This is a genomic window from Streptomyces sp. NPDC056479 (assembly GCF_042795335.1).
Taxonomy (GTDB): Bacteria; Actinomycetota; Actinomycetes; order Streptomycetales; family Streptomycetaceae; genus Streptomyces.
In genome coordinates, this window is sequence record NZ_JBHTRZ010000004.1 from 84,164 (window position 1) to 138,820 (window position 54,657).

Genomic DNA, 54,657 nt, shown 5'->3' on the forward strand with positions numbered 1-54,657 from the left:
GCGCTCTGTGACGCAACGCGCACATGCGTGCTACGGAGTCCGCGAACTGACGGGCCGTAGACCTTCGAGCAGGGTGTCGACCATCTGCTCCGCCAGCCCTTCGGGCAGGTCGGCGTCCGGGCGCATGACGGCGCGCACCAGCATCGGGCCGAAGATCATGTCGTTCATCACGTCCACGTCGATGTCCGCGCGCAGCTCGCCGTTCTCCTGTCCTCGGCGCAGGATCTCGTGCTGTCGGCGGCGCCGCGGCTCGACGACGATCGCGTGGTAGGCCTCCCAGATCTTCGGGCTGCGCTTCATCTGGGCGATGACGTTGTGCAGGAGCACCGACGACCGGGTCATCAGGCCGCGCCGGCGCAACTGCTCCAGCAGCGTCACGACATCGTCGCGCACCGAGGTGCCGGGCAGGTCGGGGTCCGGGGGCTCGGCGGCGCGCACGACGTCGACGAAGAGCTCCTCCTTGCCGTTCCAGCGGCGGTAGATGGTGGCCTTGCCTACGCCTGCGGTGCGGGCGATCCGCTCGATGGACAGCTCCGCGAGCGGCACGCCCTCCTCCAGCAGCCCGATGACGCCCTCGATGATGGACCGCTCCACGGCCTCGCTGCGGGGCCGGCCTCGGACGGGCCCGTCCTGCCGGGGGTGGCTGTCGGCGAGGCTCACTTGGTCGGTCCTTTCCGTGGGTGGTGCTGATTGTCCCCCGGTCGGGAGGCCGCCGGGTACGACGGCCGGTTTGCCGCGTGTCCTGACCGGCCGCTTCCGGCCTCCTACTCCGATGCCACCAACTCCCGCTCCTCCTCGCCCTCCTGAGGTGCCGTCGGCCGCCCCGGCAGGAACAGCGCCACGACCACCGCGCCGACCACCGCGACGCCCGCTCCCCACAGCGCCGTGATGTGCATGGCGTGCAGGAACGCGTCGTGCGCCGGGCCGATCAGGGCCTCGCCGCGCGGCCCCAGCTTGTCGGCGACACCGAGCGTGGCCTCGATGGACTCGCCCGCCGTGTGCCGTACGCCCTCCGGCAGTGCCGTCAGCCGGTTCTCGATGTCGCCGCGGTACGCCGTCGACAGGACCGAGCCCAGCACGGCGATGCCCAGGGCGCCGCCGACCTGGCGGAAGGTGTTGCTGAGGGCGGAGGCGGAACCGGCCTTCTCACGGGGCAGTGCCTGCATGATGACGACGCTGATCGGCGTCATGATGTGGGCCATGGCGGCGCCCATGAGGAAGAAGACGACCTCGAGGATCCAGATCGGCGTGTCCGCCTCGAAGGTGGCGAACGCGGCCAGCGTGAGCGCGATGAGCAGCATGGCGCCGGTGGTCGTGGCCCGGTTGCCGAACCGGTCGACGAGGAGCCGGGCGCGTGGCGCGAAGATCATCTGGGCGACGGCGAGCGGCAGCATCAGCAGGCCGGTCTGCAGGGGCGAGTAGCCGCGCACGCTCTGGGTGTAGAAGACCGAGAAGAAGGTCACGCCCATCAGCGCGAAGAAGACCAGCGCGATGACGCCGATCGCGGCGGAGAAGACCTTGTTGCGGAAGTACGTGATGTCGATGGACGGATGGTCGCTGCGCTTCTCGAACACGACGAAGGCGGCGAGTACGGCGAGACCTGCGCCGATGGTGGCGAGCACCGTCACATCCGTGAAGTCGGCGAGCTGGCCGCCCTTGATGATGCCGTAGACGAGCAGGACCAGGCCGACTACGGAGAGCACCACGCCGACGGGGTCGATTCGGCCGGGCTTCGGATCGCGCGAGTCCGGGACCAGCCACAGCATCAGCGCGAGCGCGAGCAGCACGATCGGCACGTTGATGAGGAAGACGGACCCCCACCAGAAGTGGTCGAGCAGCACACCGCCGGTGATCGGCCCGATGGCGATGGCGAGCCCGACACCGCCCGCCCAGATGCCGATGGCCTTGGGCTGCTCGTCGCGCTCGAAGACGTTCATCAGGACGGCGAGGGTGGCCGGCATGACGAAGGCCGCGCCCAGGCCCATCACCGCCCGGAAGGTGATCAGTTCGCCCGGGGAGCCGGAAAACGCGGCGAGGGCGGAGCCGATGCCGAACACGACGAGTCCGCCGAGCAGGACCTTCTTGCGGCCGAGCCGGTCGCCGAGGATGCCGGCGCTGAACAGCAGGCCCGCGAAGACGAGGGTGTAGGCGTTGATCGCCCACTCCAGCTCGCTCTGGGTGGCGCCCAGGCCGGTCGGGGCCGGGGTCGAGATGGTCTTGATGGCGACGTTCAGGATGGAGTTGTCCAGCACGACGATCAGCAGGCTGAGCATCAGCACGCCGAGGATCGCCCAGCGGCGCCTGTGCACGGCCTCCGGTATCCGGGACCCGGTGTCAGGGACGGGAGAAGTCATGTCCTCGAGCCTAGGAGATTTTCGATACGGCACCGTCTCGTATCGTAATTTCTTACCGAGAACTTACTCAGGGTGGATCTCACACGAGGGGGCCTGGCCCCGGCTGGCACGAAGTGCCACCATGGAGGGGATCCGGGGACGCCGTAAGGGCGCCTCGAGATGACATGAAGGAGCCGTTGCCATGACGCAGCTTTCGGCTGCCCAGACGCCTCAGGCGAAGCCCTCCGACGGCAGCAAGGCGCTGTACGGAGGAAAGAGCACCCGCCGTATCACCGTGCGCGACCTCGCCGCCGCCAAGGAGCGCGGCGAGAAGTGGCCCATGCTCACCGCTTACGACGCGATGACCGCGTCCGTGTTCGACGAGGCCGGCATCCCGGTCATGCTCGTCGGCGACTCCGCGGGCAACTGTCACCTCGGTTACGAGACCACGGTGCCGGTGACGCTCGACGAGATGACCATGCTTTCGGCGGCCGTCGTACGCGGCACGTCCCGCGCCCTGATCGTCGGCGACCTGCCGTTCGGCTCGTACCAGGAGGGCCCGGTGCAGGCGCTGCGCTCGGCGACCCGGCTGGTGAAGGAGGCCGGCGTCGGGGCGGTGAAGCTGGAGGGCGGCGAGCGCTCGCACCGCCAGATCGAGCTGCTGGTCGAGTCCGGCATCCCGGTCATGGCCCACATCGGCCTGACCCCGCAGTCCGTCAACGCCATGGGCTACCGCGTGCAGGGCCGCGGCGAGGAGGCGGCGGCGCAGCTGCTGCGGGACGCGAAGGCGGTCCAGGACGCCGGGGCGTTCGCGGTCGTCCTGGAGCTGGTCCCGGCTGAGCTGGCGGCCGAGGTGACGCGCGTGCTGCACATCCCGACGGTCGGCATCGGTGCCGGCGCGGAGACCGACGCGCAGATCCTGGTCTGGACGGACATGCTGGGCCTGACGGGCGGCCGGGTCCCGAAGTTCGTCAAGCGGTACGCCGACCTCCGCCAGGTCATGGGCAACGCGGCGAAGGCGTTCGCGGAGGACGTGGTCGGCGGAACGTTCCCGCTGGAGGAGCACTCCGTCCACTGAGCCGAGCGCTCGCTCCGTCCGAGCCATTGCGGCACGAAGGCAGCCCGCCGATCTTCCCCCGTCGGCGGGCTGCCGCCTTTGGTCCGGCAGTCGTTCCGACAGATTGTTCCGGCAGATTTCGGCGGCTGTCGGTGCCCTGTCGGTGGTTTGTCGGTACGCCCTGGCACCGTCTTCCCCATGACGCGAATCGACAAGAAGCCGGGCGGCGCGAGCAGCGCCGTCTCCGTGCGGGGGTTGGTCAAGCACTACGGCGAGACCAAGGCTCTGGACGGTGTGGACCTGGATGTGCGTGAGGGCACCGTCATGGGGGTGCTGGGACCGAACGGGGCGGGCAAGACCACCCTGGTGCGGATCCTGTCGACACTGCTGGCGCCGGACTCGGGGCTGGCGACCGTCGTCGGGTACGACGTCGTACGCCAGCCCCGGCAGCTGCGCCGGGTGATCGGACTGACCGGGCAGTACGCCTCCGTGGACGAGAAGCTCCCGGGCTGGGAGAACCTGTATCTCATCGGGCGGTTGCTCGACCTGCCCCGCAAGGAGGCACGCAAGCGTGCCGACGAGCTGCTGGAGCGGTTCTCGCTGACCGAGGCGGCCAAGCGGCCCGCCTCGACCTACTCCGGCGGTATGCGGCGGCGGCTCGACCTGGCCGCCTCCATGATCGGACGCCCGGCCGTGCTGTTCCTCGACGAGCCGACCACGGGACTAGACCCGCGCACCCGCAACGAGGTGTGGGACGAGGTCAAGACGATGGTCGGGGACGGGGTGACCGTGCTGCTGACCACCCAGTACATGGAGGAGGCCGAGCAGCTCGCCTCCGAGCTGACCGTCGTCGACCGGGGCAAGGTCATCGCGGGCGGCGGCATCGAGGAGCTCAAGGCCAAGGTCGGCGGGCGGACGCTCCGGATCCGGCCGGTCGACGCGCTCCAGCTGCGCCCGCTCGCCGGGTACCTCGACGAGCTCGGCATCACCGGGCTCGCGACCACCACCGTGGACGCCGCCACCGGCACGATCCTGGTGCCGATCCTCAGCGACGAGCAGCTGACCGCCGTGGTCGGCGCCGTCACCGCGCGCGGGGTCACGCTCGCCTCCATCACCACCGAACTCCCCAGCCTGGACGAGGTGTTCCTCTCCCTCACCGGCCACCGCGCCAGTGCCCCGCAGGACACCGTGCCCACCGACGACCGCGAGGAGGTCGCCGTATGAGCTCCCGCCCGTCGCCCACCACCGCCCCGAACGAGGCGCTTCGCGCCACCCCTTCAATCACCATCACCACCCCCGCTCCCACGGACGACGCCCGGATCTCGCTGCGCGGGCATCTGCGGCACACCGGCGCGCTCGTGCGCCGCAACCTCCTGTGGATCCGCCAGGACCCGGAGTCGATGGCCGACGCGCTGCTGATGCCGGTCATCTTCACCCTGCTGTTCGTGTTCGTCTTCGGCGGCTCGATCGGGCAGGCGCTGGGCGGCGGGCAGGACCAGTACGTCCAGTACGTGATCCCCGGCATGATCGCGATGATGAGCATGACGCTGTCGCAGGGCGTCGGCACCGGGTTCAGCCAGGACTTCAACTCCGGTGTCATGGACCGCTTCCGGTCGCTGCCGATCGGGCGCGGCTCGGTGCTCTTCGCGAAGATCTCCGTGGAGCTGCTGCGGATGCTGTTCGCGACCACCGTGCTGATGATCGTCTCCGTCCTGGTGGGCTTCGACATCACCAACTGGCCCGGTCTGTTCGCGACGGTGGCCCTGTCCACGGCGTTCGCCTCGTCGATCATGTGGGTGTTCCTCACCCTGGGCGTGATCATGAAGAACGCGCAGTCCGTGCAGGCGATGGGCTTCCTGGTGCTGTTCCCGCTGCAGTTCGGCTCGTCGATCTTCGCACCGACGACGTCGATGCCGGGCTGGCTCCAGGCCTTCACCGACTACAACCCGCTGTCGACGCTCGCGGACGCCGCGCGCGGACTGATGGTGGGCGGGCCGGTGGCGCACGACCTGTGGGTGACCCTCGGCTGGTCGGTGCTCATCACGGCGATCATGGCGCCGGTCGCGATCCACAAGTTCCGCACCAAGAGCTGACGTAAGACCGCACGTCAGACCAGGGCGGCGGCCTCCCGGGGGGAGAGTCCGCCGCCATGTGCGTACGCCTCCTCGAAGGTCTCGTCGCCGAGTGCCGCACGCAGCGCCCGGGCGGCCTTGGCGTGGGTCTCGCGCTCGATCGTCGTCGGGGCATGGCTGCCCGGCAGCAGCACGTCGCCGGCGGCGAGACAGCGAGCCCCGTCGCGAGCGCGGCTCCCGCCGTCGGCGCCGGCCAGCGCGAGCGCGGCGATGTGCAGGTACATCGCGCGCATGTGCGGGGCCATGGCCTGGGAGAGCGGGTCCTCGGCCCGTTCCAGCGCCAGGCGGACCTTGTCCAGGCAAGCCTCGTAGCGGCCGTCGGTAGCCTCCACGAAGGCCTCTCCGCCCAGGATGAAGGCGTCGAAGATGATGAAGTGGGCGATCTTGAACTGCTCACGCAGCAACCGGATCTGTTCCCGCGCCTCGTCGGTCCGGCCGGTCAGGCAGAGCCACCCGCTGATGGCGAGCCGCGCGAAGGGCATCGCCTCGTTGCCCGCGCCGTCCGACCCCGCGATGACCTCGCGCAGCATCCGTTCGCCGCGCTCGGACTCGCCGGCCTCGATCAGCGCACTGCCGAGCCGTGCCTTGAGCACCTCGCCCTGCGCGCGGGCACCGAGCTGCTCGGCGATCTCGATCGCCTCCTCGTAGTCGGCGCCCGCGAGGTCGTAGCGGCCCTTGCGTTCATGGGACTCGGCCCGCGCGGAGAACGCCTCGGCGGTGCCCCACTGATCGCCGATGCGCCGGTAGATCTCCAGCGACTCCTGGGCGTCCCGGGTGGCGTCGCCCGCCCATTCGCTGCGGTTGGAGTACAGGTTGGCGCGCCACTGCAGGCTGGCGGCGAGCTCCCAGTCGTAGCCGGGTGTCTCGCGCGAGGTGCGGACGGTGGCGTCGACGACCGTCCGCAGCCGCTCCACGTCCCCGGAGAGCATGACGCCGAAGAACCACAGCATGCCGGGGACGCGGCAGGTCTGCGGCTGGCCGGGCTGGTAGGTGGCCGCGATGGACCGGAGCTTGCGTTGCGCCTCGGGGGTCTGCCAGGCGTCCAACTCGGTGTCCATGCAGGCCAGATGGACCAGGTGGGTACCGCGCCTGGCCTCTTCGAGGACCTCTCCCGTCCACGGCGGCGGGCTGGCCGTGCAGCGCTCCCAGACGGGGGCGGCGGGGCGGGGCGGCTCGGGGAACGGGTCCGGGCCGAGGGCCATGACCTCGCGGGACCAGTTGCGGGCCTCTATGCGCAGGTCGCGCATCTGCCAGTACCAGGCCAGCGACAGGATCAGACACATCGCCTCCTGCTCCTCGCGGCCGGCGACGGCGAACCGCAGGGCGGTGCGCAGGTTCTCGGACTCGCGCTCCAGCCGCTCGACGGCGGCGAGCTGGCCGGGGCCGCGCAGCAACGGGTCGGTGGTGCGGGCGAGTTCGCGGTAGTACGTCAGATGCGCGCGACCGGCCTCCGCCCGCCGCCCGCTCTCGTCGAGCCGTTCGCCCGCGTACTCGGCGACCGTCTCCAGCAGCCGGTAGCGCATCTCGCCGTCGCCCGAAGGGGCCGCCACCACGAGGGACTTGTCGACGAGCGAGCCCAGCGCCTCCAGCGCGACGGGCCCGCACACCGCCTCCGCCGCGGCGAGGTCGCATCCGCCGGCGAAGACGGACAGCAGCCGCAGCACTTCCCGTTCGCCCTCGTCCAGCAGCTCCCAGGACCAGTCGACGACCGCGCGAAGGGTCTGCTGGCGGGGCAGGACGGTGCGGCTGCCGGAGGTGAGCAACCGGAAGCGGTCGTCGAGCCGGTCGGCGATCTGGCGTGGAGTCAGCATGCGCAGCCGGGCGGCCGCGAGCTCGATGGCGAGGGGCAGGCCGTCGAGCCGCCGGCAGATCTCCGCGCACGCCGCGGCGGTCTCCTCGTCGGCCTCGATCCGGAAGCCCGGCCGCGCCGCCGCTCCCCGGTCGGCGAGCAGCCGCAGCGCGAACGGCTCGGGCAGCGGCTCGACGGGGCGCAGCAACTCGCCCGGTACGCCCAGGGGTTCACGGCTGGTGGCGAGCACCGTCAGCCCGGGACAGCGCTCCAGCAGCTCCTCCACGAGGCGGGCGGCGGCCTCGACGACGTGCTCGCAGTTGTCGAGGATCAGCAGCATGCGGCGCTTGCCGCAGTGCTCGGCGAGCCGCTCGACGGGGTCGTCGTACCGCTCGTTGCCCGCCGCCCGCATGGCTTCCGCGCCGGCGCCGTACAGCACGGTCTCGCGGGCGCCGACGGCGGTGAGCACGGCCTCCGGTACGGCACCGGGGTCGTCGACCGGCGCGAGCTCGGCCAGCCACACCCCGTCCGGCGCACCGTCCCCCACGGTCTCGGCGGCCTCCTGGGACAGCCGCGTCTTGCCGGCGCCGCCGGGGCCGAGCAGGGTGACGAGCCGGGCGGTGGTCAGGTCGCCCCGGATGGCATCGATGTCGCCTTCGCGACCGACGAAGGAGGTCAGGCGGGCGCGGAGATTGCCCGGGGCCACGGCGGCTGCAGGGGCGTCAGGAGTGCTGCGGGTGTCGGCGGGGGCGGTCATGGCGCGGACGATGTCGGCGGCCGGCGCATCGGGAACGCCGGGCACGTCGGCGGCGTCCACGGTGCGGGTGCGCGGTGCGCCTGTGCCGCCCGCGCCCCCGGGCCGGTCCTCCGTCGGCCGGAGCAGCTCCGCGTGCAGGGAACGCAGTTCCGGTCCCGGGTCCGAGCCGAGCCGGTCCGCCAGGAGGCGTCGTACGCCCTCGTAGGCGGCCAGCGCCTCCGCCGTGCGGCCCGCGTCGCGCAGGGCGCGCAGACGCAGGGCCTGGAGGGGTTCGTCCAGCGGGTGGCTGTCGCACAGGGCGGTCAGCTCGGGCAGGGACTGCTCGGCGTGGCCGAGGGCGAGGGCGGCGGCGTGGCGGGTGCGCAGGGCGTCGAGCCGGCGGGTCTGCTGCCGGGCCGCCTCGGCGGTGTGGTCGGGCAGGTCGGCGAGGGCGGGACCGTGCCACAGGGCGAGGGCGTCGTCGAGGACGCCGGCCGCCTTGGCGGGGTCGCCGTCGGCCAACGCGCGCGTGCCCTCGCCGACGAGTCTCTCGAACCGGTGCAGGTCGATGTCGTCGGGCGGGGCGGCGAGCCGGTATCCGCCCTCCGCCGAGAGAATCGCGTCCGGCCCGAGGGCCCGCCGCAGCCGCCCCACGAGCGCCTGCAGCGCGCCTGTCGCGTCGGCGGGCGGCTCCCCGCGCCACACCTCGTCGACCAGCAGCCCCACGGGCACGGTCCGGCCGGCCCGCAGCGCCAGCACGGTCAGCAGAGCGCGAAGCCGCGCCCCGCCGACCGGAACGGGGCGGCCGTCGGGGCGAAGTACCTGGGTGGTGCCGAGAATGCGATAGCGCACGGGATCCATTGTCTCTGGTGGAGTGGTGGACGGTCACAGGGTTGGGCGGCGGGGCGGGCGGCGGGAATGTGAGTGCCCCCACCCTCCACGGAACCAGCGCCCCACCGCGAGACGTTTTCCCCGTACGCCCGGTACGGTCGGGCAGTCCCCACGCGGTCCCGCGCGTGCACGAGAGCTCAGGGAGCCCCATGACCACCGCCCTCACCCGTCGCAGCGAGCGGCGGATCAGCCCCGTCTTCGTCGGGATCCTGGCCGTCACCGCGGTGACGGGCTGGGCCACCTGGACCGGGTTCGCCGAGCAGCCGGGGCTGGCCGTGTTCCTGTTCGTGACGGCCGCCTGGATCGTGTCCCTGTGTCTGCACGAGTACGCACACGCGCGTACCGCCCTGCACAGCGGCGACATCTCGGTCGGCGCGAAGGGCTATCTCACGCTCAACCCGCTGAAGTACACGCACGCGCTGCTCAGCATCGTGCTCCCGGTCATCTTCGTGATCATGGGTGGTATCGGTCTGCCGGGCGGCGCCGTCTTCATCGAGCGCGGGCGGATCCGGGGCCGCTGGCGGCACAGTCTGATCTCGGCCGCCGGACCGCTGACCAACGTGCTCTTCGCCGTGGTGTGCACCGCCCCGTTCTGGCTGGACGCGCTGGACGGCGTCCCCCGGGACTTCCGCTTCGCGCTCGCCTTCCTCGCCCTGCTCCAGGTCACGGCCGCGATCCTGAACTTCCTGCCGGTCCCGGGCCTGGACGGCTACGGCGTGATCGAGCCCTGGCTGTCGCACAACATCAAGCGCCAGGTGGAGCCGTTCGCCCCGTTCGGGCTGCTGTTCGTGTTCGCGCTGCTGTGGGTGCCGTCGGTCAACACCGCGTTCTTCGACGTGATCGACGCGATGCTGCGCGGGCTGGGCATCGGCGACTTCGACACGTACTGCGGTTACGACATGTTCCGCTTCTGGCGGGACCAGAACGAGCTCTGCACGATCGGCTCGTGACGTCGATCAGCCGGTGACGTCGATCAGCCGCTGACGGAGTCCCGTCGCTCGTCCCTGGCCCGCTTGAGGTAGTACCAGGTCATGTTCGACGACAGCCCCGCCAGCAGCACCCACACGATCCCGAGCCAGCTGCCCTGCGCGAAGGAGACCACGGCCGCGGCCACGGCCAGCACACAGACGATCAGGGCATAGACACCAAGGCGGGGCATTTCACTCGGCTCCTTCGGGGGACACTGCTACCCGACCAGTGTCCCCCATCCCCTCAGACGTCCGTGACGCGGAGCCCCGCGTGTGCCTTGTAGCGGCGGTTCACCGAGATCAGGTTCGCGACCAGCGCCTCCACCTGGTGGGCGTTGCGCAGCCGCCCCGAGAAGATGCCGCGCATGCCGGGGATGCGGCCCGCCAGCGCCTGGACGATCTCCACATCGGCACGCTCCTCGCCGAGCACCATGACGTCCGTGTCGATCTCCTCGATCTCCGGGTCCTCCAGCAGCACCGCCGAGAGATGGTGGAAGGCCGCCGTCACCCGGGACTGCGGCAGCAGGGCGGCGGCCTGCTCGGCGGCGCTGCCCTCCTCCGGCTTGAGCGCGAAGGCGCCCTTCTTGTCGAAGCCGAGCGGGTTGACGCAGTCGACGACCAGCTTCCCGGCCAGCTCCTCGCGCAGCGACTCCAGCGTCTTGCCGTGGCCCTCCCACGGCACGGCGACGATCACGATGTCGCTGCGCCGAGCGCACTCGGCGTTGTCGGCGCCCTCGATACCGTGCCCGAGCTCGCCGGCGGCGGCCTCGGCGCGCTCGGCGGCCCGCGAGCCGATGATCACCTTCTGGCCGGCCCGGGCGAGCCGGTAGGCGAGGCCCTTGCCCTGCGGCCCGGTCCCGCCGAGCACGCCGACGACGAGCCCGGAGACGTCCGGGAGGTCCCAGGGGTCCTTGGCCGGGGCCTTCACGGGGGCGTCGGCGGGCTGCTGTGCACTGTCGGAAGAGGTCATGGGCCGACTTTACGTCCGCCCCGCCCGCCCCGTCGGCTCAGGTGAGGCGGCTCACGGGCACCCGCTTGAAGGTGATGCTCTCGTACGGGCCGAAGTCGCCGGTCTCGTACAGGAGTCCGACCGTGTCGGCGTCGACCCGTACGAGATCGGAGTACGCGGCGGGCAATCCGTCCGCCGTGTAGGCGGACCGCCAGGTGACGCCGTGGTCGGTGGAGGCGCGGATGGTCATCAGGGCGCGGGCGGCGGGGTCGGCGGGGCCGGCGAAGAGCAGGACGTCGGGGTCGCGGAGCTGCAGGACGCTGCCCTCGCAGATGGGGGCGGACAGGCCGGCCTGCGGACGGAAGGGTTTCACCAGCGTCGCGCCGCCGTCCGCGGAGTAGGCGTCGGCGCGGTTGCCGGGGGACGGGGAGTCGTTGCGGGTGTTGAAGTAGACGCGGCCGTCGGGGAGTTCGGCGGCGGTGGTCTCGTTGACGTTGACGTAGCCGTCGGTGTTCTCGTCGATGTAGCCGATGCGCCAGGTGTTGCCGCGGTCGTCGCTGAGCAGACAGTGGCCGCTGTTGTAGCGCGCCTCCGTGCCGATGTCGTCGCCGGTGGGCGGGATGGTGTGGTTGGCCGCGACGACGACCCGGCCGCTGCTGAGCTGGATGGCGTGACCGGGCGTGGTGGCGTACCACCGCCACCCCGGCTTCTTCACCTGCGCGGTGATCTCCTTCGAACTCGACCAGGTGACCCCGTCGTCGTCGCTGTACCGCACCCAGATCCGGCGGCCGTCGGTGTCGCTCACCTCGCCGCGCAGGATGCCCGCCTCGGTGGCGGTGGCGTGGTTGCGGATGTAGACGAGCAGGATCCGGCCGGTGTCGAGGACGACGGGGGCGGGGTTGCCGGCGAGGTGCCAGTTGTTGTCGGCGACCACTCTGAGCGGGCCCCAGGTGCGGCCGCCGTCCGTCGACCGCCTCAGCACGATGTCGATGTGGCCGTGGTCGCCGGCGGAGTCGACCCGGCCCTCGCAGAAGGCGAGCACCGTGCCCTCTCCACTGACGACGACGGCCGGGATACGGAAGGAGGCATACCCCTCCTGGCCCGCACGGAAGGGAACAGTGGTCTCGGTCATCGTCGGGACTCCTCACCATGGCCGCCGGGCCCTCTGCTTCCCCATGCCGGGCGAATTCCCGGTGAACTCCCGGTCACGAGTGGTCGGCTACGGCAGGATGCGGTCGCATGGATGCCGTACGGGTCGCGTTGCTGCGCGAAGTGCTCGCCGGGACCGAGTGGTTGGGGGCCACCCGGCGGTTCGCGGGGGCGCTGCGGGCGTCGGCGGTGGCGCACGGGGGCGGGCTGCTGCTGGTCGGCACGCGGGAGTACGAGCCGTGGCATCTGGCGGCCCATCTGGTGGACGAGGCCGCGTGGTCGGGTACGCCGGAGCTGGCCCCGACACTCGTACGGCATGACGCGCGCGCCTCGGATCCGGCGCATCTGGCGGTCGGCCTCGGGCGGTTGGCGGCGGCGCGGCGCGGGGAGACGCTGCTGGTGGTGTCGCCGGCCGGTCCGGGCGCGCCGCTCCTTGAACGGGTGCACGACGCCCGGCAGGCCGGGGCGACGGTACTGGCACTCGGCACCGGCGAGGGCGAGCTGACGGCGATGGCCCACGAGAGGCTGGTCGTGCCTCAGGGCGCGGAGCTGGACCTGGACACGGTGCAGCACCTGGTGAGCGCGGCGGCCGGCGAGAACGCCGTGCCCTCTCCGAGGGGGCGCCGGCGGTTCCGGGACCGTCTGGCCCGCCTGGCGGAGTCGATGACGGCACCGCCACCGCCACGCTGGTGACCCTGACCGCCGGTGTCCGCGCCCGCAAAACCGGTTGCCTCCCGTGCCGCCCCCTTCGACCATGACCTTTCGTGACCGACGAATCCCCCACCGCGTCTCCCCCTCCCTCCCGGCTGCGCGGCGTACTCCCCGACCTCGCACCCTGGCGGGCCTCCGCCGACTTCCGGCGGTTGTGGCTGGCGGGCCTGGTCACCTACTTCGGCAGCTTTCTGACCTTCGTCGCGCTGCCCGTGCAGATCAAGGAGCTGACCGGGTCCGCCGCCGCGGTCGGGGCGATCGGGGCCGTGGAGCTGGTCCCGTTGATCGTGTTCGGGCTGTACGGGGGCGCACTCGCCGACGCGCTCGACAAGCGGAAGCTGATCGTGTGGACGGAGGCCGGGCAGGCGCTGCTGAGTGCGGCGCTGCTGGTCAACGCACTGCTGCCGAGCCCCGCCAGCTGGCCGCTGTACATCGTCGCGGCCCTTTCCTCCGCGCTGGTGTCGGTGCAACGCCCGGCCATGGACGCCCTGTTGCCGCGGATCGTGGCCCACGACCACCTTCCGGCCGCCGCCTCGCTCAACGCGCTGCGCTGGCAGGTCCGCGGGGTCGCGGGCCCCGCCCTGGCCGGTGTGGTCGTCGCGTACGCGGGGCTCGGCTGGGCGTACGGCGCGGATCTGCTGACCTTCGTCGTCTCGGTCGTGTTCGTCGTCGGCCTCGCTCCCTCCCCCGCCTCCCACGAGGCCGCGAAGCCGACCCTCAAAGCCGTCGCCGAGGGCGCCCGTTACGCCTGGAGCCGCAAGGAACTGCTCGGCACCTACGTCATCGACATCGCGGCGATGCTCTTCGCGCTGCCGCTCGCCGTACTGCCCTTCCTCGCCGACGAGTTGAACGCGCCCTGGTCGCTCGGGCATGGGGGTCCCCCCATGCCCTTAAGGCTATGGGGGAGTACGCCGCCATCCCGGCCGGCGCCATGCTGGTGAGCCTGACCAGCGGCTGGACCTCGCGGGTGCACCGGCACGGGCGGGCGGTCGTGCTGTCGGCCGCCCTGTGGGGCGTGGCCATCACGGCCGCCGGCATGTCCCGGAACGTATGGCCGGTGCTGCTGTTCCTGACCCTCGGCGGCGCCGCCGACATGGTCAGCGGCATCTTCCGCGGGGTGATGTGGAACCAGACGATCCCGGACGAGCTGCGCGGCCGGCTCGCCGGGATCGAGCTGCTGTCGTACTCCGTGGGCCCGCAGCTGGGCCAGACCTATATGGGCGGGGTCGCGGCCTGGCGGGGTGTGCGGACGGCCGTCTGGTCGGGCGGGCTGCTGTGTGTCGGCGCGGTGGGGCTGCTGGCGCTGTGTCTGCCGAAGCTGATGACGTACGACGCGCGCACGAACGAGCACGCGGTACGGCTGCGGGAGCAGAGGTCGGCGGCAGCAGCCGCACCGGTGCCGGCGGAGGGCTGACCGCCCGGCGTCAGTCCTCGTCCGCCGGGCCCGTCGGGGCGTCGTGCCACCTGGGGTCGTTCTCCCACTCCAGGTTGCGCTCCCGGGCCAGGTCCATCGCCTGCTGGGCCTCCTGACGGCTGGCGTACGGCCCGAAGCGGTCCTTGGCCGGGCACTCCGGGCCCTCCTCGACCTTCTTGTGGACGAGGCAGTAGTACCACTCGCCCGGTTTGCCGACCGTGCGCTTCTTGAACAGGGCCATGACCCGCTCCTTTCGCCTGAGATCGCCACGGTCATGGTCCCCCATGGCGGCTGTCTTAGACTCGCTGGCATGTCTGGCCAGTCGCTGCTCGTACCAGGGGAGCTGTCTCCCACCCGTTCCGTACCCGGAAACATCCGTCGTCCCGAGTACGTCGGCAAGCCCGCGCCGTCGCCGTACACGGGCCCCGAGGTGCAGACCCCGGAGACCGTGGAGGCGATGCGAGTCGCCGGGCGGATCGCCGCGCGGGCGATGGCCGAGGCGGCGAAACTGATCGCCCCCGGCGTGACGACGGACGAGCTGGACAAGGTGGCGCACGCGTACATGTGCGACCACGGTGCCTACCCCTCCACGCTCGGCTACCGCAGCTTCCCGAAGTCCCTGTGCACCAGCGTCAACGAGGTCATCTGCCACGGCATCCCGGACTCCACGGTCCTGCGCGACGGTGACATCGTCAACCTCGACGTGACGGCGTACATCGGCGGGGTGCACGGCGACAACAACGCCACGTACCTGGTGGGCGACGTGGACGAGGAGAGCCGCCTGCTGGTGGAGCGCACCCGGGAGTCCCTGAACCGCGCGATCAAGGCGGTCAAGCCGGGCCGTCAGATCAACATCATCGGCCGCGTCATCGAGTCGTACGCCAAGCGCTTCGGCTACGGCGTGGTCCGGGACTTCACCGGCCACGGCATCAACTCGTCCTTCCACTCGGGCCTGATCATCCCGCACTACGACAGCCCGCACGCGACGACGGTCATCCAGCCCGGCATGACGTTCACGATCGAGCCGATGCTGACGCTGGGCACGCACGAGTACGACATGTGGGACGACGGCTGGACGGTCGTCACGAAGGACCGCAAGCGCACCGCGCAGTTCGAGCACACGCTGGTGGTGACGGAGACCGGCACGGAGATCCTCACGCTGCCGTAACCGAGCAGGTCACCGAGCCCGTCCTCCGCGCTGCGGGGGGCGGGTTTTCTCGGTACGCTTTTACCGACACAGCGTCGGCAAACCTATTGACTTAGGTAAGCCTAACCTCAGAAACTATCCCTATGGACTCCTTCTCGACAGTCATCCGCACCGCTTCCCACGAGCAGCACACGGAGGCGGAGACCTCGACGTTCATGAGCGACCTGCTCGGCGGCCGACTGGGCTTGGACGCGTACGCGCGGTACACCGAGCAGCTGTGGTTCGTGTACGAGGCGCTGGAGACCGGTGCCGAGCGGCTGGCGTCGGATCCGGCGGCCGGCCCCTTCATCCGGCCCGAGCTGTTCCGGCTGGCCTCGCTGGAGCGGGACCTGGCACATCTGCGGGGTCCCGAGTGGCGGTCCGGCCTCTCCGCGCTCCCGGCGACCCGGGCGTACGCGGACCGGGTACGGGAGTGCGCCCAGGAGTGGCCGGCCGGCTATGTCGCCCACCACTACACCCGCTACCTCGGCGACCTCTCCGGCGGGCAGCTCATCCGCGCCAAGGCGGAGAAGACGTGGGGCTTCGCGCGCAAGGGCGACGGGGTCCGGTTCTATGTCTTCGAGGAGATCTCCAACCCGGCGGCCTTCAAGCGGAGTTACCGCGAGCTGCTGGACGCGGTCCACGCGGACGATCTGGAGAAGCAGCGGATCGTGGCCGAGTGCAAGCGGGCGTTCGCGCTGAACACGGCGGTGTTCCGGGCGCTGGGCGAGGAGTTCCCGCTGTCGGCGTGAGCGGGCGGGAGCCCGGCCACGCAGGTGTCAGCGCTCCAGGACCACCCGGCCGCCGAGCTCGACCCAGTCACCGGGCTGGGGAGCCGTCAGAAGCTGTGAGCCCGCGCCCTGCGTGATGTTGAGCGCCCGGCCCAGCCGGTGGGTGAGCTGGATGGCCGCGGCACCGGTCGCCTCGTCCTCCTCGACCCCGTCGCCCCGCCCGGGAAACCCCCGGGCCCTGACCCGTCCGGCGGCCTCGTCCTCCCAGGCCCAGGCATACAGCCACTCCCCCGGCGGCGGCACGGCTAGATCATCGACCTCTGCGGCGGTCGCGTACCGTCGCAGGGTGCGCGGCAACGCCCAGTCCGCCCGCGCCTCGATCCAGCTGAACTCCCCGTCCAGCCGCGTGCCCACCACGCCGGCCTGGGTGACCAACTCGGGCACGTCGAGCAGCCAGGCCGTACCGACACACGGATAACCGGCGAAGGGCAGTCGTACGGAGGGCGTGTAGATGTCGATGACCCCGCGCTCGGGGTCGTCCACGAACACCGTCTCGCTGAAGCCGAGCTTGGCCGCGAACGCCTGCCGCTCCGCGGCGTCCGGGATCACGGATCCGTCGCGGACGACGCCGAGCTCGTTGCCGTATCCACCGGTCGGCCCGCAGAAGACCCGGAGGACGTCGTAGTCAGTCACTTGGGAATTGAAGCATCAGCCGAGAGCGAGCGCAGGGGCAGTACTCCGTGCCTGCGGGCCGGGGCGGTCCCGTACGTTCAGTACCAGCCGCCCCGGCCCGAGAAGTTCCCTGTGCCCCCGGTTCACGGGGACAGTCCTACGCCTCCGTACGCCGTCTGCGCATCGCGAACACCACGCCCGCGCCCGCCGCGACCGTCACCGCGGCAGCCGTGCCCAGCGCCGCCACCGGCACATCGGAACCGGTGCTGGCCAGGCCGCCGGTGACCCCGCCGGTCGTCGAGCCGGTGCCGCCGGTGGTCGAGCCCGTCGTACCGGAGGAGCCGCCGGTCGAACCGCCCGTCGAGCCCTCCTCGCCACCGTCGTCCGGCAGTTCGGCGTCCGCCGTGAGGGCCACCGACAGATCCGCGGGGTCGAGTTCGGTACCGGCGGTGTAGAAGTCGCCGAAGGCCTTCGCGCCGGCGGCGGTGAGGGTGGTCTTGACGTCGTCGGCCGTGATGACGTCGTTCTCGGCGGTCAGGTCGGACGCGCCCGCCTTGAGGTCGGCCAGCACCACGTCCTCGGTCTTGTCGCCGAGACCGGTGACATCGGCGGTGAGTTCGCCGGTGCCCTCGTCGAGGGTCGCGCGGAGGTTGCTCAGGGTGAGGTCGAGTCCGTAACCGCCGCTCTCGCCCTCGCCCTTGTGGCCCTTGAAGGTGACCGCGCCCTCGAAGCCCGCGGAGAGGGTGTCGGCGTCGGTGTCGTACTCCCCCGACGCGTCGGCGAAGGTGAAGACACCGTTGCCCGCGGCCTGCGAGGCGCCGCCCGAGGGCGTGATCTCGCCCTTCGCGACACCGCCCACGACATACGAGCGGAAGGACTGCTTGACGCCCCAGTCGAGCGTGCCGTCGGCTATGTCGCCCTGGGCGGGGGCCTCGGGGTCGGACTGGGAGGGGTCGGCGCTCGTGGACGGCGAGGCGGATCCGGTCGCCGTGGCCGTCGGGGCCGGGGACTGCGTGGCCGTCGCGGTGGGCGTCGGGGTCGGGCTCGGGGACTGCGTGGCGGTGGCCGTGGGCGTCGGCGTGGGCGTGGGCGACTGGGGCGGCGTCTTCTGCACGACCGTGAGCGGGTCCCCCGCCGCGCCCTCGTAGCTCGCGCTGCCGAGGGCGTCCGCGGCCTCCTTCGTCAGGGTGGTCGCCATGTCGGTCATCGCCCGGGTCACGGTGACGTCGGCGAGCGGCACGTCCTGCGTGGTCGTACCGGACTTGGTGACGTCGGCGGTGATCTCGGCGACCGCGCTGTCGAACCGTACGTCGGACAGGGCGATGTCGAAGCGGTGCAGCTGGGAGACGATCCGCAGGCCGCCCTTGAAGCCGAGGTCGACCGTGTGGGCGGTGGAGTCGTAGGTGCCGGTGCCTTCCGTGAAGGTGAACGCGCCGTTGTCGGCGGCCTGCGAGGCCCCGTCCGTCGCGGTGAAGCTGCCGGCCGCCATGCCGGTCACATAGGTCCGGTAGGACTGCTTGATGCCCCAGGTCAACTCGTAGCCGCTGAGCGGCACTTCGGCCGCCGAGGCGGTACCGGCGCCGAGGGCGGCGAGGGCGGTGGCGCCCAGGGTGGCCGCGGTGGCGACTGCGGCGGCGAGGGCCAGGGGACGGCGTCTGCGGTCGGTGGCGGACATGGTCGGGGGTCTCCTTGCTGTGGATGGGAGGTCCGCCGCGGCCGAGGGGCACGGCGGACGGGGCATGGGGTCAGTCCTCGTCGGGCGTGGGGACGGCCTGGGCCGCCGGCCGGGTAGGGCGCCTGCGCACGGTGACGAACGCGTAGGCCGCGCCCACCAGGACCAGGAACCCGGCCGCGAGGGCGATGGGCAGGGTGGGGACGCCGTCCTCGTCGGAGGTGCTCGCGACGGCTTCGGCGGACGGGTCGGCCGAAGCCGTCGCCTCGTCCGGCGTCCCGCTCGGCGTGGGGGTGCTGCCCAGGTCGGGCAGGGCGGGCAGTTCGGCGTCGTCGGTGGTGGCGACGGCCAGGGACACGGGGTCCATCCCGGTGCCCGCCCGGTACATCCCGCCGAAGGCCTTGCCGCCCTCGGCGGTGAGCTTCGCCGGGGCCTCGGTGACCTTCGCCAGGCCGTCCTTCGCCTTCAGGCCGTTGGCCGTGAAGGTGACCAGGGGCACCTTGTCGCCGGTGAATCCGGCGGCGGTCACATCGGCGTAGAGCGTGCCCTTGCCGTCCTCGACGGTGACACGGACGCCGCTCAGTCCGAGATCGAGGCCGTGCGCCCCGGTGAAGCGGACCGCACCCTTGAACGACGCCTGAAGGTCACCTTCCTTGAGGGTGCCCTCCCCGTCGGGGAACCGGAACAGCGCGCCGCCGTCCTCGGCGCCGGACGACAGGGTCCACTCGCCCTTGGCGATGTCGCCGGTGACGTACTCGCGGAACGTGCGGCGCACACCCCAGTCGACGGCACCGTCCATGAGCTTGCCGGCCGAAGTCTCCTTCTTCGCCTGGGACTTGGTGGCGCTCGGCGTGGGCGCCGGCTTCGTGGTCGCCGCCGCCCCCACGTCCGCCGACAGGCTCACCGGGTCGAGCGCGGTCCCGGCGGTGTAGTACCCGGCGAAGGACCGGGCGCCCTGCGCGGTGAGCGTGGCGGGGAGGTTGTTGAGGACGACCGCGTCGCCGCCGCCCCTCATGTCGATCCCGCCCAGGGAGAGGGAGGCGAAGGGCACCTGACTGGACGTCGTGACCGTCCCGGTGCCCTTCGCCTTGCCGGTGACGTCCACGTAGAGGGTGCCGGTGGAGCCGGAGATGCGGACGGTGGGACGGCTGAGGGTGAGGTCGAGCTGATAGGCGCCGGCGTCCGTCCGGTGGCCGACGAAGTGCACCCCGCCCGAGAAGGAGGCCCGGAAGGCACCCGTGCCGCCGTCGTACGTCCCCGTCGCCGAGTGGAAGCGGAAGCCGCCGCTGCCCACGGTCGCCGCGCCGCCGGTCAGGGAGTAACTCCCCTTCGCGATGGGCCCGGTGACATAGCTCTGGAACGAGGACTTGACGCCCCAGTCGAGCCGGCCGCCCTGCACGGTCCGGCTCGCGGCGTGCGCGGCCGTCGCCGGGAGCAGGGCACCGAGTACGGCCGCACAGAGCACGGCGACCAGAGCACGTGAACGGGCAGGCATGACAGGTCCTCCGGGGACGACGGACACGACGACCGGTAGCGAACGAAGGTAAGGCTAACCTAAGCTTTGCCCAGCTGGAACGGCAGTGGACCGAGAGAAACGGACGGGACCGTGCGACGTTTGCGCACACGACTGACGGGCGCACTGCTGGCGGCGCTCGCCCTGACGACGGCCGGCTGCGGCGGCGCGAGCCCCGCGCAGACCGGCACCGAGGGCACCGAGACCCAAGCCATCGCCAACCGCGTCGAGCCCCTCGCCGGGACGCCGGACCCCGACCTCCCGGTCACCGTCCGCTCCGCCGACGGCAGGAAGGTGACCGTCCGCAAGGCCGAGCGCGTCCTGCCCCTCTCCGGCAGCCTCAGCGAGATCGTCTTCACGCTGGGGCTCGGCGAGCGCGTCGTCGCCCGGGACATCACGGCCACCTTCGCGCAGGCGTCGAAGCTGCCCGTCGTCACCCGGGGCCACGACGTGTCGGCGGAGAGCGTGCTCTCGCTCAGGCCCGACCTGGTGCTCGCGGAGAGTACGACCGGGCCCGCCGAGGCCATGGACCAGATCCGTGCCGCGGGCATCCCGATCCTGGTCGTCGCCCCGGCACAGGGTCTCGACGACGTCGGTCCGCGCATCCGAGCCGTCGCCGACGCGCTGGGCGCAACGGCGGCGGGGAAGCGGCTGACCGAGCGCTCCCAGGACCGCATCGCCGCCGTACGCAAGGACGTTCCGCGGCAGAGCGAGAACCCACGGGTCGCTTTCCTCTATCTGCGCGGCTCCGCCTCCGTCTATCTCATCGGCGGCAGGGGCTCCGGCGCCACCTCCCTCATCGAGGCGGCCGGAGGAGTCGACGCCGGGGCCGAGTCGGGGCTCACGAAGGACTTCACCGCCATCACCAGTGAGGCCCTGGTGAAGGCGGCGCCGGACGCGATTCTCGTGATGAGCAAGGGACTTGAGTCCGTCGGCGGCGTCGACGGACTGGTGAAGATCCCGGGGGTCGCCGAGACCCCCGCCGGGATGGATCGCCGGGTCGTCTCGATCGAGGACGGCGCGCTGCTGAGCTACGGGCCGCGCACCGACCAGGTGCTCAGGTCGGTCGTGGAGCAGCTGTACAAGGGGGATGCGGCGTGACCGTACTGGAGAAGGCCGCGCCCGAGGTGGTGGCCGAGATGCCGCCCCGCAGACGGCACACCGCCGCCTGGCTGCTGACCACCGGCATGAGCGTCGCCCTCCTCGTCCTCGTCCCGGTCGCCGCCGGGATCGGCGCCTACCCGATCCCCGTCGGGGACGTCCTCTCCTCCGTGCTGCACAAAGCCGGGCTCGGTGACGGCCAGTTGGACCGGGTCGCCGAGTCGGTGCTGTGGAACGTGCGCTTCCCGCGGATCGTGCTCGCGCTGCTCATCGGGGCGTCGCTGGGATGCGCCGGGGCGCTGATGCAGGGCGTGTTCGGCAACCCGCTCGCCGAGCCGAGCACCATCGGCGTCTCCCTGGGCTCGGCGGTCGGCGCGGTCGCCGCCATCTCGCTCGGGCTGACCTTCCTCGGCAACTGGACGCTGCCCGCGATGGCGTTCGTCGCCGGTCTCGGCACCGTGCTGCTGGTGTACGCGATGTCCCGCTCGGGCGGCCGTACGGAGGTCGTGACGCTGATCCTCATGGGCATCGCGATCAACGCGTTCGCCGGGGCGCTCATCGGTCTGTTCATCTTCCTCGCGGACACGGCCGCGGTGAACCAGATCGCCTTCTGGCAGCTCGGCTCCCTCGCCCAGTCCACCTGGCCCAAGGTGACGGCGGTCCTGCCGTGCGCGGTCGTGGGGCTGGTGGTGGCACCGCTGTACGCGCGCCGCCTGGACCTGCTCGCGCTCGGCGACCGGCCCGCCCGGCACCTGGGGGTGGACGTGGAGCGGATGCGCGTTGCGTTGATCCTGGTCGTGGCGCTGCTGACGGCGGCCGCGGTGAGTGTGTCCGGGGTCATCGGGTTCATCGGCCTCGTCGTGCCGCATCTGCTGCGGATGGCCGCGGGGCCGGGGCATCGGTTCCTTGTTCCGGGGAGTGCGCTGGGTGGGGCGGTGGTGTTGCTGGCGGCGGATCTCGCTGCGCGGACCATTGCGGCGCCGGCGGAGTTGCCGCTCGGTGTCCTGACCGCGCTTCTCGGCAGTCCGTTCTTCTTCTGGTTGTTGCGTCGTACGCGGAGGCGACAAGGGGGGTGGGCCTAGGGGTCGTATGTCGACTGCGGGTGAGTGGGGGCTTGTCGCGCCCACGCGGCGGAGCCGCACATTGATACAGACCGCGCCCCTTGAGTTCTCCAGCCCCCTTCTCGACAAGGACCCCCTCCTGTGAGACTGCTCCGCCGTCGTCCCGTTCACCCCGCCCCCGCCGAACCCGGCGACACCCTCGCCGAAGCCGAGAACATTCACGTCCGGCTCGGTGCGCGCACCGTCCTGCACGGCGTCTGCGCGACCGTCCGGGCCGGTGAGGTGCTCGCTCTCGTCGGGCCCAACGGCGCCGGAAAGTCCACCCTGTTGAGCGCGCTGGCCGCCGACCTCCCGGCCGCCGAGGGTGTCGTACGGATTCACGGGCGTCCGGCGGCAGAGTGGACCGCGCCCGAACTCGCCCTGCGGCGGGCGGTGCTGCCGCAGTCGGCGATCCTCTCCTTTCCCTTCACGGTCGAGGAGGTCGTACGCATGGGCCGCGCGCCCCACGACACCTCCCCCGCCGAGGACGACCTCGCCGTCGCCGAGGCGATGGCCGCCACCGAGGTGAGCGAGTTCGCCGCACGGCCGTTCTCCGCGCTCAGCGGTGGGGAGCGGGCCCGGGTCGCGCTCGCCCGGGTGCTCGCGCAGCGTGCGCCGCTGCTGCTGCTCGACGAGCCGACGGCGGCGCTGGACCTGAAGCACCAGGAGTTGGTGCTGCGGGTGTGCCGGGAGCGGGCGCGGGCCGGGGACGCGGTGGTCGTGGTGCTGCACGACCTGGGGCTCGCGGCGGCCTACGCGCACCGCGTCGCGATCCTGCGCGCCGGACGGGTCGCGGCCGACGGGCCGCCGGCCGAGGTGTTCTCCGAGCGGCTGCTGTCGGACGTCTACGACCAGCCGGTCGAAGTGCTTTCGCATCCTCGGACAGGGGAGCTGCTGGTGACCCCGCGGCGGAACCTTTGACCATCCTTTGACTTCTCTATGGGGTCGATTTTGGCCACTTAGGTAATCCTTATCTGCGTTAGGCGAGCCTCACCTTGCTATGTGAGGCCCGTCACGCACCCTTTCCGGCCACCTCATGGAGCCTTCATGCGCACCGTCAGACTCCCCGTCACCACCGCCATCGCCGCCGTGGCGGCTCTGACTGCCGTCACCGGCTGCACCGAGAAGGGGAGTTCGGCAGGTGACGACCGGGTCGTCAGCGTGACCTCGACGGACGACAAGTGCGAGGTGTCGAAGAAAGAGTTCCCGGCCGGCCACGTCGAACTCGCCATCGAGAACAAGGGTTCCAAGGTCACCGAGGTCTACATCCTCTTCCCGGACGACCGCATCGTCACCGAGCGCGAGAACATAGGCCCCGGCACCAAGCAGACCGTCACCGCCGAGGTGAAGGCGGGCGACTACACCATCGCCTGCAAGCCCGGCATGAAGGGCGACGGCATCCGGCAGACCGTGAAGGCCACCGGCAAGGGCACGACCGCCAAGCGCGACCCGCGCCTCGACGAGGCCGTCGCCGCCTACCGCAAGTACGCGCAGGAGCAGGCCGACGAGACCCTGCCGCTCGCCGAGGCCTTCGCCAAGGCGGTCAAGGACGGGGACGTCGAGGCCGCGAAGAAGGCCTACGCCACCTCCCGCATCGGCTGGGAGCGCACCGAGCCGGTCGCGGAGTCCTTCGGCGACATCGACCCGAAGGTCGACGTCCGCGAGGACGGCCTGGAGGACGGCCAGGACCCGGCCACGGACTGGACCGGCTGGCACCGGCTGGAGAAGGCCCTGTGGCAGGACAAGAAGATCGGCGACCGTGAGAAGGAGCTCGCCGACCAGCTGATCACGGACCTGAAGGACTGGCAGAACCGGGTCGGCAAGGCCGAGATCACCCCGACCTCCATGGCCAACGGCGCCAAGGAACTCCTCGACGAGGTCGCCACCGGCAAGGTCACCGGCGAGGAGGAGCGCTACTCGCACACCGACCTGGTCGACTTCAAGGCCAACGTCGAGGGCGCGCAGAAGGCGTACGAGCTGCTGAAGCCGGTCGCGAACGAGAACGAGCCGGCGCTGGTCACCGAGCTCGACAAGCAGTTCGGCGCGCTGAACACGCTGCTCGACAAGTACCGGGCTGACAAGTCGTCGTACGACTTCACCTCGTACGACAAGGTCGGCAAGGCCGACCGCAAGGAGCTCTCGGACGGTGTCAACGCGCTCGCGGAGCCGCTGTCCAAGCTCGCCGCCGCCGTCGCCTCGAAGTAGGGACTGTCATGACGGAATCGACCGACGCCGCGACTCCCACCCGGCGTGCCCTGATCGGCTGGGGCGGTGCCGGGCTCGCGCTCGGTGCCGTCGCGGCCGGCGGTGCCGTGGCCATGACCCGCACCGGCGAGGACGTGGCTCCGGCCGCCGCCGAGACGGGCGCCGCGATCGACTTCCACGGCGACCGCCAGGCGGGCATCGCCACCCCGGTGCAGGACCGGCTGCACTTCGCCGCGTTCGACGTGAAGACCGACGACCGCGCCGAGTTCGTGCAGATGCTGAAGGACTGGACGTCGGCCGCGCGCCGGATAACCGCCGGACAGGCGGTCGGCGAGGGCGCGTACGGGGGTCTGGCCGAGGCGCCGCCGGACGACACCGGTGAGGCGCTGGGGCTGAAGCCCTCGCGGCTGACGCTGACGATCGGCTTCGGTCCTTCGCTCTTCGAGAAGTACGGGGAGGCGTTCGGTATCGCCGACGCCCGCCCGGAGGCCCTCGCCGAACTGCCGCACTTCTCCGGCGACAACCTGGACAAGAACCGCAGCGGCGGCGACCTGTGCATCCAGGCCTGCGCGGACGACCCGCAGGTCGCCGTGCACGCGATCCGCAACCTGGCCCGCATCGGCTTCGGCAAGGTCGTCATCCGCTGGTCCCAGCTCGGCTTCGGGAAGACCTCCTCCACCACCCCCGAGGAGCAGACCCCGCGCAACCTCATGGGCTTCAAGGACGGCACCCGCAACATCGCGGGGACCGAGACCGACCGGCTGCAGAAGTTCGTGTGGGTGGGCGAGAAGGACGGCCCGGAGTGGATGGCCGGCGGCTCCTACCTCGTCGCCCGGCGCATCCGGATGCACATCGAGACCTGGGACCGCACCTCCTTGCAGGAGCAGGAGGACATCATCGGCCGGGACAAGGGCGAGGGCGCCCCGGTCGGCAAGGCCAAGGAGCGCGACAAGCCGTTCCTGAAGGCGATGCTGCCCGACGCGCACGTCCGGCTGGCGCACCCCGAGTCCAACCACGGGGCGACGATCCTGCGCCGCGGCTACTCCTTCACCGACGGCACCGACGGCCTCGGCCGCCTGGACGCGGGCCTGTTCTTCCTCGCCTACCAGCGCGACCCGCGCACCGGGTTCGTCCGGATCCAGCGCAACCTGGCCCTGGACTCGCTCAACGAGTACATCCAGCACGTGGGTTCGGCGCTGTTCGCGGTCCCGCCCGGCGTCCGCGACAAGGACGACTGGTGGGGCAGCTCGCTGTTCGGCAAGGAGGCGTAGCCCGTGTTCTCGAACTACCTGATCGGACTGCGCGAGGGCCTGGAGGCCAGCCTCGTCGTCTGCATCCTCATCGCCTACCTGGTGAAGACGGACCGCAGAGACGCCCTGAAGCCCATCTGGATCGGCATCGGTGTCGCCGTCGCACTCGCGCTCGGTTTCGGCTGCGCGCTCGAATTCGGCTCGCAGGAGCTGACGTTCGAGGCGCAGGAGGCGCTCGGCGGCTCCCTGTCGCTCCTCGCGGTGGGCCTGGTGACGTGGATGGTCTTCTGGATGCGGCGCACCGCCCGGCATCTGAAGGCCGAACTGCACGGCAAGCTGGACGCGGCCCTGCAGATGGGCACGGGCGCGCTGGTCGCGACCGCGTTCCTCGCCGTCGGCCGGGAGGGCCTGGAGACGGCCCTGTTCGTGTGGGCGTCGGTGCGCGCGGCCGGTGACGGCACCCCGCGTCCGCTGATCGGCGTCGCCCTCGGCATCGCCACGGCGGTGGTGCTGGGCTGGCTCTTCTACCGGGGTGCTCTGCGCATCAACCTCGCCAAGTTCTTCACCTGGACCGGCGGCATGCTGGTCGTCGTGGCGGCGGGCGTGCTGGCGTACGGCTTCCACGATCTGCAGGAGGCGCGCTGGCTGCCGGGCCTGAGCGACAAGGCGTTCGACATCAGCGACACCATCGATCCCTCCAGTTGGTACGGCACCCTGCTGAAGGGCGTCTTCAACTTCCAGCCGGACCCGACCGTCCTTCAGGTCACGGTGTGGCTGCTGTACCTGATCCCGACGCTCGCGCTGTTCCTCGCACCGGTAGGGTTCGCCTCCGGGAAGGGGAAGGTGAAGGCACCTGATGAGCAGGGAACGCGGCCCTCGAAGGCTCCGCAGGCTTGACCGGAGCGCACTGATAGCTGCCTCGGTGACGGCTTTGTCGTTGACGGCGAGCGGATGCGTGGTGGTCCACGGGGAGAAGGAAGTGCTCCCGTCGGCCACCACGGCGGAAGCCGCCAAGGCGCTCGAAGAGTTCACCGCCGCGTACAACAAGGCGGACAAGGCGTACAACAGCTCCCTCGACGCCGACTACGTCACCGGCGCCCTCGGCGACATCGACGCGGCGCGGCTGAAGGCCGGCAAGGCGGTCAGCCCCGAGGGCAACGCGGCGCACAGCCCGCTGGAGCTGTCGGACACCAAGTTCACGATCCCGAAGAAGGCGGGCTGGCCGCGCTGGTTCGTGGCCGACGCGGCCGCCAACAAGGGCGGCAAGGCGCGCTGGGTCTTCGTGTTCACCCGCAGCGGCCTGGACGAACCGTGGGAGGCGGCGTATCTGACGCTGCTGTCCCCGGGCGACGTACCGAAGTTCAAGACCGACACGGACGGCTGGGCCGAGTCCGTGCCCGCGAACTCGACCGAACTGGCCGTGCCGCCCGGGGACTTGAGCAAGGGCTACGCGACGTACCTGAAGAGCGGCGGAGATGTCTTCGCCGCCGGCGGCAACACCAGCGGATGGCGCACGGACCGGGACAAGGACTCCGTCAAGCCCGGCCTGGTCCGGCAGTACATCGACGAGCCGCTGACGAACGGCGACTACGCGCCGCTGGCGCTGCGCACGACGGACGGCGGGGCGCTGGTGTTCTTCACGACCCGTCACTTCCAGAAGGAGACGGCCCACAGCGGCGTTTCCGTCCCGGCCCCGAACAAGGCCGTCCTCGCGCTGACGGAGGGCGAGATCAAGCAGTCGCTGACGCTGGAGTTCATCTCCAACGAGGCGGCCCTGGTCCCCAAGGGCTCCGGGAAGGTGGACGTCATCGGCCGGATCCAGGGCATGACGTCGGCGAAGGGCGAGTAGCCCGCCCAGGTCCGCTCAGTGGCGCAAGGGCCAGGCCGTGGAGGCGTGGTCGGACGCCGCCTCGGCGTGGCGGGTGCCGGTGTCGGTGAGGACCGCCAGCAGGCTCAGCGGGTCGGGCAGCGGGTGCTCCGGGCCACGTACCCAGTGCACTCCCTGCCCCTCGCCGGTCAGCTGCGCGGGCGGTACGAGGACGTACGACCCCCGGCAGTGCCAGCGCAGTCCCGGGTGCTCGTCCATGGTCTCGGGGTGGCAGTCCAGCTCACACGGCCACCACTCGTCCTCGTCCTCGGGGGTGCCGCGGGTGTGGGTGAAGAAGAGCAGCCGGCCGTCGTCGCTCTCGGCGACGGGTCCGACCTCGATACCCGCTTCGAGCAGCCGCTCCAGCGCTTCGCGCCCGGCCTCGACCGGCACGTCCAGCACGTCGTGCACCATGCCGGTGGCGGTGATGAAGTTGGCCTGCGGCTGGTGGCGGGCCCAGCGCTCGATCTGGGAGCGGTCGGTGGTGGACTGCGTCTGCCAGGCGAAGGACACCGGGTGCCGGGCGGGGGTGGGACAGCCGATCCGGTCACAGGAGCAGCGGTAGCCGGCCGGGTGCGCGGCGGGCGCGAGGGGCAGCCCGGCATCGGCGGCGGCGAGCAGCAGGGCCTCCCGGCCGCCGGCGTCGGCGGTCTCCTTCGGGCGGCGTCCACGCAGCCACCGGGAGAGTTTGCCCTGTAGTCCGCTCCGGCCGCCCAACTCCGCGCTCATCTATGCCCTCGCCTCGCTGTCGTGCCAAACAGCATGCCCTATGGTCCCACCATCGTGCGCCTCGGGGGGCCGTAGCGGACAACCGGGCCAGGTGGGGCGAGGTGTACACAGCCCCGCGATCAGGGGTAATGGACCGCTTTGATGTGATTTACGGACCTACCGTGAGCGCCCGCCTACTTTGTGCGGGGCGCGAGACCGTGGAGGGCGTAGTCGACGAGGGTGTCGGTGTACTCGTGCGAGATCGGCCCCGTGTACTGGAGCCAGCGCTGGGCGAGCGGCGAGACGAAGAGCTCGAGCGCGATGCGCGGGTCGATGTCCGGACGCACCTCCCCGGCCTCCTGCGCGGAGCGCAGCCGGTCGACGTAGAGCTGGAGCGAGGGTTCGAGGAGCTTGGTCATGAACTCCCGTCCGAGCTGCTCGTTGACCACGCCCTCGGCGGCGAGGGCGCGGGACGGGGCCTCGAAGCGGGGGTCCTTCAGCTCGTCGACGGTGGCGCGCAGGACGAGCTTCAGGTCGGCGGCGAGGTCTCCGGTGTCGGGGATGGCGTACGGCTCGTGCCCCATGGCCTCGGCGGACCGCTCCCCGAGATCGAGGAACGCCTCCATCAGCACCTCGGCCTTGGACGACCACCACCGGTAGATGGTCTGCTTGCCGACTCCGGCACGGGCGGCGATGCCCTCGATGGTGGTCCTGGGGTAGCCGACCTCCACGACGAGGGCGAGGGCGGCGTCATAGATGGCCCGCCGGGACCTCTCGCTGCGGCGGGTGGAGCTGGGCTCGGGGTGGGCGGACTTCTGGGCTGACATGCCTTGAATTTATCAGGTTGACAAGACGGAGCGTCTCGCCGGATCCTGGTCAGGCACTAAATCGAGACGATACGTCTCGTCGCACTGAACGCTGGATCACCGAACGGTGGATGACGAAAGGAGCCTCACCATGGCCCGAAGCGGCGGAGACATGCTCGGAGTCGGCGGCGCGCGGCGCAACCTCGGCCGCAAGGCGCTGCGCGGGGGTGGCCGGAACGGCCGGATCGGCGGCGGGACGGACCCCGCGGCGCAGAAACGGGAACTGCTGCGGAAGTTCCAGGAGAAACAACAGGGGGAGACGGCCGGGGAGGCGGCCGGGGAGGCGGCCGGGGAGGACGCCGGGGAGGACGCCGACGAGTCCTAGGCCCTAGCGCTCCTCGTCCTCGGCCAGCGGCCAGGCGTCGCCCCACTCCGTGTCGCGGGCCGACCTGTAGAGGTCGCCGTGGCGCTTGGTGATCGTGGTGCGGCGCAGGGAGGGTTCGCTCTCGCAGAGGTCGAGGAGCACCTGACCCTTGCGGATCTGGGGTTTGCGTACGACGCGGGCGGGGGCCGGGGTCGCCGGGAGGCGGGTGGCGGCGACGTACGCGAACTTCTCGTCCTCGTAGGCCAGGGAGCCGCCCTTGATCTGGCGGTGCAGGGAGGAGCGGCTGACCCTGGTCGAGAAGTGGCACCAGTCGGTGCCGGGGACGATGGGGCAGGCGGCGCTGTGCGGGCATGGGGCGGCGATGCGGAAGCCGGCGGCGATGAGGTGGTCACGGGCCTCGATGACGCGGGTGTAGCCGTCCGGGGTGCCGGGTTCGACGATCACCACGGCCGCCTGCGCGGCGGACGCGATCGTGTCGAGGAGGGTGGTGCGGTCGGGGGCGGTGAGTTCGTTGAGGACGTAGGAGACGGTGACCAGGTCCGTGGGATCCAGGGTGAGGGCGGATCCGATGCGGGCGCGTTGCCAACGGGCCTTCTTCAGCGCCGGGTTGGCCTCGGCGATCTCCCTGCCGGCCGCGAGGGCGGGCTCGGCCCAGTCCAGCACGGTGACGCTGCGCTCGCCGGGCCAGGTGGCGGTGACGGCCCAGGTCGCGGCGCCGGTTCCGCCGCCCACGTCGGTGTGGTCGGCGGGGGTCCAGTCCGGGACGGTCTGTGCGAACGCCTCCAGGGCCGAGTGGACGGCCTCGAAGGTGGCGGGCATGCGGTAGGCGGCGTAGGCGGCCACGTCCGCGCGGTCGCGGAGGATCGGGGTGTGGGTGGGGGTGGCTCCGCGGTAGGCGGCGATCAGCCGGTCGACGGCCTGGCCGGCCTGGCGGGGCGGGAGGCCGTCGAGAAGGGTGGCGAGGGCGCTGCGCAGGGTCTCGGCGGTCGGGGGGACGGGGGCGTTCACCCGGCGATTCTACGAGTGCCTCGGCAAGGGGTGGCTCGGGCGGGAGAACTCCGCGCCGCTACCGGCCCCGCACCGCCCTGGCCACCCTCGTCCCGGCGCTCGCCCGCGGCCTGCTGTCCGCTCCCCGCCGACGCGGATGCACGGTGTTCGCCAGCAGCACCAGGAACGTGTCCGTCACCGGATCCACCACCAACGACGATCCCGTGAACCCCGTGTGCCCGGCCGCCCCCCGCCCCGCCAGCTCCCCCATGAACCACGGCTGGTCGACCGCGAAGCCGAAGCCGGGCGGGGTGAGCAGCAGCTCCACGAAGTCGGGACCCAGGATGCGGGCGGGGCCGTAAGCACCGCCCGAGAGCAGGGCCCGGCAGAAGACCGCCAGGTCGCGGCCGGTCGAGAAGAGGCCCGCGTGGCCCGCCACCCCGCCCAGCGCCCAGGCGTTCTCGTCGTGGACGACGCCCCGCAGCATTCCTCGCTCCGCCTTGGCCCAGGGCCGGCGTTGGTCCTCCGTCGCCGCCGCCCGGGGACACGGCCCGAAGTGGGTCGCGGTCATGCCCAGCGGACGCGTGATCCCGTCGTGGATCAGGACGTCGAGCGAACGGCCGGTGATGCGTTCCAGCACATGCTGGAGCAGCAGCATGTTCAGGTCCGAGTAGCAGTAGGTGCCGGGGACGCCGATCGGTGCCTCCGCACGGAGCCTCTCCAGCCGCTCCCCGTCGTCCGCGCAGTCGTACAGCGGCAGTTCGGGCCGCAGCCCGGAGGTGTGCGTCAGCAGCTGGCGCACGGTGATGCCGTGCACCACCGCCGCGCGGAAGTCCGGCAGATACGCCCCGACCCGCGCGTCGATCCCCAGCGTGCCGCGCTCGATCTGCTGCACCGCCGCGACCGAGGTGAAGAGCTTGGTGAGGGAGGCCAGGTCGAAGGGGGTGGACGTGGTCATCTGGACGCGGGAGCCGGGCGGGAGTTCGACGCCCGCTTCCTTCTCCTCGTCGTAGGCGGCGTAGCGCACCGCCCAGCCCATCGCCTCCTCGACGGCGAGGTACGGCCCCCGCCCGACGATCAGCACCGCTCCGGCCGCCCAGGGACGGGTACCGGTGGTGAGCTCGTGGACCTCGCTGATGAGGTCCCGGATCTCCTCGGGGTCGAGTCCGGCCCTTTCCGGCGTGTCCCCGCGCAGTCTCGGCGCGCTCAGCTGTTTGCTCCCTCCACGCCCGCACGTCTGTCCGCACGTCTGTTCCAAGGACGGCACATTCCCATGAAGCAGGCCAGCGCCACCAGTGCTGCGGCCAGTTGGACGACGGCCATCGGGACCGCCGTGTCCTCCCCGGCGATGCCCACGAGGGGCGACGCGACGGCGCCGATGAGGAAGGAGGACGTACCGAGGAGCGCGGAGGCGGAGCCGGCGGACTGCTTGGTGCGCTGGAGGGCGAGGGCCTGGGTGTTGGGAAGCGTGACGCCCATCGCGGACATCAGGACGAACAACGCGGCGGCCACCGGCACCAGTCCGGCCTCGCCGAAGACGCCGAGGGACATCAGCAGCAGTGCCGTCGCCGACAGGATCACCACGGACAGTCCCACGCCCAGCACCCGGTCCAGGCTCACCCGCCCCACCAGGATCTTGCCGTTGATCTGGCCGACCACCACCAGGCCGACCGAGTTGAGCCCGAACAGCAGGCTGAAGGTCTGCGGCGAGGCCCCGTAGATCTCCTGGATCACGAAGGGGGACGCGGCTATGTACGCGAACAGGGCGGCGAAGGCGAACCCGCCGGCCAGCATGTACCCGGCGAAGGCCCCGTCGGCGAGCAGACCGCGCATGGCGCGCAGGGCCTCGCCCACCCCGCCGGCGTGCCGTTCCTGCGGCGGGAGGGTCTCCGGGAGCTTCCGCCAGACAAGACAGCCCAACAGCACCCCGACCACCGTCAGCACGACGAACACGCCCCGCCAGTCCGTCACCCGCAGGATCTGGCCGCCGATGAGCGGAGCCACGATCGGGGCGACCCCGGATATCAGCATCAGGGTCGAGAAGAAGCGGGCCATGGCCATGCCGTCGTAGAGGTCGCGTACGACCGCCCGCGCGATCACGATCGCCGCCGCACCCGCGAGGCCCTGCGCCAGCCGGAAGGCGACCAGGAACTCGACCGTGGGTGCGAGCGCGCAGAGCGCGGTGGCCACGACGTAGACCGCGAGGCCCGCCAGCAGCGGGCGTCTGCGGCCCCAGCGGTCGCTCATCGGGCCGACGACCAGCTGCCCGAGCGCCATGCCGGCCAGACAGGCGGTGAGGGTGAGCTGGACGGTCGCGGCGGGCGCGTGCAGGGAGCCGGTGACCTCGGGGAGCGCGGGGAGGTACATGTCCATCGCCAGCGGGGGCGTGGCCGTCAGACCGCCGAGGATGAAGGTGACGAGAAGCCCGGTGGTGCGCAGGGAACGGACGGGCGGCCGGCCCGTCCTCGATACCGCCGACTTCGAGACGTCCGGTATCGGCCCCCCACGGTCGCCCATGTGCCCCTCCCTCTCCCTGTGATCCGCCCTCTATGCTCTCAGCTCGTACAGAGTGCCCAGGGTCACATGAGCGAGGGGTGGGGCCGCGATGGCCGAGCAGAGCGTGCGGTGGGGGATTCTGGCGACCGGCGGGATCGCCGCCGCGTTCACCGCGGATCTCGTGGATCTGCCCGACGCCGAAGTGGTGGCCGTCGCCTCGCGGCGGCAGGACTCGGCCGACGCCTTCGCCGAGCGCTTCGGGATTCCCCGCGCCTACGGCGACTGGTCCGCGCTCGCCGAGGACGGCGACATCGATGTCGTGTACGTCGCCACCCCGCACTCGGCACACCGCGAGGCCGCCGGGCTGTGCCTGGAGGCCGGGCGGAACGTGCTGTGCGAGAAGGCGTTCACACTCAACGCGCGCGAGGCCCGGGAACTGGTCGCGCTGGCGAAGGCGCGCGGCAGCTTCCTGATGGAAGCGATGTGGATGTACTGCAACCCGCTGGTCCGTCGGCTCAAGGCCCTGGTGGACGACGGCGCGATCGGCGAAGTGCGCCATGTCCAGGCCGACTTCGGGCTGGCCGGCCCCTTCCCGCCCTCGCATCGCCTCCGCGACCCGGCGCAGGGCGGCGGCGCGCTGCTGGACCTCGGCGTGTATCCGGTCTCCTTCGCGCAGCTGCTGCTCGGCGAGCCGTCGGACGTGACGGCACGCGCGACGCTGTCCGCGGAGGGCGTCGATCTGCAGACGGGAGCCCTGCTCTCCTGGGACAGCGGCGCGCTCGCCTCGCTGCACTGCTCCATCGTCGGCGGTACGGCGACCTCCGCGTCCGTGACCGGCTCGGGCGGTCGTATCGACGTGCCGAACGGCTTCTTCTTCCCGGACCGGTTCGTGCTGCACCGGGACGGCCGTGACCCCGAGGAGTTCACGGCCGACCCGGCGGACGGGCCCCGCAACAGCCTTCGGCACGAGGCCGCCGAGGTGATGCGGGCCCTGCGCGCCGGCGAGACCGAGTCGCCGCTGGTGCCGCTTGAGGGCACGCTCGCCGTGATGCGGACGCTCGACGCGATCCGGGACCGCGTCGGCGTCCGCTACCCGGGCGAGGCCCCCGAACAGGAGCGCGCGCCCGAACTCACGCCGGCTTGAGCCCCTGCTCCCCCACCTGGGTGACGAAGGACGCGGCCGTGGAGACCGGCGCGCCGGGCGTGGTCACGTACGGCACCGTCTTGAAGTCGGCCCGCGCCTGCTGCTGCCCCAGCGCGACGGTCACATAGCCGCGCCGCCCGTTGTAGAAGCGCATGTGCGGGTTGGCCTTCATGTACGTGTCCCAGTTGGCGGGCTTGTCAGCGCCGTCGCGGCCGCTGGCGATCGACGTGGCCACGATCTCCGTGCCGAGCGTGGCGGAGGCGGGGTCGTCGAAGTCGTCCTTGATGTCGAAGCCGTAGCCGACGTGGACGTCACCGGTGAGGACCATCAGGTTCTCGACGCCGGCGGCCTTGGCACCGTCCAGCACCCGGCGGCGGGAGGCGCGGTAGCCGTCCCAGGCGTCCATGGACACCCGTGACGGCTCGGTGAGGTCGAACTTGCGCTGGGCGAAGGTGACCTGCTGCGGGACGACGTTCCACAGCGCCGCGGAGTCGCGCCAGCCGTCGAGCAGCCAGCGCTCCTGCGTCGCGCCGGTCATCGTGCGCGCCGGGTCGTCGACGTCCGGGCCGGGGATCTGGGAGCCGTCGCCATAGGCCTGGTTGGAGCGGTACTGCCGGGTGTCGAGCACGTCGAACTGGGCGAGCCGGCCCCAGTGCAGGCGCCGGTAGAGCTGCATGTCGGGGCCGACGGGCTGCTGCGGGGAACGCAGCGGCTGGTTCTCCCAGTAGGCGCGGTACGCGGAGGCCCGGCGCAGCAGGAACTCCTCCGGCGGGACGCTGTTCTCCGGGATGTCGTCGGCGTAGTTGTTCTCGGTCTCGTGGTCGTCCCAGGTGACGACGAACGGGTGCGCGGCGTGCGCGGCCATGAGGTCGGGGTCGGACTTGAACAGGGCGTAGCGCAGCCGGTAGTCCTCCAGGGTCATCGTCTCGCGGTTGAAGAGCGCGGGCAGGGTGCGGTCGGTGTAGTTGCGGTAGCCGCCGACGGAGTTGACCGCGTACTCGTAGAGGTAGTCGCCGAGGTGGAAGACGACGTCCACGTCGTCCTGCGCGAGATGGCGGTACGGCGTGAAGTAGCCGTCGGTGTACGCCTGGCAGGAGACGGCGGCGAGGGTCAGGGAGCTCGCGGCGGCGTTCGTCGCGGGGGCGGTGCGGGTGCGGCCCGTCCCGCTGATCCAGGTGCCGGCGCGGAAGCGGTAGTAGTAGACGCGGTCCGCCGCGAGGCTGCGGACCTCGACGTGCACGGTGTGGCTGAACTCGGGGTGGGCGATGGCCGTGCCGCGTCTGGCGATCCTGCTGAACGCCTCGTCGTGGGCCAGTTCCCAGTGCACGGTGACCGACTGTGCGGGCAGTCCGCCGTCGGGCTGGTAGGGGGCGGGGGCGAGGCGGGTCCACAGCAGCACCGAGTCGGGCCGCGGGTCGCCGGAGGCGATGCCGAGGGTGAAGGGGTTGTCGGTGATCTTGCGGGCGTCGAGCTGCGCGGCGCTCGCGGTGCCCGCGGCCGGCAGGTTCACGGCGAAGGCGAGCGCGGCGGCCGCGCCGGTGGCGGTCAGGAAGCGGCGGCGGCCGATGTGTCGGGCTGCCGCGCGCAGTTCGGGGCTGTGTTGGGGCGCGTCTGTCGTGATGGTCATCCGGTCCTCCCCTGACTGATGGATGCATGAGGCATTGGAGTGGCCGGGGACGACACTCGCTTGGCGCGTACACAACACCCGGATGGCAGACAGATGAGTTCCGAATGGCGGACCGTCGCGTAGCCTGCGGCCCCATGAATGACAGGCAAACGGACACGAGGATCGCCGTGGTGACCGGCGCCGGCTCCGGCGTCGGCCGGGCGGTCGCGGTGGAACTGCTCCGCGCGGGCTGGTCGGTGGCGCTGGCGGGGCGGCGTGTCGAGACGCTGGAGGAGACGGCGGGACTGCTGCCGGAGGGCGCCGCTCTCGCCGTACGGACCGACGTGTCACGGCAGGAGGACGTGACCGCGCTGTTCGCCGCCACCGTGGAGCGGTTCGGGCGGGTCGACCTGCTGTTCAACAACGCGGGGACGTTCGGGCCGGGCGGGGTGCCGGTGGAGGAGCTGCCGTACGACGCCTGGCGGCATGTGGTGGACACCAACCTCAACGGGGCGTTCCTGTGCGCGCAGGCGGCGTACCGGCAGATGAAGGAGCAGGACCCGCGCGGCGGCCGGATCATCAACAACGGGTCCATCTCCGCGCACACGCCCCGGCCGCACTCCGTCGCCTACACGGCGACCAAGCACGCGCTGACCGGCCTGACCAAGGCGCTGTCGCTGGACGGACGGCCGTACGACATCGCCGTCGGCCAGATCGACATCGGCAACGCGGCGACCGACATGACCGCACGGATGGAGTCGGGCGCCCTTCAGGCCGACGGCTCGGTGCGGCCCGAGCCCGTGATGGACGTGGCCGACGTGGCGCGGACGGTGCGGCACATGGCGGAGCTGCCACTGGCGGCGAACGTGCAGTTCGCGACCGTACTGGCGACCGCGATGCCGTACGTGGGGCGCGGCTGACGACCGGTCGGCGTTCTCACGGTCTCCACAACTCACACAATCGGAATGTTGAATTCCGGTACATCGGGGCCGGTGGGCGGCTTATCCTCAAAATCACCTACACCGGAGCTTCACATCTGGAGTAGGGAGCTTCCGCAGGCCACACCGAGGGGGGACGGCAGCCGTTCCACGACACCGGGTGGGGGTGGATCTCGCGTGGGACCGCGAGATACGCACCGGTGCGTGGAACGGCCGCCGTGCAGTCGCGTACGGCGGCGGTCAGCGACCGAGGATCCGGTCGACCTCGCTCAGCTGCTCGGCGCTGAGCGCCCCCTTCTCCAGCGCGCCCGCGTTCTGCTCGGCCTGCGCGACGGAACGGAACCCCGGGATCGGCACGGTGTGCGGGCTGCGGGCCCACAGCCAGGCGAGGGCGCCCTGGCCGGGCGTACGGCCGTCGCCGGTGAGCACGTCCCGCAGCGCGTCGACGCGGGCGAGCCACCGCGGGTCGGCGCCGGATCCGTCCTCGAAGCCCTTCAGCCACTCGGGCGGCCTGCTGCGGATGTCCCCGGCCTCCAGGGCCTGCCCGGACCTGCGCCTGCCGGTCAGCAGGCCCATGGCCAGCGGGCTGCGGTTGATGCTCGCCAGATCCAGCTCCTCGCAGAGCGCGAACATCTCCGGCGCGTCCTGGAGCACATTGGCCATGTGCTGGACGGCCGCGCAGTGCTCTCCGCGCGCGAAGACGGCGGCCCGGGCCGGGTCGTCGGTGCTCCAGGCGTAGGCGCGGATGAGTCCCTCACGTACGAACTCCTCGCAGACGTCCCGCAGTTCGGCGGCGCGCTCCGGGGCGGCGTCGGACAGGTGCAGCTGGTAGAGGTCGATGTGATCGGTGTCCAGACGCTTCAGCGAGGCGGTCAGCGCGCGGCGGGCGTACTCCGGCGAGTCGTCGGCGCCGGTGAGGGTGCGGGTCTCCTCGTCGAAGACGTTGCCCCACTTGGTGGCGACGACGACATCGGCGCGGCGCTTGCCGAGGGCGCGGCCCAGGACGCGTTCGCTGTGGCCTGCGCCGTAGGTGTCGGCGGTGTCGAAGAAGGTGACGCCCAGGTCGAGGGCGCGCCGGATCGCCCCTACCGACTCCTCGTCGTCGACCTTGCCCCAGCCGAGGGGCTGCCCGTCGGCGGACTGCCACTCACCGCCGATGGCCCAGCAGCCGAAGCCGAGAGCGCTTACTGCGATGCCCGTCCGTCCCAAAGTCCTCTTGGTCTCCATGAGGAGGGACGTTAGGAGTTGGAGCGCACACGAGGGCAAGCCCTCGGGCGGAACTCCCGAAACCGGTTACGCCTGGCCGGTCTCGAAGCGGGAGATCCGGCCGTCCTCCTCGACCTCGAAGTGCCACCGGGTGCGCATCTCGCCCCAGGCGTCGTTGCTGTAGCTGGCGAGGAGGTCACGGCCGTGGTTCGACTCCTTGTCGACCTCCATGTGGCCGTGCGAGGAGAAGATCTCCCGGTCGATCCAGTCGGCGAGGTCACGGTCGTTGCCGTCGTCCGCCATGGTCGCGCCGGGCGCGAGGATGCTCAGGAAGCCCTCGCGGTCGTGGGCGTTGACGGCGGTGACGAAGGCGCGGACGGCGGGGTCGCTCAGTTTGGACGTCTGAATCGTCATACCGGTCAGCCTCACACCGGCCCTGTCGGCCCGCCACCCGAACGGCGGCCATTGGAGGCCGGGTGATGTCGAGGGTGCGACGGTGGAGACGCGGGTGGGGTCCTGTTCCTGCTGACCGTTCCGGGAGTCGCCGTGAGTGAGTACAACCGACATGATGTGGGCCTGCTGTTGCTCCGGCTGGGTGCCGGCGGGGTGCTGATCGCACACGGCACGCAGAAGCTGTTCGGCTGGTTCGGCGGGCACGGCATCGAGGGGACCGGCCAGTTCATGGAGTCGATCGGCTACCGGCCGGGCAAGGCGAGCGCGACGGCGTCGGGCCTAGCGGAGGCCGGCGGCGGCACGCTGCTGGTGCTGGGGCTCGCGACGCCCGCGGCCGGTGCGGCGGCGGCCGGCGGGATGGCGGGGGCGGCCGCGGTGCACGCCCCGAACGGCTTCTTCAACCAGGAGGGCGGCTACGAGCACGCGGCGACGCTGGGCCTGGCCGCCGCGGGCCTAGCGATCACGGGCCCCGGACGGCTCTCCCTCGACCACGCCCTCGGCCATGTCCTCGACCGCGGCTGGATGGTCCCCACGGCCCTGGCGGCGACGGCGGCGGTGACGGCGCTGGTCGTGGGGGCACGGCAACGGAGGCTGGACCGGCCGGAGAAGAGTGAACAGATGGACGGGCAGGAACCGTTGTTCGAGGAGTAGACGGCCTTGTGCGGAGGGGTTGCGGGCCTGTGCCAAGCTGCCCGCATGACTGATCAGGCCACGCCGCCCGAGACCTCCGCCGACCTGTGGACAGCCGTCGACGCCCTGTGGACCTGGCTCGACACCGACCAGCCCATCGGCGGCAAGGAGGGCATGCTGCTGCGCATGCTCAAGCTGTCGGAGGAGGTCGGCGAGGTCGCCGAGGCGGTCATCGGGGCGACCGGCCAGAACCCCCGCAAGGGCGTCACCCACAGCTGGGAGGACGTGCAGGGCGAGCTGTGCGACGTGGTGATCACGGCATTGGTCGCCCTGCGGACGCTGACGCCGGACACCCGTGAGGTGTTCGGCCGGCATCTGGAGCGGGTGACGGAGCGGGTGACGGAGCGGTCGCTGGGCCCGACGTCGCGTTGAACTCCGCCAGCCCCCACCGACCCGCAGATCCGTCACGACCGCTCGACCGGAGTCAGCCTCAACACCGTCCCCTCGCCGTTCGCCGACAACAGCAGCGCCCCGTCCGGCGAGGCCGCCAGCCCGGCGAACCGCCGCGCCAGCCCCGGCATCCCCTGGGCGAAGAGAGCGGGTTCCGCACGCGGAACCACTCCGGGCGGCGCCCCGACCGGCAGGTCCTCGGCGTCGATGCGCACCTCCCCCGTCACCAGAGACACCGCGCGCAGCCTGCGCGACCCCGTCTCCACCGTGAACAGTTCCTCGCCCAGGACCGCGAGGCCCTGTGGTGCGTCGAGGCCGTCCACGACGACGGCCGGCGGCGCGTCCGCCTCGATCCGCAGCACCGTGCCGGCCCCCTCGTCGCTGACGTAACAGCGCCCCTCGGCGTCGTGCGCCACGTCCGCGGGCCGTTCGAGTCCGTCCGCGAGGACGCTGATGGCGTCGTTCGCGTCGACGGCCACGACCCGCCCCCCGTCCGACTCGGCGACGACGAGTGAGCCGTCCGGCGCGACGGTGATGCCGAGCGGCCGCCGCAGCCCGCCGGCCCGCTCCCGTACGGCCCCGGTCCCGGGGTCGTACGTCTGGACCTGCCCGAACTGCGAGGTGAGGTGCAGGAGTTCGCCGTCGGCCGCGATGCCGTGCGCGAAGTGCAGCAGGGAGTGGGTGGTGACGCCGGTCCGCGACGGGCTCGCGACGCGGTAGTGGTCGGCGGCGTAGACCCTGCCGCCCAGGTCGATCGTCACGCCGTACGGTCCGTCGAGGCCGCGCGGCACGAGCTCGCGGGTGCGGCCGTCCGGGTGCATCTCGGTGACGCCGCCGCTGGCGTAGCTGGAGACGAACATGCGGTTCTCGGCGTCGAAGGCCGCGTTGTCGAGCCCGACGACCCCGCTGGTGACCAGGGTCCGCGAGCCGCTGCCGTGCAGGTCTATCCGGGTGACGATGCCCTCGGGGCCCCGGGAGAGCACATGCAGCACCCCGCCCTGGTCGAACCGCACGGCGACCGGCTGGTGGACGTCGTCCGCGACCACCTCGGGGGTGCCCCCGTCCGGCGGGATCCGCCAGACCTGGCCGGTGAGCAGCGGGTTCGGTCCGCTCATCATGTGCGGGTAGTAGAGGTGGCCGTCGGGGCCGAGCTGCATCGCGTTGCCGAGCGCCAGCCCCTCCGTCAGGACCCGCGGGTCGCCTCCGCCGGGGAAGAGCTCCATCAGCCGGCCGTCCGGCTTCATCTCGTTCACGAACAGCCGGTCGCCGACGCAGGTGATGCCGTTGGGGTTGGCCACGTCCCCGCGGACCAGTGTGTACTCGCCCTCGGGACCGCGCCGCCACACCCGCCCCGGCACCAGGTCGGCGATGTACATCGAGCCGTCCGCGCCGAAGGCGAGGTCGTCCGGCGACTGCACGGGACCGTCCATCGGTACGACCACCTCGACGTCCCCCGTGGCCGGGTCGACGACGCTGATCTGCCCGGCGAGGAACTGGGCGACGTACAGCCGCCCGTCCGGCCCGAACGCCACCCCGTTGGAACCCCACAGCCGATTCGGCGGGTTGAGCCGCTCGACCGTCCGACGGGCGCTGCCGGCCCGCCGGTTGCCGGTCGTGTCGTACCTGGTCGGCTCCATGGCGCTCATGCCTCGCCCTCGGCCAGCACCTCGCGCATGCCGCCCTCCGACCGCCAGCGCCGCAGCAGTTCGTGGAAGGCGACCGGGCCGTCGCCGTACGACTCGCTGCGCTCCCTCGGCCTGCCCTCGTTGTTGTAGTAGCCGGGGGTGCACTCGGCCTGGAAGCGGTGCAGGTCGGCCGCCTTGCGGCGGATCGTCGCCACCCAGGCGTCCTGCGCCTCGGCGGTCGGCTCGACGCACCGGATCTGCCGCTTGCGGGCCTCGGCGACGACCTCGGCGACATGGGTGGCCTGTTCGTCGAGGATGTGGACGTAGTTCACGGCGGAGGCGTTCTGCAGCGGGCCGAGGTGGAAGAGGTTGGGGAACCCCTGGCAGTAGAACCCGTGCAGCGTCCTCGGGCCGCCGCTCATCCAGGTCCGCAGCAGTTCGGCGCCGCCCCGGCCGTACACCGGCAGCCGCCCGGACAGCACCCCGGAGACGCCGACCTCGAAGCCGGTCGCGAAGATGACGCAGTCCACCTCGTACTCCACGCCGCCGACCACGACGGCGTTCTCGGTGATCCGCTCCACGCCGTGGCTGTCGGCGGTGTCGACGAGGGTGACGTCCGGCCGGTTGAAGGTCTGGAGGTAGGTGTCGCTGAAGGTGGGCCGCTTGCACATGTACCGGTACCAGGGCTTGAGCCGCTCGGCGGTCTCCGGGTCCTCGACCATGGCCTCGACCCGGGCGCGCAGCTCGTTCATCTTCTGGAAGTCGGCGATCTCGTAGGCGAGTTCGCGCTCCTCGGCCGGGACGCCGGCGTAGGCGTTGGTCGGGATGAGCTTCTCCTGGAGCCGGGCGGTGGACGTCCAGGCGTCGTCCACCAGGTCCTCGTCCGCGCGGACGCCGGTGACGATCTTCAGGAAGTTCTCCCTGCGGCGGCGCTGCCAGCCCGGCCGGAGCGACTCGGCCCAACCCGGGTCGGTGGGCCGGTTGCCGCGTACGTCCACGGAGGACGGGGTGCGCTGGAAGACGTACACGTGCGCCGCGTCGGCCCCGAGGTGCGGCACGACCTGGATGGCGGTGGCGCCGGTGCCGATGAGGGCGACGCGCTTGTCGGCGAGGCCGGTCAGGCCGCCGTTCGCGTCACCGCCGGTGTAGTCGTAGTCCCAGCGGCTGGTGTGGAAGGTGTGGCCGCGGAAGGTCTCGATGCCGGGGATGCCGGGGAGTTTGGGCTGGCTGAGTGTTCCGCTGGAGATCACCACGTGACGCGCCCGCATCTCGTCGCCTCGGTCGGTGCTGACGATCCACTCCAAGTCGGTGTCGTGCCAGCGCAGTTCCCTCACCCGGGTCTGGAAGCAGGCGTCCCGGTAGAGGCCGAAGTGCCGGCCGATCGCCATCGCGTGCTGCCGGATCTCCTCGCCGGGGGCGTATCTCCACTTCGGGACGTAGCCGAGCTCTTCGAGGAGCGGCAGGTAGATGTACGACTCGATGTCGCAGTGGATGCCCGGATACCGGTTCCAGTACCAGGTGCCGCCGAAGCCGCCGCCGACGACGAGGACCTCGACGCTGTCGTGCAGCGGCTCCCGCTCGGTGAACTCGGTGTGCGGGTCATCGGCGTGGGAGCCGAACTCGTCGACGGTACGCCGGTACTGCCGGTTGCCGTCGGGACGGATCCGACGCTCACGTTCGGCACGGTACTTGGCGCGCAGGGCCTCGGGGTCGAAGTCGAGCTCCATGGATGCGCTCTCCTCGGTCGTGGGGCCGGCCGCGGGAGGGCCGGGACAGGGGAAGTCGGGGTCATGGAAGCGAATCGCGCTGACAGGTCCCAGACATATCCCGGACACTTGATCAATGTGACCCAGGACACAACCCGCCGGAAGGGTGCCTACGGCTGTACGGCCCGGCCCAGCCAGTAGCCGAAGCCCCGCCGGGTGTGGATGAGCGCGGCCTGGTCCCCGTTCACCTTGCGCCGCAGCCGTGAGACGAGCCGCTCGATCGCGCCGTCGGTCGGGGTGTCGTCCCAGACGTGGCGGCCGATCTGCTCCTTGGACAGCACACGTTCGGCATTGACCAGCAGACAGCGCAGCAGGCGGTACTCGGCTGGCGTGAGCTCGATGGCGCGCTCACCGCGCCGGGCCCGGCGGGTGGCGTCGTCCAGCACGAGGTCGCCGTAGCGCAGCGCGCCGTCCCATCCGGCGGGCCCCTCGCGGCGCACCAACTGCCGTGCCCGCGCGAGGACTTCGGCCACCCGGCCGGGAGCGCCGCCCGGCTGCCCGTCCGCCCCGCCGGGGCCGCCCCCGGGGAGGCTGCCCAGGAACTCGCCGGACCCGGTGAGCAGCAGCACGGCCGGGCGGTCGGGGGCGAGGAGCCGGCGGCTGTGCCGGAGCGCCTCGGTGTCCGCCAGGGTCACATCGAGGATGACCAGATCGAACCGGCGCTCGCTGAGCAGGACATGGGCCTCGGTGGCGCTGTCCACGGCGACGGTCCGATGACCGGCGAGCTCCAGCAGCGCGGCGAGCGGCTCGGACGTACGGGGCTCACCGACGACGAGCAGGACATCCGGTACCGCGTCGGTCGACGGCGGCTTCGGCATGCGGCCACCCTACCTACGGGTTGCCTGAGGCAAGTAAGCGGCGATCAGGTCCGGCCACCGCGCCTCAGAGCCTGTTTCTGAACCCCCGTCGTCCGCGCGGAGCGCGGGCGCAGCGGCGTTCGGTGTGTGCCCTGGGGGTCCCCCCGGCCGAAGGCTGGGGGAGTGCGGCGTTGCAGGTCATGTGACGGAGCCACCTGTCCTGCGGCGCCGTGCGGCGAGGGTGCGTGCCGGGCGTCGGGGCGCAGGCGGGGGTTCAGAAACAGGCTCTCAGGTCCAGGGCGTCGCGACCAGCCGGATCCTCGCGTCGGCGCCGACGAGGGGGGCGGCGGTGGCGGGCAGCCGGATGTGGGCGACCCAGCGGTCGGGTGCGGGGTCCTCGTCGGCACGGGGGGCGCCGGCGGCGCTGTGGTCCCGGATGGCGCCTTCGATCTCCGAGTTCCAGGTGGCCCGGATCCCCTGGACCTCGGGGCCGGCGTCGGGTGTGCCCACGTCGATGACGAGGGTGTCGGCGAAGTCGGCGGTCTGTTCCAGATGGTCGAAGAGGTTGAAGAAGCCGCCCTGCTCGCGCAGGGAGATGAGCCGCAGCTGGAGGATGAACCGCATGGGTTCGTCCGTCTCCGCCCGCAGGCCGCTGTTGAGGAAGGTGGTGGCCAGCGGCACCGACACCTCCTGCCCGTCCGGCGGCGGGTCGAGCTGGAGCGGGCTCCAGTGGGCCGCGAGCCGCTCGTGCATCACGACGGGCAGCCCGCGCACCGAGAGCCGGGTCTCGGCCTGCCAGACGAGGTCGTCGTCGGCGGGGAGCCGGTAGTCGACCAGGGAGGCCTCGACCCGGGTGTCCCCGAACAGGAACCGTCGCAGGTTCTGGTAGCCCTCCTCGGAGTTGACCATGCCGTAGCGCCCGCTGTGGCTGCGGTGCACGAAGGCCCGCTGGGCACCGGGCACATACGCCCGCTCGATCTGCACGAGCCCGTCGCTGTGCGGGCCGACGGCGGGGGCCGACAGCCCGAGGGCGACGTCGTAGTCCGTCGGATTGGTGCCCACCAGACAGAAGACCTGCTCGAGGGGAAGCGCCCCCGGCCCCTCGGGCATCCGGCGGGCGTCCCAGCCCTTTGGCGGACCGCCGGGGACCGTCTGCGCCTGCGGGGTGAGGTACTCGTACATCCGCCGTGGCCCGAAGATGTCCGCGCCCTGGATGCCGAGCCTGTCCCGCATCCGCTCCAGCAGGCCGCCGCCGAGGTCGAAGGTGATGCCGCCGTGCGGGGTGCCGTACGTGAAGAACTTCGCGACGCAGTCGGCGGCAGCGCGCCCCCGGTCGGGCAGGACCTTCTGGAGCAGGCACCGGCAGATGAGCCCGCCCATGGAGTGGGCCACGAGGAGGACGCCGGGTGCGCCGGTCTTCTCGCGCAGCCGGTCGATCAGGTCCAGCAGATCGGCGGCGGCGTTCTCCAGCCCGTACTCCTGGGAGCTGCCGCCCCAGGTGGTGGCCGAGCGGTCGTAGAAGCGATGGACCCAGACGGTGTTGGCGGGGATCTGCGTGTGCTCGGCGAGATAGGTCTCCTGGCTCCCCTTCACCAGCAGTTCGTAGCCCTCGTCCAGCAGCAGACGCAGCAGCGGGCTCTCGAACTGATGGAAGAGCGGCTGGTTGTGCGCGCCGACGCGGACGTGGGTGGAGCCCTCGTTGAAGCCGTAGAAGGGGTCGTCGACGGCTTTGTTGATCCCTCCGGTTCCGCCGGCGAAGCCTCGGACGTAGACGAGGGGAAGTCTGCGGTTGTGGTCCACGCCGTGCCTCCATCAGACCGGGGTTCTCTCCTCCTGAGTAGAGGAACCCCGGAACCACGGCCTCCAGGAATAGCCCATTTCGGTGACGCGGGGGCTCACCGCCCTTCCCGCACCACTCATGCACCGCTCCGGCCCTACTCGCTCCGGCCGTACTCGCTCCGGCCCTACTCGGGCACGACGAGCCCCATCACCTGCTCCACCGTCTCGTTGCCGAGGCTCGGGGTGGTCGCGGGGTTGTCCGGGCGGTGTCTGAGGCCTTCCGGCAGGATCTCCAGACAGCGGCGCCAGATGTCCGGCCGCTTGCCGGGGGTGAACCTGGTGGCCGCGCTCAGCATGTGCTGGATGACGGGGATGTCGGAGGGGGTGACCTCGGGGCGCAGCCGACCGCTCTCCTGGGCCCGCTGGATCAGGGCCTCCAGGAACGGGGGCATGCCGCCGCGCGCGGCCTCGAAGGGCCCGGAAACGCCGGCGATCTCGCCGCTCCCCGGCACACCCACGAGCGCTGGTGACGCGTCCCACGCCACGCGAACCGAACTCCGGCCTCGTCGCCCCGTCTTGGCAGCCATGTCCCCGCGGCAGCAGGAGGCCATCGAGTCCCCGGCGCCTGGCTGACCAGTCCACGGGACACCTACGCTGGGGCCGCATGAGATCACGGTTCGGTGTGGGTGAGGTGATCGTCCGGCGGGAGATCCTGGACGGCCGCGAATGGCTGGTGTACCCCGTGCGGGTCGCCGATGACGACGAGGACGCCCTAGCCGTCTACCTGGCCCAGGGCACGCCGCTCACCTTCGGGCGGGGCGACTTCCGCTGGGGCCCGCACCCCTGGATCGAGTTCGAGCACGTGTGGCCGTCCAGCGGCGTCCTCCAGCTGCAACGGCCGGGTGACGGCTACTCGGTGTGGGGTCGCTGGGAGGAGGGGGTGCTGCGGGAGTGGTACGTCAACTTCCAGGCCCCGCTGGTCCGTACGGAGCGCGGGTTCGACACGCTGGACCACGAACTGGACCTGATCATCCCCGGGGACGGTTCCCCGTACCGGTGGAAGGACGTCGAGCACTTCGAGGAACGGGCCCGCACGGGCGGCTTCGACACCGAGGAGGCGGCCGCGGTCCGGGAGGCCGCCTCCTGCGTGGTGGATCTCGTCGAGCGCGGGACGTGCTGGTGGGAGCGGTGGCGTGACTGGCGGGCACCGGCCGAGTGGGGGGTGCCGGATGCGGTGCCGCCGGCGCGGGACCGGACCGGTCACGGCGATCGGCCGAACTGAGCCGCGCGACCGCGACCGGTCCGCCCCGGGCCTCGGTCGTGGGCGGCGTCGAGCAGCAGGCGGGCCTCGACGCGATTGGCGGGGACACGGACACGCTGGGCGGCGTCGGCGTGCGGGGCGTCCGCCGTGACTCCCCCGAGCCGACGGGGTCCGGGTAGACGACGGTGAGATACCGCTCCAGCTCGGGCATGCGCAGAGTGAAGGCGTGGGGGCCAGGCGTCAGTCGAACGGACGTCGTGGTCGTGGGATGGCCATCGGGTCTCCGATTGCTGCGGGCGTTGCTGGCGCGGAGCAGACACGGAGGGGAGGGGGAAGTTCGACGCCGACGTGTGACCTGGGTCACATGACCGTAGAGCAACGGCGGGAGGCGCACCCGGGCTGTACGTGATCGATCCCGACGGGGAAGCGGCAGACGAGTCGGGCTGTACGCCGGGTTCTGTTCCCCAGGTTCCTCGCGGAGCCCAGGGCGACGGCCATCCATCTAGGGCCGGCGTTGCCACCGGCCTCGTGCGGTCTACCCGCGGACTCGGGCGGGCTGCCCTCGAACGTCCGCGCAGGGCCGCCTGTTACGGCGGCCCCTCTTGACCTTGCTCCGGGTGGGGTTTACCTAGCTGCCCAGGTCACCCTGGGCACTGGTGGTCTCTTACACCACCGTTTCACCCTTACCGAGGACCGAGGTCCCCGGCGGTTTGCTTTCTGTGGCACTGTCCCGCGGGTCACCCCGGGTGGCCGTTAGCCACCACCCTGCCCTGTGGAGCCCGGACGTTCCTCGGGAAGCCCCCTGAGGGACTTCACGCGGCCGCCCGCCCGGCTCGTCTGCCGTGTCGACCATGGTACCGGTCGAGCGTCCCTGCCGGGTCCGCCGCTCTCCCCCGCGCCCGCCCCACCGCTGTTCCCCTTGCCCGCCCCACCGCTGTTCCCCTTGCCCGGTCCGCCGCTGTTCCCCTTGCCCGGTCCGCCGCTCTCCCCGCGCCCACCCCACCGCTCTCCCCGTTACCCAGTCAGCCGCTCTCCCCCGCGCCCGCCCCACCGCTCCTCCAGTTACCCAGCCCGGCGGTCTCCCCCACGCCCGCCCCACCGCTCCTCCCCTTGCCCGGCCCGGCGGTCTCCCCCACGCCCGCCCCACCCGCGCTCCCGGACCCTCCGCCCGTCGCCAGCACCGACCCCGCCAGGATCAGGGCGAAGGCCGCCGCGATCCCCGCCGTGAGGCGTTCGTCCAGGAAGACGGCGCCCGCCGCCACCGCGACCGCCGGATTGACGTATGTGAAGACCGTCGCCCGCGTCGGACCGGCCTCCTTGATCAGTTCCAGGAAGGCCACGAAGGCGACCGCTGTGCAGATCGCGCCCAGGGCGGCCAGGGCCGTCAGGGTCTCGGTCGAGGGCATCGAAGAAGGCCAGGTCAGCGCCGCCGCGGGGGCGTACACCAGCGCTGCCAGGGTCAGGCAGGCCGCCGTCAGGTGGAGGGACGGCACGTCCCTGAGCCAGCGCGCCGCGATCAACGGGGCCGTCGCGTAGCCCAGGACCGTCAGCAGCACCTCCGCCAGGGAGCGGGCGTCGCCGCCCGTCAGGTGCGGGACCGTGAGGGTCGCTACGCCGGCCAGGCCCAGGGCCAGGCCGGTCAGGCGGCGGAGGCCGAGGTGTTCGGTGGCGCCGAAGAAGCGGGAGAGAGCCACGCCGACTATCGGGACGCCCGCGATCAGCAGGCCCGCCGTCGAGCTGGACAGGTGGCGCTCGGCGTCGGTCAGGGTCCACCAGGGGCCGATGATCTCTATGCACGCGAAGGCCAGCAGGGGGCGCCAGTGGGCCCGTATCGTCCGGGACAGGCCGCCCTGGCGGAGCGCGAAGGGGAGCAGGAGCGCGGCGCCCAGTGCGCAGCGCGTGAACACCACCATGGACGGGGAGACCTCCTCCACCGCCACCTTGATCATCAGATAGGGGATGCCCCAGACCACGCTCATCAGGGCGAACAGGAACCAGCCGCGTGCAGTCATGCGGCGAGTTTCGGCCCCCTCACCACCTGCTGTCTTGAACGCTGTTGCGGTACGCCGCCGGGGTCACCCCGAGTACGCGGCGGAACCATCGGGTGAGGTGCGCCTGGTCCGCGAAGCCGACGATCCCGGCGACCTCGGCGGGCCGCAGGCCGGACTCCAGCAGCGCGCGGGCCCGGTTCACCCGGTGCTGGGCCAGCCAGGCGTAGGGCGGTATCCCCATCGTCGTACGGAAGGCGCGCAGGAGCTGGTAGCGGGACAGGCCCAGTTCGGCGGCCAGGTCGGCGAGGGCGGGCGGGGCGGTGAGTTCGTCGGCCAGGCGGTCGCGGACCGTCCTCGCGATGTGATCGGCGCCGGGCACGGTGTCGCTCACCCCGCGTGCCGTGGAGTGGCGGCGGGCGAGGGCCGTCAGCAGCCACGGGACGCGGGACTCGGCCTCCAGCGGGTCGGGGCAGGCGGCGAGTTCGGTGTGCGCGAGGCTCAGGGCGGCGGCCAGTTCCGGGTCGTCGAGGAGAGGGGCGCGGAAGTACGGCACGGCGGTGCCGAGGGTGCCGTCGCTCAGGAGCGACGGCTCGGCGTACAGGGCCCGGTAGGCATAGCCCCCGGACTCGGCCGGACCGCCCGTGTGCATCTCGCCCGGTGCCAGTACGACGATGGAGCCGGGGGTGGGGCGGATGCGGCCGCCCCGGTAGTCGATGATCTCGCTGCCTCCGACACAGACGCCGATCGTGAACTCGTCATGGGCGTGCGGGGCGTAGACGTGCCGGTCGAAGCGGGCGGTCAGCAGATCGAGCGGAGGGCCGTCCCGGCCCAGCCTCGCCCTGGTCCACAGCGCCTGTTCACCCACGTCGCACCTCCCTGCATCCTCCCGGAGGTGCAACGCCAGTGGCGTCAGAGAAAGTCCGCGGTGTCCAGCTCGAAGCCGAAAGGCTCGGGGAGTGTGAGCGGCTTGCCCAAGGGGCGGGTGCAGTGCTCGCGATAGTCGTCCCTCTCAGGTCCGCTGAACAATGTGACCGACGAGGCTTCGCGGTCGACAAGCAGGGAGAGAGGGATACCGCCGCGGGCATAGCAGCGGCGTTTGGCCTCGCGGTCCGCTTTGGGCTTGGTGGACGTCACCTCCATCACCATGGCGACGCCGTCGCAGGGCATCCAGGAGTCGGCGCCCCGGTAAAGCCGCAGCTCGCGGGGGGCGAAGGTGCCGTCAGGGATCACGTGGTTCTTCGGGCAGCCATCACCGCTCTGCAGCTTCAGGCCCTTGTTGCCAGAGAACTGCATCCTGGTCCGGGATCGCACGTACACCTGCTCCACGATCAGTTCGATGTAGTCCTCGTGCTCCCCGTCCGGCGGCGGCGTCACAACGATCTCCCCCTCGATCAGTTCTGCCCGGAAACCCTCCGGGGTGTCGAGGGACAGGAAAGTCGCCAGCAGTCCTTCAGCCGGCGTGATCGGCTCATGAGCCACGGCAGTCATGTCGCGCCCCTCCTTGGGTCGCTCGCCAGACTGGGACATCGGAAGATCACCTGTCCGTGAGATCGGGAACCGTTCCCTCGATCGTGGCACACGGCCGACGTCGCCGTCAGGCACCGGGCCGTCCGCTTGACCCTGCCGCAACGTCAACGTCTCTACTGGTCCCATGCGGATCGGAGAACTCGCCGCCGCCGTCGGTGTCACCACCCGGACGGTGCGGCACTACCACCATCAGGGGCTGCTGCCCGAGCCGGAGCGGCGGCCGAACGGGTATCGGGAGTACACGTTGCGGCACGCCGTCGTGCTGGCGCGGATCCGGCGGCTGACGGAGCTGGGGCTGGGGCTCGCGGAGGTACGTTACGTGCTCGCGGAGGACGCCGGGAAGGATCTTGTCGAGGTGCTCACCGAGCTCGATGAGGATCTCGCCCGGCAGGAGGACGCCATCCGGGAGCGGCGGGCGCGGCTGCGGGCGCTGCTGGCGACGGAGGGCGCGGTCACCGCCGAGGGGCCCGTGTCGCCGCGGCTCGCGGCGCTGTTCCAGGACATGGCCCAGGTCTCGGACTCCCCCATGGCCGCCAAGGACCGCGAGATGCTCGCGCTGATCGAGACCACGGCGGATCCCGAGGGGAGGGAGCAGCTCATGGGCGCGCTGGGGGACGCGCTCACCCGGCCGGGCGGCAAGGACCGGGCCCTCGCCGCCTACGCCCTGCTGGACGACCTCGCCGACGCGGACCCCACCGACCCGCGCGTGGACGAGGCGGCCCGCGCCCTCGCCGACTGCGTGCCCCGCGACATGCTCCCGGACTCGCTGGACGTCGACCCCGACAACAGCTTCCTGCGCGCCTTCTACGCCGACTTCGCCCCGGCGCAGGCCGAGGCGATCCGCGGCACGCTGCGGATTCTCACGGAAGGGCACGGACCATGATGCGGACCGCGCTCACCCTGCTGCGGCACGAGCTGCGGCTCGTCGCCAGTCTCTGGCTGTGGGCGGCCCGGCGCCGGCACGGGCTCGGTGACGGCACCGGCTTCGGGTACGCGCGCGGCCAGGGCACGATGATGCTGGGATTCGGTTTCGTGATCGTGATCGAGTCGATCATGATGTCCGTACTGCTGCGGAACCACCCGACCGTGCAACGGGTGTGGTTCATGGTGGACATGTACACCCTTGTGATCATCATCGGGATGCACGCCGCCTCCGTCGTACGGCCGCACGTCCTCGATGCCGGCCACCTGCGCGTCCGGCGTGCCGCGCACGTCGATCTGCGCATACCGCTGGAGAAGATCGCCCAGATGCGGCGCGAGCTGCGCACCACCCATGAACGGGCCGACGGCGAACTCAACCTCGCCATCGGTGCGCAGACCACCGTCACGCTCGAACTCGCCGAGCCCGTCGCCCACTTCACCTTCCTCGGCCGCCGGCGCGACATCCATCTCGTCCGCTTCCACGCCGACGACGCCGACGGCCTCGTCAAGGCGGTCACACGGGCGCGAAGCGCACCTTCGCCGATCCCGGATCTGCCTGTGTGAGGCGGACCCGGAGCCGCTCTCCGAGCGGAAGGCGGTCCGTGCCCTCGATCCGGCCGATGATCGCCGGAGACTCCAGCTGCACCGTCCCGACGGCGGGGTGACGGTCCTCGACCTCCACCACACAGCCGTCGAACACCTCCCCCACCCGGTCCTTCAGGAGCGCCGCCTCCACGATGTCCAGGCACTCCCGCTCGACCGTGCCCGCGCGCCGGGTGCCCTCGGCCATCCGGGCCGGCAGCGCGTCGAGGGCGGCGGGCACCCACTCGGGCACCGGTCGGCCGGCGACCGCCGCCAGGCAGATCTCGGACGCGTACCGGTCGGCGAGGCGGCGCAGCGGGGCCGTGCAGTGGGCGTAGGGGGCGGCCACGGCGGAGTGGGTGGTCAGGGGCGGGAGGGCTCCGTCGCTGAAGACCGTGTAGCCGGCGCCGCGCAGCAGCGTCGTGCACTCCTGGAGGAAGGCCGCGTGATGCGGGCGGTGCGGGTCCAGGGAGCGGACCAGCGAGGCGTAGGAGACGTGGTGCGGCCAGTCGATGTGCAGGGCGTGCGCGGTGCGGCGCAGACGGCCCACCGCGCCGTCCGGGGCGGCGGGGAGGGTGCGCAGGATGCCCGTGCCGTGGGCCAGCATCAGATCGGCGGCGGCCATGCCGGTCAGCAGGGAGATCTGGGAGTTCCAGCCGTCGGCGGGCAGCGGTGCGCGATAGGCGAGCTCGTAGGTGTGATCGCGCTCGACGATCTCCTGCTCGGGCACGCTGAGCGAGATCCCGCCCCGCTCCACCTCCAGCCGCTCCCGCAGCTCCCCGATCTCCTTCAGCAACGCCAGCGGCTCCTCGGCCGTCCCCGCGTCGATCTCCTTCTGCACGCCCGCGTAGTCGAGCCTCGCCCGGCTGCGGACGAGGGCCCGGCGGACGTCGACGGTGAGCGTACGGCCGTCCCCGTCGAGGTCGATGGTCCAGAGGACGGCGGGCCGGTCCCGGTCCGGGAGCAGACTCGCCGCGACCCCGCTCAGCGGCTCGGGGTGCAGCGGGATCCGCAGGTCCGGGAAGTAGAGCGTGGTCACCCGCCGGTGCGCCTCCCGGTCGAGCGCGCCCGTCGGTACGACGAAGGCGGCGACGTCCGCGATGGCGTACCGGACGCGGTAGCCGGTGCCCTGCCGGGACAGGTGCATCGCCTGGTCGAGGTCGGTGGAGGTGGGCGGGTCGACGGTGAAGAAGGGGAGGTCGGTGGCGTCGTACGGCGGGAGGGCCGGGGCCTTCGCGGCCTGCTCGGCCTCCGCCAGCACCTCGGGCGGGAAGCTTCCGGGGACGCCGAGTTCGTTGCGCAGCGCGGTGAGGGCGGCCCGGAGGGGGGCCTCGGGGGCGCCGGTCACGCGGATGTGGCGGCGGGGCATGAGTCGAGCGTAGGGCGAGGGCCGTCGACGGGCACGCCGTACGCTGTGGCGGAGTTCGACTGAAGGAGTACGTGTGCTTGTCCTGCTGCCGCCTTCCGAAGGCAAGGCCCCGTCCGGTCGGGGTGCGCCGCTGAAGCTGGAGTCGCTGTCCCTGCCGGGGCTGAGCGGGGCCCGCGAAGCCGTGCTGCGGGAGCTGGTCGAGCTGTGCGCGGGTGATGAGGACAAGGCACGGGACGTACTCGGGCTGAGTGAGGGGCTGCGGGGCGAGGTCGCCAAGAACTCCGGGCTGCCGACGGCGGGTGCGCGGCCGGCCGGCGAGATCTACACCGGGGTGCTGTACGACGCCCTCGACCTGGCGTCGCTGGACGCCACCGCGAAGAAGCGGGCGACGCGGTCGCTGCTCGTCTTCTCGGGGCTGTGGGGAGCCGTGCGCGTCAACGACCGTATTCCCTCCTACCGCTGCTCGATGGGCGTGCGGCTGCCCGCCCTCGGGGCGCTCGGGGCGCACTGGCGGGCGCCGATGGCCGACGTGCTGCCCGAGGCGGCCGGGGACGGGCTGGTGCTGGATCTGCGGTCGTCGGCGTACGCGGCGGCGTGGAAGCCGAAGGGCGAGACGGCCGGGCGGACGGCGACGGTACGGGTGTTGCACGCGCCGACCCGGAAGGTCGTCAGCCACTTCAACAAGGCGACGAAGGGGCGGATCGTACGGAGCCTGCTGACGGCGGGTGCCGCGCCCAAGGGTCCGGCGGAACTGGTGGAGGCGCTGCGGGACCTCGGGTACGAGGTGGAGGTGGAGGCGCCCCAGAAGGCCGGGAAGGCGTGGTCGCTGGATGTGCTGGTGACGGAGATCCACTGAGGGTCGGCTGCGGCCCATTGCAGTCTGCGCAACGCACTTTGCGCGGGCTGCTCGCCGTGGGCAGGATGAGGCCATGACCTCAGTCCTGGATCTCGCGCCCGTCGTCCCCGTGGTCGTGGTCGACGACCCCTCCGACGCCGTACCGATGGCCCGGGCCCTCGTCGCGGGCGGGCTGCCCGCCATCGAGGTGACGCTGCGGACGCCGGCCGCGCTGGAGGCGATCCGGGCCATCGCGGACGCGGTGCCGGAGGCGGTGGTCGGGGCCGGCACGGTGATCACGCCGGAGCAGGTGACGCGGGCGGTCGAGGCGGGGGCGCGCTTTCTGGTGAGCCCCGGCTGGACGGATCTGCTGCTGGAGGCCATGCGGGCGTCCGGGGTGCCGTGTCTGCCGGGGGTGTCGACGACGTCCGAGGTGGTGGCGCTGCTGGAGCGCGGGGTGCGGGAGATGAAGTTCTTCCCGGCCGAGGCCGCGGGCGGCACGGCGTATCTCAAGTCGCTGTACGGACCGCTGCCGCAGGCCCGGTTCTGCCCGACCGGCGGGATCGGTCCGGCCACGGCGCCCGACTACCTCGCCCTGCCCAACGTCGGGTGCGTGGGCGGGAGCTGGATGCTTCCGGCGGACGCGGTGGCCGCGCGGGACTGGGCGCGGATCGAGGGGCTGGCGCGTGAGGCGGCGGCGCTGGGCCGCTCAGGCGCGCAGGTGTGAGGTGTCGTTGAAGAGGCGGACGCTGGCGTTGCCGTCGGCGTAGTACGCCACCGCCGAGAGGGCGGCCGCCGAGAGTTCCATGCGGAAAAGCGACTCGGGCGGGGCGCCCAGGGCGAGGCGTACGAACGTCTTGATCGGCGTGACGTGGCTGACGAGGAGGACCGTGCGGCCCGCGTACGCCGCGATCAGCTTGTCGCGGGTGGCGGCGATACGGGTCGCGGTCGCCGCGAAGCTCTCGCCGT

General features: G+C 71.7%; 52 protein-coding genes, 1 other RNA gene and 1 pseudogene (1 of these 54 running past the window's edge). 25 read left to right on the top strand and 29 right to left on the bottom strand.

Annotated elements, in window-relative coordinates; genetic code table 11:
- Positions 1 to 30: 30 nt before the first annotated feature.
- Both ACFQ6S_RS16900 and ACFQ6S_RS16905 read right to left on the bottom strand, forming a co-directional pair.
- Positions 31 to 660, bottom strand: a complete 630-nt coding sequence (locus ACFQ6S_RS16900) for a TetR/AcrR family transcriptional regulator (RefSeq protein WP_383409500.1) — start codon at positions 658 to 660, stop codon at positions 31 to 33.
- A gap of 104 nt (positions 661 to 764) precedes the next feature.
- Positions 765 to 2,354, bottom strand: coding sequence for an MFS transporter (locus ACFQ6S_RS16905; RefSeq protein WP_383409503.1), 1,590 nt, complete (start codon positions 2,352 to 2,354; stop codon positions 765 to 767).
- 181 nt (positions 2,355 to 2,535) lie between these two features.
- Between ACFQ6S_RS16905 and panB the strand changes: the two genes are divergently transcribed.
- The 3 genes from panB (at position 2,536) to ACFQ6S_RS16920 (ending at position 5,483) form a co-directional block, all read left to right on the top strand.
- Positions 2,536 to 3,411, top strand: a complete 876-nt coding sequence (panB, locus tag ACFQ6S_RS16910; protein ID WP_383409507.1) for a 3-methyl-2-oxobutanoate hydroxymethyltransferase — start codon at positions 2,536 to 2,538, stop codon at positions 3,409 to 3,411.
- A gap of 177 nt (positions 3,412 to 3,588) precedes the next feature.
- The gene (locus tag ACFQ6S_RS16915; RefSeq protein ID WP_383409510.1) at positions 3,589 to 4,614 is read left to right on the top strand and encodes an ATP-binding cassette domain-containing protein; all 1,026 of its coding nucleotides are present in this window, start codon (positions 3,589 to 3,591) and stop codon (positions 4,612 to 4,614) included.
- Positions 4,611 to 5,483, top strand: a complete 873-nt coding sequence (locus ACFQ6S_RS16920) for an ABC transporter permease (RefSeq protein WP_383409512.1) — start codon at positions 4,611 to 4,613, stop codon at positions 5,481 to 5,483. Before ACFQ6S_RS16915 ends, ACFQ6S_RS16920 begins: the two co-directional genes overlap by 4 nt.
- Before the next feature lie 14 nt (positions 5,484 to 5,497).
- Here ACFQ6S_RS16920 and ACFQ6S_RS16925 read toward each other — a convergent pair whose 3' ends face one another.
- Positions 5,498 to 8,908 (bottom strand): BTAD domain-containing putative transcriptional regulator, encoded by a 3,411-nt coding sequence (locus ACFQ6S_RS16925; protein WP_383409515.1) that lies wholly within the window; start codon positions 8,906 to 8,908, stop codon positions 5,498 to 5,500.
- A 179-nt stretch (positions 8,909 to 9,087) separates the two neighbouring features.
- Between ACFQ6S_RS16925 and ACFQ6S_RS16930 the strand changes: the two genes are divergently transcribed.
- On the top strand, positions 9,088 to 9,888 hold the full coding sequence (locus ACFQ6S_RS16930; protein ID WP_383409517.1) for a site-2 protease family protein: 801 nt from the start codon (positions 9,088 to 9,090) through the stop codon (positions 9,886 to 9,888).
- A 23-nt stretch (positions 9,889 to 9,911) separates the two neighbouring features.
- Here the strand turns inward: ACFQ6S_RS16930 and ACFQ6S_RS16935 are convergent, their stop codons facing one another.
- The 3 genes from ACFQ6S_RS16935 to ACFQ6S_RS16945 are packed head-to-tail and all read right to left on the bottom strand — an operon-like array spanning position 9,912 to position 11,987.
- Positions 9,912 to 10,097 (bottom strand): hypothetical protein, encoded by a 186-nt coding sequence (locus tag ACFQ6S_RS16935; RefSeq protein WP_383409520.1) that lies wholly within the window; start codon positions 10,095 to 10,097, stop codon positions 9,912 to 9,914.
- Positions 10,098 to 10,150: 53 nt separating this feature from the next.
- A complete protein-coding gene (gene npdG / locus ACFQ6S_RS16940; protein ID WP_383409522.1) occupies positions 10,151 to 10,876 on the bottom strand; it encodes an NADPH-dependent F420 reductase in 726 nt (241 codons plus the stop codon).
- A gap of 37 nt (positions 10,877 to 10,913) precedes the next feature.
- On the bottom strand, positions 10,914 to 11,987 hold the full coding sequence (locus tag ACFQ6S_RS16945) for an exo-alpha-sialidase (protein WP_383409524.1): 1,074 nt from the start codon (positions 11,985 to 11,987) through the stop codon (positions 10,914 to 10,916).
- Positions 11,988 to 12,094: 107 nt separating this feature from the next.
- Here ACFQ6S_RS16945 and ACFQ6S_RS16950 point away from each other — a divergent pair, with 107 nt between their 5' ends.
- On the top strand, positions 12,095 to 12,697 hold the full coding sequence (locus ACFQ6S_RS16950; RefSeq protein WP_383409526.1) for a hypothetical protein: 603 nt from the start codon (positions 12,095 to 12,097) through the stop codon (positions 12,695 to 12,697).
- 71 nt (positions 12,698 to 12,768) lie between these two features.
- Positions 12,769 to 14,129 (top strand): annotated as a pseudogene (locus ACFQ6S_RS16955) (MFS transporter).
- Between the two features lie 10 nt (positions 14,130 to 14,139).
- Here the strand turns inward: ACFQ6S_RS16955 and ACFQ6S_RS16960 are convergent.
- Positions 14,140 to 14,370 (bottom strand): hypothetical protein, encoded by a 231-nt coding sequence (locus ACFQ6S_RS16960; protein ID WP_383409529.1) that lies wholly within the window; start codon positions 14,368 to 14,370, stop codon positions 14,140 to 14,142.
- Between the two features lie 69 nt (positions 14,371 to 14,439).
- On the opposite strand from ACFQ6S_RS16960, the gene map reads away from it, so the two are divergent.
- Together map and ACFQ6S_RS16970 are read left to right on the top strand one after the other, a co-directional pair.
- Entirely contained in the window at positions 14,440 to 15,297 is an 858-nt protein-coding gene (map, locus tag ACFQ6S_RS16965) for a type I methionyl aminopeptidase (protein WP_383409532.1), read from the top strand.
- A gap of 122 nt (positions 15,298 to 15,419) precedes the next feature.
- Positions 15,420 to 16,067, top strand: a complete 648-nt coding sequence (locus tag ACFQ6S_RS16970; protein ID WP_383409535.1) for a heme oxygenase (biliverdin-producing) — start codon at positions 15,420 to 15,422, stop codon at positions 16,065 to 16,067.
- 27 nt (positions 16,068 to 16,094) lie between these two features.
- On the opposite strand, the gene ACFQ6S_RS16975 is transcribed toward ACFQ6S_RS16970, so the two are convergent.
- From ACFQ6S_RS16975 to ACFQ6S_RS16985, 3 genes are all read right to left on the bottom strand, one after another.
- The gene (locus tag ACFQ6S_RS16975; protein ID WP_383409538.1) at positions 16,095 to 16,739 is read right to left on the bottom strand and encodes a PhzF family phenazine biosynthesis protein; all 645 of its coding nucleotides are present in this window, start codon (positions 16,737 to 16,739) and stop codon (positions 16,095 to 16,097) included.
- 136 nt (positions 16,740 to 16,875) lie between these two features.
- On the bottom strand, positions 16,876 to 18,393 hold the full coding sequence (locus ACFQ6S_RS16980) for an HtaA domain-containing protein (RefSeq protein WP_383409541.1): 1,518 nt from the start codon (positions 18,391 to 18,393) through the stop codon (positions 16,876 to 16,878).
- A 70-nt stretch (positions 18,394 to 18,463) separates the two neighbouring features.
- Positions 18,464 to 19,885, bottom strand: a complete 1,422-nt coding sequence (locus ACFQ6S_RS16985; protein ID WP_383409543.1) for an HtaA domain-containing protein — start codon at positions 19,883 to 19,885, stop codon at positions 18,464 to 18,466.
- 120 nt (positions 19,886 to 20,005) lie between these two features.
- On the opposite strand from ACFQ6S_RS16985, the gene ACFQ6S_RS16990 reads away from it, so the two are divergent.
- From ACFQ6S_RS16990 to ACFQ6S_RS17020, 7 genes are all read left to right on the top strand, one after another.
- Complete coding sequence (locus ACFQ6S_RS16990; protein ID WP_383409545.1) at positions 20,006 to 21,004, top strand: hemin ABC transporter substrate-binding protein; 999 nt, start codon at positions 20,006 to 20,008, stop codon at positions 21,002 to 21,004.
- Between the two features lie 38 nt (positions 21,005 to 21,042).
- Positions 21,043 to 22,086 (top strand): FecCD family ABC transporter permease, encoded by a 1,044-nt coding sequence (locus ACFQ6S_RS16995; RefSeq protein ID WP_383411250.1) that lies wholly within the window; start codon positions 21,043 to 21,045, stop codon positions 22,084 to 22,086.
- A gap of 120 nt (positions 22,087 to 22,206) precedes the next feature.
- Positions 22,207 to 23,025, top strand: coding sequence for a heme ABC transporter ATP-binding protein (locus tag ACFQ6S_RS17000; RefSeq protein ID WP_383409548.1), 819 nt, complete (start codon positions 22,207 to 22,209; stop codon positions 23,023 to 23,025).
- 126 nt (positions 23,026 to 23,151) lie between these two features.
- Positions 23,152 to 24,309: an iron uptake system protein EfeO gene (efeO, locus tag ACFQ6S_RS17005; protein WP_383409551.1), complete on the top strand. Its 1,158-nt coding sequence runs from the start codon at positions 23,152 to 23,154 to the stop codon at positions 24,307 to 24,309.
- An 8-nt stretch (positions 24,310 to 24,317) separates the two neighbouring features.
- Positions 24,318 to 25,580, top strand: a complete 1,263-nt coding sequence (efeB, locus tag ACFQ6S_RS17010) for an iron uptake transporter deferrochelatase/peroxidase subunit (protein WP_383409554.1) — start codon at positions 24,318 to 24,320, stop codon at positions 25,578 to 25,580.
- Positions 25,581 to 25,583: 3 nt separating this feature from the next.
- Positions 25,584 to 26,456 carry an iron uptake transporter permease EfeU gene (efeU, locus tag ACFQ6S_RS17015; protein ID WP_383409556.1) on the top strand — a complete coding sequence of 291 codons (873 nt, stop codon included), beginning with the start codon at positions 25,584 to 25,586 and terminating at the stop codon, positions 26,454 to 26,456.
- On the top strand, positions 26,416 to 27,408 hold the full coding sequence (locus tag ACFQ6S_RS17020; protein WP_383409557.1) for a hypothetical protein: 993 nt from the start codon (positions 26,416 to 26,418) through the stop codon (positions 27,406 to 27,408). Before efeU ends, ACFQ6S_RS17020 begins: the two co-directional genes overlap by 41 nt.
- A gap of 15 nt (positions 27,409 to 27,423) precedes the next feature.
- Here the strand turns inward: ACFQ6S_RS17020 and ACFQ6S_RS17025 are convergent, their stop codons facing one another.
- Together ACFQ6S_RS17025 and ACFQ6S_RS17030 are read right to left on the bottom strand one after the other, a co-directional pair.
- Entirely contained in the window at positions 27,424 to 28,155 is a 732-nt protein-coding gene (locus ACFQ6S_RS17025; protein ID WP_383409559.1) for a bifunctional DNA primase/polymerase, read from the bottom strand.
- Between the two features lie 173 nt (positions 28,156 to 28,328).
- The gene (locus ACFQ6S_RS17030; protein WP_383409561.1) at positions 28,329 to 28,961 is read right to left on the bottom strand and encodes a TetR/AcrR family transcriptional regulator; all 633 of its coding nucleotides are present in this window, start codon (positions 28,959 to 28,961) and stop codon (positions 28,329 to 28,331) included.
- Positions 28,962 to 29,091: 130 nt separating this feature from the next.
- Here ACFQ6S_RS17030 and ACFQ6S_RS17035 point away from each other — a divergent pair, with 130 nt between their 5' ends.
- Entirely contained in the window at positions 29,092 to 29,325 is a 234-nt protein-coding gene (locus tag ACFQ6S_RS17035) for a DUF6243 family protein (RefSeq protein ID WP_383409563.1), read from the top strand.
- Between the two features lie 3 nt (positions 29,326 to 29,328).
- On the opposite strand, the gene ACFQ6S_RS17040 is transcribed toward ACFQ6S_RS17035, so the two are convergent.
- The 3 genes from ACFQ6S_RS17040 to ACFQ6S_RS17050 are packed head-to-tail and all read right to left on the bottom strand — an operon-like array spanning position 29,329 to position 32,829.
- Complete coding sequence (locus tag ACFQ6S_RS17040) at positions 29,329 to 30,333, bottom strand: small ribosomal subunit Rsm22 family protein (protein ID WP_383409566.1); 1,005 nt, start codon at positions 30,331 to 30,333, stop codon at positions 29,329 to 29,331.
- A gap of 58 nt (positions 30,334 to 30,391) precedes the next feature.
- Entirely contained in the window at positions 30,392 to 31,579 is a 1,188-nt protein-coding gene (locus ACFQ6S_RS17045; protein WP_383409569.1) for a serine hydrolase domain-containing protein, read from the bottom strand.
- Positions 31,519 to 32,829: a multidrug effflux MFS transporter gene (locus ACFQ6S_RS17050; protein WP_383409572.1), complete on the bottom strand. Its 1,311-nt coding sequence runs from the start codon at positions 32,827 to 32,829 to the stop codon at positions 31,519 to 31,521. The genes ACFQ6S_RS17045 and ACFQ6S_RS17050 overlap by 61 nt, the downstream gene beginning before the upstream one ends.
- Before the next feature lie 88 nt (positions 32,830 to 32,917).
- On the opposite strand from ACFQ6S_RS17050, the gene ACFQ6S_RS17055 reads away from it, so the two are divergent.
- Complete coding sequence (locus ACFQ6S_RS17055; RefSeq protein WP_383409575.1) at positions 32,918 to 33,952, top strand: Gfo/Idh/MocA family protein; 1,035 nt, start codon at positions 32,918 to 32,920, stop codon at positions 33,950 to 33,952.
- Here ACFQ6S_RS17055 and ACFQ6S_RS17060 read toward each other — a convergent pair.
- Entirely contained in the window at positions 33,939 to 35,579 is a 1,641-nt protein-coding gene (locus ACFQ6S_RS17060; RefSeq protein WP_383409578.1) for an alkaline phosphatase D family protein, read from the bottom strand. The two genes, ACFQ6S_RS17055 and ACFQ6S_RS17060, sit on opposite strands and share 14 nt — an antisense overlap.
- A 134-nt stretch (positions 35,580 to 35,713) precedes the next feature.
- Here ACFQ6S_RS17060 and ACFQ6S_RS17065 point away from each other — a divergent pair, with 134 nt between their 5' ends.
- The gene (locus ACFQ6S_RS17065; RefSeq protein WP_383409581.1) at positions 35,714 to 36,478 is read left to right on the top strand and encodes an SDR family oxidoreductase; all 765 of its coding nucleotides are present in this window, start codon (positions 35,714 to 35,716) and stop codon (positions 36,476 to 36,478) included.
- 258 nt (positions 36,479 to 36,736) lie between these two features.
- Here ACFQ6S_RS17065 and ACFQ6S_RS17070 read toward each other — a convergent pair whose 3' ends face one another.
- The gene (locus ACFQ6S_RS17070) at positions 36,737 to 37,723 is read right to left on the bottom strand and encodes an aldo/keto reductase (protein WP_383409584.1); all 987 of its coding nucleotides are present in this window, start codon (positions 37,721 to 37,723) and stop codon (positions 36,737 to 36,739) included.
- A gap of 66 nt (positions 37,724 to 37,789) precedes the next feature.
- A complete protein-coding gene (locus ACFQ6S_RS17075; protein WP_383409587.1) occupies positions 37,790 to 38,116 on the bottom strand; it encodes a nuclear transport factor 2 family protein in 327 nt (108 codons plus the stop codon).
- 132 nt (positions 38,117 to 38,248) lie between these two features.
- Here ACFQ6S_RS17075 and ACFQ6S_RS17080 point away from each other — a divergent pair, with 132 nt between their 5' ends.
- Together ACFQ6S_RS17080 and ACFQ6S_RS17085 are read left to right on the top strand one after the other, a co-directional pair.
- The gene (locus ACFQ6S_RS17080; RefSeq protein ID WP_383409590.1) at positions 38,249 to 38,806 is read left to right on the top strand and encodes a DoxX family protein; all 558 of its coding nucleotides are present in this window, start codon (positions 38,249 to 38,251) and stop codon (positions 38,804 to 38,806) included.
- 45 nt (positions 38,807 to 38,851) lie between these two features.
- Entirely contained in the window at positions 38,852 to 39,217 is a 366-nt protein-coding gene (locus tag ACFQ6S_RS17085; RefSeq protein ID WP_383409592.1) for a MazG-like family protein, read from the top strand.
- Positions 39,218 to 39,249: 32 nt separating this feature from the next.
- Here the strand turns inward: ACFQ6S_RS17085 and ACFQ6S_RS17090 are convergent, their stop codons facing one another.
- The 5 genes from ACFQ6S_RS17090 to ACFQ6S_RS17110 form a co-directional block, all read right to left on the bottom strand.
- Complete coding sequence (locus ACFQ6S_RS17090) at positions 39,250 to 40,872, bottom strand: hypothetical protein (RefSeq protein WP_383411253.1); 1,623 nt, start codon at positions 40,870 to 40,872, stop codon at positions 39,250 to 39,252.
- Between the two features lie 5 nt (positions 40,873 to 40,877).
- The gene (locus tag ACFQ6S_RS17095) at positions 40,878 to 42,587 is read right to left on the bottom strand and encodes a flavin-containing monooxygenase (RefSeq protein WP_383409596.1); all 1,710 of its coding nucleotides are present in this window, start codon (positions 42,585 to 42,587) and stop codon (positions 40,878 to 40,880) included.
- 149 nt (positions 42,588 to 42,736) lie between these two features.
- Complete coding sequence (locus tag ACFQ6S_RS17100; protein ID WP_383409600.1) at positions 42,737 to 43,444, bottom strand: response regulator transcription factor; 708 nt, start codon at positions 43,442 to 43,444, stop codon at positions 42,737 to 42,739.
- A 267-nt stretch (positions 43,445 to 43,711) separates the two neighbouring features.
- Entirely contained in the window at positions 43,712 to 45,223 is a 1,512-nt protein-coding gene (locus tag ACFQ6S_RS17105) for an esterase/lipase family protein (protein ID WP_383409603.1), read from the bottom strand.
- Positions 45,224 to 45,387: 164 nt separating this feature from the next.
- A complete protein-coding gene (locus ACFQ6S_RS17110) occupies positions 45,388 to 45,747 on the bottom strand; it encodes a hypothetical protein (protein WP_383409606.1) in 360 nt (119 codons plus the stop codon).
- A 119-nt stretch (positions 45,748 to 45,866) separates the two neighbouring features.
- Here ACFQ6S_RS17110 and ACFQ6S_RS17115 point away from each other — a divergent pair, with 119 nt between their 5' ends.
- Positions 45,867 to 46,484, top strand: a complete 618-nt coding sequence (locus ACFQ6S_RS17115) for a DUF402 domain-containing protein (RefSeq protein ID WP_383409609.1) — start codon at positions 45,867 to 45,869, stop codon at positions 46,482 to 46,484.
- A gap of 409 nt (positions 46,485 to 46,893) precedes the next feature.
- On the opposite strand, the gene rnpB is transcribed toward ACFQ6S_RS17115, so the two are convergent.
- The 4 genes from rnpB to ACFQ6S_RS17135 form a co-directional block, all read right to left on the bottom strand.
- Positions 46,894 to 47,299, bottom strand: an RNA gene (gene rnpB / locus ACFQ6S_RS17120) — RNase P RNA component class A.
- Positions 47,300 to 47,485: 186 nt separating this feature from the next.
- Complete coding sequence (locus tag ACFQ6S_RS17125) at positions 47,486 to 48,475, bottom strand: DMT family transporter (protein ID WP_383409612.1); 990 nt, start codon at positions 48,473 to 48,475, stop codon at positions 47,486 to 47,488.
- A 19-nt stretch (positions 48,476 to 48,494) separates the two neighbouring features.
- The gene (locus ACFQ6S_RS17130) at positions 48,495 to 49,319 is read right to left on the bottom strand and encodes an AraC family transcriptional regulator (protein ID WP_383409615.1); all 825 of its coding nucleotides are present in this window, start codon (positions 49,317 to 49,319) and stop codon (positions 48,495 to 48,497) included.
- A gap of 44 nt (positions 49,320 to 49,363) precedes the next feature.
- Positions 49,364 to 49,942, bottom strand: coding sequence for a Uma2 family endonuclease (locus tag ACFQ6S_RS17135; protein ID WP_383409617.1), 579 nt, complete (start codon positions 49,940 to 49,942; stop codon positions 49,364 to 49,366).
- 163 nt (positions 49,943 to 50,105) lie between these two features.
- Here ACFQ6S_RS17135 and ACFQ6S_RS17140 point away from each other — a divergent pair, with 163 nt between their 5' ends.
- On the top strand, positions 50,106 to 50,864 hold the full coding sequence (locus ACFQ6S_RS17140) for a MerR family transcriptional regulator (protein ID WP_383409620.1): 759 nt from the start codon (positions 50,106 to 50,108) through the stop codon (positions 50,862 to 50,864).
- Complete coding sequence (locus tag ACFQ6S_RS17145) at positions 50,864 to 51,466, top strand: hypothetical protein (protein WP_383411255.1); 603 nt, start codon at positions 50,864 to 50,866, stop codon at positions 51,464 to 51,466. Before ACFQ6S_RS17140 ends, ACFQ6S_RS17145 begins: the two co-directional genes overlap by 1 nt.
- Here the strand turns inward: ACFQ6S_RS17145 and ACFQ6S_RS17150 are convergent.
- Complete coding sequence (locus tag ACFQ6S_RS17150; RefSeq protein WP_383409622.1) at positions 51,417 to 52,853, bottom strand: RNB domain-containing ribonuclease; 1,437 nt, start codon at positions 52,851 to 52,853, stop codon at positions 51,417 to 51,419. The genes ACFQ6S_RS17145 and ACFQ6S_RS17150 overlap by 50 nt on opposite strands.
- 73 nt (positions 52,854 to 52,926) lie before the next feature.
- Here ACFQ6S_RS17150 and yaaA point away from each other — a divergent pair, with 73 nt between their 5' ends.
- Both yaaA and eda read left to right on the top strand, forming a co-directional pair.
- Positions 52,927 to 53,709 (top strand): peroxide stress protein YaaA, encoded by a 783-nt coding sequence (yaaA, locus tag ACFQ6S_RS17155; protein ID WP_383409625.1) that lies wholly within the window; start codon positions 52,927 to 52,929, stop codon positions 53,707 to 53,709.
- 73 nt (positions 53,710 to 53,782) lie between these two features.
- The gene (gene eda / locus ACFQ6S_RS17160; RefSeq protein WP_383409628.1) at positions 53,783 to 54,415 is read left to right on the top strand and encodes a bifunctional 4-hydroxy-2-oxoglutarate aldolase/2-dehydro-3-deoxy-phosphogluconate aldolase; all 633 of its coding nucleotides are present in this window, start codon (positions 53,783 to 53,785) and stop codon (positions 54,413 to 54,415) included.
- Here eda and ACFQ6S_RS17165 read toward each other — a convergent pair.
- Positions 54,398 to 54,657: the 3' portion of a bifunctional RNase H/acid phosphatase gene (locus ACFQ6S_RS17165; RefSeq protein WP_383409631.1), read on the bottom strand. 898 nt of this gene lie beyond the right edge of the window; the window shows 260 of its 1,158 coding nt (coding positions 899-1,158); its start codon lies beyond the right edge, outside the window; the stop codon is at positions 54,398 to 54,400. The genes eda and ACFQ6S_RS17165 overlap by 18 nt on opposite strands.

Excerpts from the sequence above, each read along its gene's own strand:
- ACFQ6S_RS16905 (WP_383409503.1), bottom strand. The coding sequence starts at position 2,354 with ATGACTTCTCCCGTCCCTGACACCGGGTCCCGGATACCGGAGGCCGTG.
- panB (WP_383409507.1), top strand. The coding sequence starts at position 2,536 with ATGACGCAGCTTTCGGCTGCCCAGACGCCTCAGGCGAAGCCCTCCGAC.
- ACFQ6S_RS16915 (WP_383409510.1), top strand. The coding sequence starts at position 3,589 with ATGACGCGAATCGACAAGAAGCCGGGCGGCGCGAGCAGCGCCGTCTCC.
- ACFQ6S_RS16920 (WP_383409512.1), top strand. The coding sequence starts at position 4,611 with ATGAGCTCCCGCCCGTCGCCCACCACCGCCCCGAACGAGGCGCTTCGC.
- ACFQ6S_RS16925 (WP_383409515.1), bottom strand. The coding sequence starts at position 8,908 with ATGGATCCCGTGCGCTATCGCATTCTCGGCACCACCCAGGTACTTCGC.
- ACFQ6S_RS16930 (WP_383409517.1), top strand. The coding sequence starts at position 9,088 with ATGACCACCGCCCTCACCCGTCGCAGCGAGCGGCGGATCAGCCCCGTC.
- ACFQ6S_RS16935 (WP_383409520.1), bottom strand. The coding sequence starts at position 10,097 with ATGCCCCGCCTTGGTGTCTATGCCCTGATCGTCTGTGTGCTGGCCGTG.
- npdG (WP_383409522.1), bottom strand. The coding sequence starts at position 10,876 with ATGACCTCTTCCGACAGTGCACAGCAGCCCGCCGACGCCCCCGTGAAG.
- ACFQ6S_RS16945 (WP_383409524.1), bottom strand. The coding sequence starts at position 11,987 with ATGACCGAGACCACTGTTCCCTTCCGTGCGGGCCAGGAGGGGTATGCC.
- ACFQ6S_RS16950 (WP_383409526.1), top strand. The coding sequence starts at position 12,095 with ATGGATGCCGTACGGGTCGCGTTGCTGCGCGAAGTGCTCGCCGGGACC.
- ACFQ6S_RS16960 (WP_383409529.1), bottom strand. The coding sequence starts at position 14,370 with ATGGCCCTGTTCAAGAAGCGCACGGTCGGCAAACCGGGCGAGTGGTAC.
- map (WP_383409532.1), top strand. The coding sequence starts at position 14,440 with ATGTCTGGCCAGTCGCTGCTCGTACCAGGGGAGCTGTCTCCCACCCGT.
- ACFQ6S_RS16970 (WP_383409535.1), top strand. The coding sequence starts at position 15,420 with ATGGACTCCTTCTCGACAGTCATCCGCACCGCTTCCCACGAGCAGCAC.
- ACFQ6S_RS16980 (WP_383409541.1), bottom strand. The coding sequence starts at position 18,393 with ATGTCCGCCACCGACCGCAGACGCCGTCCCCTGGCCCTCGCCGCCGCA.
- ACFQ6S_RS16985 (WP_383409543.1), bottom strand. The coding sequence starts at position 19,885 with ATGCCTGCCCGTTCACGTGCTCTGGTCGCCGTGCTCTGTGCGGCCGTA.
- ACFQ6S_RS16995 (WP_383411250.1), top strand. The coding sequence starts at position 21,043 with ATGCCGCCCCGCAGACGGCACACCGCCGCCTGGCTGCTGACCACCGGC.
- efeO (WP_383409551.1), top strand. The coding sequence starts at position 23,152 with ATGCGCACCGTCAGACTCCCCGTCACCACCGCCATCGCCGCCGTGGCG.
- efeB (WP_383409554.1), top strand. The coding sequence starts at position 24,318 with ATGACGGAATCGACCGACGCCGCGACTCCCACCCGGCGTGCCCTGATC.
- ACFQ6S_RS17020 (WP_383409557.1), top strand. The coding sequence starts at position 26,416 with ATGAGCAGGGAACGCGGCCCTCGAAGGCTCCGCAGGCTTGACCGGAGC.
- ACFQ6S_RS17025 (WP_383409559.1), bottom strand. The coding sequence starts at position 28,155 with ATGAGCGCGGAGTTGGGCGGCCGGAGCGGACTACAGGGCAAACTCTCC.
- ACFQ6S_RS17030 (WP_383409561.1), bottom strand. The coding sequence starts at position 28,961 with ATGTCAGCCCAGAAGTCCGCCCACCCCGAGCCCAGCTCCACCCGCCGC.
- ACFQ6S_RS17035 (WP_383409563.1), top strand. The coding sequence starts at position 29,092 with ATGGCCCGAAGCGGCGGAGACATGCTCGGAGTCGGCGGCGCGCGGCGC.
- ACFQ6S_RS17050 (WP_383409572.1), bottom strand. The coding sequence starts at position 32,829 with ATGGGCGACCGTGGGGGGCCGATACCGGACGTCTCGAAGTCGGCGGTA.
- ACFQ6S_RS17055 (WP_383409575.1), top strand. The coding sequence starts at position 32,918 with ATGGCCGAGCAGAGCGTGCGGTGGGGGATTCTGGCGACCGGCGGGATC.
- ACFQ6S_RS17060 (WP_383409578.1), bottom strand. The coding sequence starts at position 35,579 with ATGACCATCACGACAGACGCGCCCCAACACAGCCCCGAACTGCGCGCG.
- ACFQ6S_RS17065 (WP_383409581.1), top strand. The coding sequence starts at position 35,714 with ATGAATGACAGGCAAACGGACACGAGGATCGCCGTGGTGACCGGCGCC.
- ACFQ6S_RS17070 (WP_383409584.1), bottom strand. The coding sequence starts at position 37,723 with ATGGAGACCAAGAGGACTTTGGGACGGACGGGCATCGCAGTAAGCGCT.
- ACFQ6S_RS17075 (WP_383409587.1), bottom strand. The coding sequence starts at position 38,116 with ATGACGATTCAGACGTCCAAACTGAGCGACCCCGCCGTCCGCGCCTTC.
- ACFQ6S_RS17085 (WP_383409592.1), top strand. The coding sequence starts at position 38,852 with ATGACTGATCAGGCCACGCCGCCCGAGACCTCCGCCGACCTGTGGACA.
- ACFQ6S_RS17090 (WP_383411253.1), bottom strand. The coding sequence starts at position 40,872 with ATGGAGCCGACCAGGTACGACACGACCGGCAACCGGCGGGCCGGCAGC.
- ACFQ6S_RS17095 (WP_383409596.1), bottom strand. The coding sequence starts at position 42,587 with ATGGAGCTCGACTTCGACCCCGAGGCCCTGCGCGCCAAGTACCGTGCC.
- ACFQ6S_RS17100 (WP_383409600.1), bottom strand. The coding sequence starts at position 43,444 with ATGCCGAAGCCGCCGTCGACCGACGCGGTACCGGATGTCCTGCTCGTC.
- ACFQ6S_RS17115 (WP_383409609.1), top strand. The coding sequence starts at position 45,867 with ATGAGATCACGGTTCGGTGTGGGTGAGGTGATCGTCCGGCGGGAGATC.
- ACFQ6S_RS17125 (WP_383409612.1), bottom strand. The coding sequence starts at position 48,475 with ATGACTGCACGCGGCTGGTTCCTGTTCGCCCTGATGAGCGTGGTCTGG.
- ACFQ6S_RS17135 (WP_383409617.1), bottom strand. The coding sequence starts at position 49,942 with ATGACTGCCGTGGCTCATGAGCCGATCACGCCGGCTGAAGGACTGCTG.
- ACFQ6S_RS17140 (WP_383409620.1), top strand. The coding sequence starts at position 50,106 with ATGCGGATCGGAGAACTCGCCGCCGCCGTCGGTGTCACCACCCGGACG.
- ACFQ6S_RS17145 (WP_383411255.1), top strand. The coding sequence starts at position 50,864 with ATGCGGACCGCGCTCACCCTGCTGCGGCACGAGCTGCGGCTCGTCGCC.
- ACFQ6S_RS17150 (WP_383409622.1), bottom strand. The coding sequence starts at position 52,853 with ATGCCCCGCCGCCACATCCGCGTGACCGGCGCCCCCGAGGCCCCCCTC.
- eda (WP_383409628.1), top strand. The coding sequence starts at position 53,783 with ATGACCTCAGTCCTGGATCTCGCGCCCGTCGTCCCCGTGGTCGTGGTC.